53 protein-coding genes (2 of these 53 running past the window's edge) are annotated in these 57,671 nt (G+C 60.7%); 16 read left to right on the forward strand and 37 right to left on the reverse strand.

The genetic code is table 11. The features are described 5' to 3' along the window. Positions 1-1,098 carry the 3' portion of an HlyD family efflux transporter periplasmic adaptor subunit gene (locus J5J09_RS17560; RefSeq protein ID WP_208552759.1) on the forward strand. Its footprint begins 117 nt before the window's first position, so 1,098 of the gene's 1,215 nt are visible here — the last part of the coding sequence; its start codon lies beyond the left edge, outside the window; its stop codon occupies positions 1,096-1,098. A gap of 3 nt (positions 1,099-1,101) precedes the next feature. Here J5J09_RS17560 and J5J09_RS17565 read toward each other — a convergent pair whose 3' ends face one another. After that, complete coding sequence (locus J5J09_RS17565) at positions 1,102-2,298, reverse strand: LysR family transcriptional regulator (RefSeq protein ID WP_208552761.1); 1,197 nt, start codon at positions 2,296-2,298, stop codon at positions 1,102-1,104. Then, positions 2,295-3,179, reverse strand: a complete 885-nt coding sequence (locus J5J09_RS17570; protein ID WP_208552762.1) for an NAD(P)-dependent oxidoreductase — start codon at positions 3,177-3,179, stop codon at positions 2,295-2,297. The genes J5J09_RS17565 and J5J09_RS17570 overlap by 4 nt, the downstream gene beginning before the upstream one ends. 154 nt (positions 3,180-3,333) lie before the next feature. On the opposite strand from J5J09_RS17570, the gene J5J09_RS17575 reads away from it, so the two are divergent. Genes J5J09_RS17575 through J5J09_RS17590 form a run of 4 tightly spaced genes read left to right on the forward strand, consistent with a single transcriptional unit; the run spans position 3,334 to position 6,801 of the window. After that, a complete protein-coding gene (locus tag J5J09_RS17575; RefSeq protein WP_208552763.1) occupies positions 3,334-4,080 on the forward strand; it encodes a PIG-L deacetylase family protein in 747 nt (248 codons plus the stop codon). A gap of 30 nt (positions 4,081-4,110) precedes the next feature. Next, positions 4,111-5,079 (forward strand): VOC family protein, encoded by a 969-nt coding sequence (locus J5J09_RS17580; RefSeq protein ID WP_208552764.1) that lies wholly within the window; start codon positions 4,111-4,113, stop codon positions 5,077-5,079. Between the two features lie 2 nt (positions 5,080-5,081). Then, positions 5,082-5,753, forward strand: a complete 672-nt coding sequence (locus J5J09_RS17585; protein WP_208552765.1) for a 4-carboxy-4-hydroxy-2-oxoadipate aldolase/oxaloacetate decarboxylase — start codon at positions 5,082-5,084, stop codon at positions 5,751-5,753. Continuing rightward, positions 5,746-6,801: a 4-oxalomesaconate tautomerase gene (locus J5J09_RS17590; RefSeq protein WP_208552766.1), complete on the forward strand. Its 1,056-nt coding sequence runs from the start codon at positions 5,746-5,748 to the stop codon at positions 6,799-6,801. The genes J5J09_RS17585 and J5J09_RS17590 overlap by 8 nt, the downstream gene beginning before the upstream one ends. 78 nt (positions 6,802-6,879) lie before the next feature. On the opposite strand, the gene J5J09_RS17595 is transcribed toward J5J09_RS17590, so the two are convergent. The 10 genes from J5J09_RS17595 to J5J09_RS17640 form a co-directional block, all read right to left on the reverse strand. Then, a complete protein-coding gene (locus J5J09_RS17595; RefSeq protein WP_208552768.1) occupies positions 6,880-8,139 on the reverse strand; it encodes a glycerate kinase in 1,260 nt (419 codons plus the stop codon). Then, positions 8,136-9,152 carry a LacI family DNA-binding transcriptional regulator gene (locus J5J09_RS17600; RefSeq protein WP_208552769.1) on the reverse strand — a complete coding sequence of 339 codons (1,017 nt, stop codon included), beginning with the start codon at positions 9,150-9,152 and terminating at the stop codon, positions 8,136-8,138. Before J5J09_RS17600 ends, J5J09_RS17595 begins: the two co-directional genes overlap by 4 nt. A gap of 5 nt (positions 9,153-9,157) precedes the next feature. Continuing rightward, positions 9,158-10,321: a dihydrodipicolinate synthase family protein gene (locus tag J5J09_RS17605; protein ID WP_208552770.1), complete on the reverse strand. Its 1,164-nt coding sequence runs from the start codon at positions 10,319-10,321 to the stop codon at positions 9,158-9,160. Positions 10,322-10,324: 3 nt separating this feature from the next. Continuing rightward, positions 10,325-11,911, reverse strand: a complete 1,587-nt coding sequence (locus J5J09_RS17610) for a GMC family oxidoreductase N-terminal domain-containing protein (RefSeq protein ID WP_208552771.1) — start codon at positions 11,909-11,911, stop codon at positions 10,325-10,327. A gap of 9 nt (positions 11,912-11,920) precedes the next feature. Further along, positions 11,921-12,682: a 3-ketoacyl-ACP reductase gene (locus J5J09_RS17615; RefSeq protein WP_208553623.1), complete on the reverse strand. Its 762-nt coding sequence runs from the start codon at positions 12,680-12,682 to the stop codon at positions 11,921-11,923. After that, positions 12,676-14,172 (reverse strand): GMC family oxidoreductase, encoded by a 1,497-nt coding sequence (locus J5J09_RS17620; protein WP_208552772.1) that lies wholly within the window; start codon positions 14,170-14,172, stop codon positions 12,676-12,678. The genes J5J09_RS17615 and J5J09_RS17620 overlap by 7 nt, the downstream gene beginning before the upstream one ends. Next, positions 14,169-15,281, reverse strand: coding sequence for a sn-glycerol-3-phosphate ABC transporter ATP-binding protein UgpC (gene ugpC / locus J5J09_RS17625; RefSeq protein ID WP_208552773.1), 1,113 nt, complete (start codon positions 15,279-15,281; stop codon positions 14,169-14,171). Before ugpC ends, J5J09_RS17620 begins: the two co-directional genes overlap by 4 nt. Before the next feature lie 4 nt (positions 15,282-15,285). Further along, a complete protein-coding gene (locus J5J09_RS17630; RefSeq protein ID WP_208552775.1) occupies positions 15,286-16,164 on the reverse strand; it encodes a carbohydrate ABC transporter permease in 879 nt (292 codons plus the stop codon). Next, the gene (locus tag J5J09_RS17635) at positions 16,164-17,057 is read right to left on the reverse strand and encodes a sugar ABC transporter permease (RefSeq protein WP_208552777.1); all 894 of its coding nucleotides are present in this window, start codon (positions 17,055-17,057) and stop codon (positions 16,164-16,166) included. Before J5J09_RS17635 ends, J5J09_RS17630 begins: the two co-directional genes overlap by 1 nt. A 106-nt stretch (positions 17,058-17,163) precedes the next feature. Further along, entirely contained in the window at positions 17,164-18,369 is a 1,206-nt protein-coding gene (locus J5J09_RS17640; protein WP_246746004.1) for an ABC transporter substrate-binding protein, read from the reverse strand. A gap of 357 nt (positions 18,370-18,726) precedes the next feature. Between J5J09_RS17640 and J5J09_RS17645 the strand changes: the two genes are divergently transcribed. Beyond that, the gene (locus J5J09_RS17645; protein WP_208552779.1) at positions 18,727-19,749 is read left to right on the forward strand and encodes a LacI family DNA-binding transcriptional regulator; all 1,023 of its coding nucleotides are present in this window, start codon (positions 18,727-18,729) and stop codon (positions 19,747-19,749) included. A gap of 54 nt (positions 19,750-19,803) precedes the next feature. Here the strand turns inward: J5J09_RS17645 and J5J09_RS17650 are convergent, their stop codons facing one another. The 11 genes from J5J09_RS17650 to J5J09_RS17700 form a co-directional block, all read right to left on the reverse strand. After that, positions 19,804-21,327, reverse strand: coding sequence for an aldehyde dehydrogenase family protein (locus J5J09_RS17650; protein WP_208552780.1), 1,524 nt, complete (start codon positions 21,325-21,327; stop codon positions 19,804-19,806). A gap of 2 nt (positions 21,328-21,329) precedes the next feature. Next, positions 21,330-22,097, reverse strand: a complete 768-nt coding sequence (locus tag J5J09_RS17655; protein WP_208552782.1) for an enoyl-CoA hydratase/isomerase family protein — start codon at positions 22,095-22,097, stop codon at positions 21,330-21,332. After that, positions 22,094-23,665, reverse strand: a complete 1,572-nt coding sequence (locus tag J5J09_RS17660) for a CoA-transferase (RefSeq protein ID WP_208552783.1) — start codon at positions 23,663-23,665, stop codon at positions 22,094-22,096. Before J5J09_RS17660 ends, J5J09_RS17655 begins: the two co-directional genes overlap by 4 nt. Continuing rightward, positions 23,662-24,663: a Gfo/Idh/MocA family oxidoreductase gene (locus tag J5J09_RS17665; RefSeq protein ID WP_208552784.1), complete on the reverse strand. Its 1,002-nt coding sequence runs from the start codon at positions 24,661-24,663 to the stop codon at positions 23,662-23,664. Before J5J09_RS17665 ends, J5J09_RS17660 begins: the two co-directional genes overlap by 4 nt. Positions 24,664-24,854: 191 nt before the next feature. After that, entirely contained in the window at positions 24,855-25,379 is a 525-nt protein-coding gene (locus tag J5J09_RS17670; protein WP_208552785.1) for an NADPH-dependent FMN reductase, read from the reverse strand. A 9-nt stretch (positions 25,380-25,388) separates the two neighbouring features. Then, complete coding sequence (locus J5J09_RS17675) at positions 25,389-26,702, reverse strand: TRAP transporter large permease (RefSeq protein WP_208552787.1); 1,314 nt, start codon at positions 26,700-26,702, stop codon at positions 25,389-25,391. A 1-nt stretch (position 26,703) separates the two neighbouring features. Continuing rightward, positions 26,704-27,261 carry a TRAP transporter small permease gene (locus tag J5J09_RS17680; RefSeq protein WP_348646470.1) on the reverse strand — a complete coding sequence of 186 codons (558 nt, stop codon included), beginning with the start codon at positions 27,259-27,261 and terminating at the stop codon, positions 26,704-26,706. A gap of 15 nt (positions 27,262-27,276) precedes the next feature. After that, positions 27,277-28,353, reverse strand: coding sequence for a C4-dicarboxylate TRAP transporter substrate-binding protein (locus J5J09_RS17685; protein ID WP_208552788.1), 1,077 nt, complete (start codon positions 28,351-28,353; stop codon positions 27,277-27,279). A 24-nt stretch (positions 28,354-28,377) separates the two neighbouring features. Next, positions 28,378-28,782, reverse strand: coding sequence for a YciI family protein (locus J5J09_RS17690; RefSeq protein WP_208552789.1), 405 nt, complete (start codon positions 28,780-28,782; stop codon positions 28,378-28,380). Between the two features lie 22 nt (positions 28,783-28,804). Further along, positions 28,805-29,950, reverse strand: coding sequence for a CaiB/BaiF CoA-transferase family protein (locus J5J09_RS17695; protein WP_208552790.1), 1,146 nt, complete (start codon positions 29,948-29,950; stop codon positions 28,805-28,807). Positions 29,951-29,952: 2 nt separating this feature from the next. After that, positions 29,953-30,771 carry a citryl-CoA lyase gene (locus tag J5J09_RS17700; protein WP_208552792.1) on the reverse strand — a complete coding sequence of 273 codons (819 nt, stop codon included), beginning with the start codon at positions 30,769-30,771 and terminating at the stop codon, positions 29,953-29,955. A 260-nt stretch (positions 30,772-31,031) separates the two neighbouring features. Here J5J09_RS17700 and J5J09_RS17705 point away from each other — a divergent pair, with 260 nt between their 5' ends. The 7 genes from J5J09_RS17705 to repC all read left to right on the forward strand — a co-directional run bounded on the left by J5J09_RS17705 (position 31,032) and on the right by repC (position 38,521). After that, on the forward strand, positions 31,032-31,838 hold the full coding sequence (locus tag J5J09_RS17705) for an IclR family transcriptional regulator C-terminal domain-containing protein (protein WP_208552796.1): 807 nt from the start codon (positions 31,032-31,034) through the stop codon (positions 31,836-31,838). Between the two features lie 163 nt (positions 31,839-32,001). After that, positions 32,002-33,354 (forward strand): amidohydrolase family protein, encoded by a 1,353-nt coding sequence (locus J5J09_RS17710; RefSeq protein ID WP_348646487.1) that lies wholly within the window; start codon positions 32,002-32,004, stop codon positions 33,352-33,354. Between the two features lie 79 nt (positions 33,355-33,433). Next, positions 33,434-34,294 (forward strand): extradiol ring-cleavage dioxygenase, encoded by an 861-nt coding sequence (locus J5J09_RS17715; protein ID WP_208552800.1) that lies wholly within the window; start codon positions 33,434-33,436, stop codon positions 34,292-34,294. Next, the gene (locus J5J09_RS17720) at positions 34,291-34,662 is read left to right on the forward strand and encodes a hypothetical protein (RefSeq protein ID WP_208552803.1); all 372 of its coding nucleotides are present in this window, start codon (positions 34,291-34,293) and stop codon (positions 34,660-34,662) included. The genes J5J09_RS17715 and J5J09_RS17720 overlap by 4 nt, the downstream gene beginning before the upstream one ends. Positions 34,663-34,930: 268 nt before the next feature. Next, a complete protein-coding gene (gene repA / locus J5J09_RS17725; protein ID WP_208552813.1) occupies positions 34,931-36,118 on the forward strand; it encodes a plasmid partitioning protein RepA in 1,188 nt (395 codons plus the stop codon). Between the two features lie 53 nt (positions 36,119-36,171). Then, a complete protein-coding gene (repB, locus tag J5J09_RS17730; RefSeq protein ID WP_208552825.1) occupies positions 36,172-37,158 on the forward strand; it encodes a plasmid partitioning protein RepB in 987 nt (328 codons plus the stop codon). Positions 37,159-37,309: 151 nt separating this feature from the next. Next, positions 37,310-38,521, forward strand: a complete 1,212-nt coding sequence (gene repC, locus J5J09_RS17735) for a plasmid replication protein RepC (protein ID WP_208552826.1) — start codon at positions 37,310-37,312, stop codon at positions 38,519-38,521. Between the two features lie 92 nt (positions 38,522-38,613). Here the strand turns inward: repC and J5J09_RS17740 are convergent, their stop codons facing one another. From J5J09_RS17740 to J5J09_RS17760, 5 genes are all read right to left on the reverse strand, one after another. Then, on the reverse strand, positions 38,614-40,038 hold the full coding sequence (locus J5J09_RS17740; RefSeq protein WP_208552827.1) for an FAD-binding oxidoreductase: 1,425 nt from the start codon (positions 40,036-40,038) through the stop codon (positions 38,614-38,616). A 5-nt stretch (positions 40,039-40,043) separates the two neighbouring features. Further along, positions 40,044-40,943: a 4-hydroxy-tetrahydrodipicolinate synthase gene (gene dapA / locus J5J09_RS17745; RefSeq protein WP_208552829.1), complete on the reverse strand. Its 900-nt coding sequence runs from the start codon at positions 40,941-40,943 to the stop codon at positions 40,044-40,046. Between the two features lie 29 nt (positions 40,944-40,972). Then, positions 40,973-42,274 (reverse strand): TRAP transporter large permease, encoded by a 1,302-nt coding sequence (locus tag J5J09_RS17750; RefSeq protein ID WP_208552830.1) that lies wholly within the window; start codon positions 42,272-42,274, stop codon positions 40,973-40,975. Between the two features lie 3 nt (positions 42,275-42,277). Then, positions 42,278-42,793 carry a TRAP transporter small permease gene (locus tag J5J09_RS17755; protein ID WP_208552831.1) on the reverse strand — a complete coding sequence of 172 codons (516 nt, stop codon included), beginning with the start codon at positions 42,791-42,793 and terminating at the stop codon, positions 42,278-42,280. Positions 42,794-42,871: 78 nt separating this feature from the next. Further along, positions 42,872-43,900, reverse strand: coding sequence for a TRAP transporter substrate-binding protein (locus J5J09_RS17760; protein ID WP_208552832.1), 1,029 nt, complete (start codon positions 43,898-43,900; stop codon positions 42,872-42,874). 284 nt (positions 43,901-44,184) lie between these two features. On the opposite strand from J5J09_RS17760, the gene J5J09_RS17765 reads away from it, so the two are divergent. Together J5J09_RS17765 and J5J09_RS17770 are read left to right on the forward strand one after the other, a co-directional pair. Further along, on the forward strand, positions 44,185-44,817 hold the full coding sequence (locus J5J09_RS17765; RefSeq protein ID WP_208552836.1) for an XRE family transcriptional regulator: 633 nt from the start codon (positions 44,185-44,187) through the stop codon (positions 44,815-44,817). A gap of 2 nt (positions 44,818-44,819) precedes the next feature. Further along, entirely contained in the window at positions 44,820-45,926 is a 1,107-nt protein-coding gene (locus J5J09_RS17770) for an alpha-hydroxy acid oxidase (protein ID WP_208552839.1), read from the forward strand. Positions 45,927-47,408: 1,482 nt separating this feature from the next. Here the strand turns inward: J5J09_RS17770 and J5J09_RS17775 are convergent. Genes J5J09_RS17775 through J5J09_RS17785 form a run of 3 tightly spaced genes read right to left on the reverse strand, consistent with a single transcriptional unit; the run spans position 47,409 to position 49,209 of the window. Beyond that, a complete protein-coding gene (locus J5J09_RS17775) occupies positions 47,409-48,554 on the reverse strand; it encodes a site-specific integrase (RefSeq protein ID WP_208552840.1) in 1,146 nt (381 codons plus the stop codon). Next, positions 48,551-48,955, reverse strand: coding sequence for a type II toxin-antitoxin system VapC family toxin (locus tag J5J09_RS17780; protein WP_208552841.1), 405 nt, complete (start codon positions 48,953-48,955; stop codon positions 48,551-48,553). Before J5J09_RS17780 ends, J5J09_RS17775 begins: the two co-directional genes overlap by 4 nt. Next, positions 48,952-49,209: a type II toxin-antitoxin system VapB family antitoxin gene (locus J5J09_RS17785; protein WP_208552842.1), complete on the reverse strand. Its 258-nt coding sequence runs from the start codon at positions 49,207-49,209 to the stop codon at positions 48,952-48,954. The genes J5J09_RS17780 and J5J09_RS17785 overlap by 4 nt, the downstream gene beginning before the upstream one ends. A 181-nt stretch (positions 49,210-49,390) precedes the next feature. Between J5J09_RS17785 and J5J09_RS17790 the strand changes: the two genes are divergently transcribed. Continuing rightward, complete coding sequence (locus J5J09_RS17790) at positions 49,391-50,533, forward strand: RHE_PE00001 family protein (RefSeq protein ID WP_348646488.1); 1,143 nt, start codon at positions 49,391-49,393, stop codon at positions 50,531-50,533. A 178-nt stretch (positions 50,534-50,711) separates the two neighbouring features. On the opposite strand, the gene J5J09_RS17795 is transcribed toward J5J09_RS17790, so the two are convergent. From J5J09_RS17795 to kdpA, 6 genes are all read right to left on the reverse strand, one after another. Then, positions 50,712-51,002, reverse strand: a complete 291-nt coding sequence (locus J5J09_RS17795; RefSeq protein ID WP_246745867.1) for a hypothetical protein — start codon at positions 51,000-51,002, stop codon at positions 50,712-50,714. 189 nt (positions 51,003-51,191) lie between these two features. Beyond that, on the reverse strand, positions 51,192-51,881 hold the full coding sequence (locus J5J09_RS17800; protein ID WP_208552844.1) for a response regulator: 690 nt from the start codon (positions 51,879-51,881) through the stop codon (positions 51,192-51,194). Next, positions 51,878-54,568, reverse strand: coding sequence for a sensor histidine kinase KdpD (locus J5J09_RS17805; RefSeq protein ID WP_208552846.1), 2,691 nt, complete (start codon positions 54,566-54,568; stop codon positions 51,878-51,880). Before J5J09_RS17805 ends, J5J09_RS17800 begins: the two co-directional genes overlap by 4 nt. A gap of 7 nt (positions 54,569-54,575) precedes the next feature. Further along, positions 54,576-55,145 (reverse strand): potassium-transporting ATPase subunit KdpC, encoded by a 570-nt coding sequence (kdpC, locus tag J5J09_RS17810; protein ID WP_208552847.1) that lies wholly within the window; start codon positions 55,143-55,145, stop codon positions 54,576-54,578. A 2-nt stretch (positions 55,146-55,147) separates the two neighbouring features. Beyond that, a complete protein-coding gene (gene kdpB, locus J5J09_RS17815) occupies positions 55,148-57,184 on the reverse strand; it encodes a potassium-transporting ATPase subunit KdpB (RefSeq protein ID WP_208552851.1) in 2,037 nt (678 codons plus the stop codon). A gap of 10 nt (positions 57,185-57,194) precedes the next feature. Then, positions 57,195-57,671 carry the final stretch of a potassium-transporting ATPase subunit KdpA gene (gene kdpA / locus J5J09_RS17820; protein ID WP_208552856.1) on the reverse strand. 1,233 nt of this gene lie beyond the right edge of the window, so only the last 477 of its 1,710 coding nucleotides appear in the window; the start codon falls outside the window, past its right edge; the stop codon is at positions 57,195-57,197.

A 57,671-nucleotide genomic window follows, 5' to 3' on the forward strand; every position in this document is an offset into this window, starting at 1 on the left:
ACGGCGCCGCTTCGCGTGGCGATTACCGAAGAGGGCAAGACGCGTGTTAGTGAGGTCTACACTTTGCACGCCCCTTTGCGCGGTAATCTCGACAGGCTCACGGTCGAGCCGGGCGACGCGGTTTCGGCCAATGAAACCGTTCTCGCCAATATCACCCCGGCCGTACCGGAATTCCTAGATAGCCGGTCCGAGGCTGCGCAGCGCGCCGCCGTCGAGGCGGCGGTGGCGGCGCGGGCGCTGGCTCTGGCCGAACTTGACGGCGCGAAAGTCAATCTTGACTTTGCGCGCACCGAACTTGATCGCGCCCAGGCGCAAAGCCGACACGAGGCGATTTCCAAGCGCGCCCTCGACGAGGCCGAGCGGGCGTTCAAGGTGGCGGAAACGACCCTTGCCACGGCCCGCGCGGCTCTCGATGTCCGGGAATTTGAGCTCGCGAGGGCCCGTTCGCAGCTCCTGCCTCGCGATGTCATCGACGAACGTGGCGTTGCTTGTGACTGCGTACGTGTCAAATCCCCTGTGAGCGGTGTCGTCCTCCAGGTGCTCAGGCGAAGTGAAGGCGTGGTCGAGGCAGGCTCTGCCTTGCTCGAGATCGGAGATCCCCGGAAGCTGGAGGTGGCCGTCGATCTTCTGTCCGAGGAGGCCGTGACCGTGACGCCGGGCCAGCGCGCGGTCATCCGAGACTGGGGCGGTCCTCAACTGGAGGGTCGGGTCAGGCGCATCGAGCCTTATGGTGAAACAAAGGTGTCCGCGCTCGGGATCGAGGAGCAGCGCGTCACCGTCGTTCTCGAACTTCTCTCGCCGCCGGACGAGTGGAAGTCACTTGGTCACGGCTTCAGGGTCGACGTGGATCTGATCCAGTTCGAGGCGGAGGTGCTGCAACTGCCGCTTGGGGCCTTCTTCCGCGATGGAGAGGACTGGGCCGTATTCGTTATCGAGGATGGTCTTGCCAAAGCGCGAAAGGTCAGGATCGGTCATCGGAATACGTTCGCCGTTGAGATCGCCGACGGCGTCGCGGATGGAGACCAGGTCGTCCTTTACCCAGGAAGCCAGATCAAGGACGGCCTCTTAGTCGAGCAGCGGGAGACTTCTGGGCGGTAATCGCTAGGTGGCGGTGTCCAACATGCCGGCGGATCGGGTGACGTCGGCGACGAGCTTGAACATCAGCGTCTGGATCGAGGTCGGACGCCAGTTCCGGCGATAGGTGAGGCCGATCGGTCTCACCAGATGGTCGGTCGGATGATCGATTGTGACGAGCATTCCATTGTCGCATTCCGGCTGAGACTGGTGCCGCGACAGGCAGCCGAGATGATCGCTTTCGTTAAGTAGTCCACGCATCAGGAGAAGGGACCCGGATTCGATGACCCGCGATGGCGGCGCCTTGCCGGCAGCCGTGAACAGGGTTTCAAACTGATCCCGCGTTGGTGTTCCCTGGCGCGGCACCACCCAGGGATAACCGATGAGATCGTCGAGGCTGACATCCTGCTTGCTGGTCAGCGGATGCCTGGGACCTGCCAACAGAGCCAGACGATCATCGAACAGTGCCTCCTGCACGATGTCACCGATGGGAGCCGGATCGCGCAAGGCGCCGATCAGGAAGTCGATCGTCCCGCGTCTCAATCCCCCGAGAAGTTCGTCATAAGGACCATCCAGGAGTTTGACCGGATAGGTGGATTTTAACTCGCGAAACTGGGCAAGCGCTCGGGGCAGGATGGTGGAACGGGCGAGCGGCATGGCGCCGATCACGATGCGCCCGGCTTCCCCTCCGTTGATGCCTGCAAGTTCCGCGTCCGCCTGGTCGAATTCGTAGATAGCCAATCGCGCCGCCTCGATCAGAGCCTGACACAGCCGGGTCGGGAGAATACCGAATGAGGTGCGCTCGAAGAGACTCCGGACCGCCTCCTGTTCGACTTGGGTCACCGCGCGATGGACAGTGGGTTGTGCAAGTCCTAGCCGGCGGGCGGCGAGCGTGAAGTTCTCGCTCTCCGCCACCGCGATCACCGCCAGTAGTTGCGAGTAGCTGAGCGTAATCTTCAGGCGCGGAGAAATGTCGGCGAGCACCGGGTCGAGGAGCGCGAAAGCGCTTGTGACGCGGTGCTGGAGCACCTCGCCCCGATCGGTGAGAAAGAAGCCGTTTGGAGACCGCTCGAAAAGTGGCCCTCCAGCTTCGCGCTCCAGCTTGTTGATTGCCTGGGTCACCGCCGGTTGCGAGATATGCCAGTGCTCCGACGCGGCCGTCAGCGTCTTGAGTTCCGCCACCGACGCGAAGAGCCGCAGATGTCTGAGATTGCGCGGGATCATAGGCTGTCCAGCACCCTATCGGCACGCAAGGCCAAGTCATCCGGGCCGGGGTCAAGGTGCAGGGCTGCGAGGCGTCTTTGCCAGCCAACCGTGGCGCGGCTTATCGCGTCCGGCAGGCCGAATGCTGAGAGTGTTGCGCAGACTTCCTCCATCTCGGCGGCGCGGCGGGCTCCGTGGACCATCATGCGCTCCAGATTGTAGGTCGCCCGACGGCGCCAGTCGATGCCGGGATCGGATGCCTGCAGAGATGCGAGGACGGCATCTTCGACGCCCGCCCGACGGGCCGCGAGCAGACATTCCGTTGTTAAAGCCTCGAACCCCTTGATCATCACCGATCGCAGCATCTTAATGCTGGAGGCATCTCCTACCCTCGCACCGGCAATCTCCGGGCACATGCCGAGTCGGACCAGGAACTTCATTGCCGCTTCGGCATGCGGGCCGGACAGCAGCACCGGAACCTCGTGGCGTTTCGGATAGACGGGAGCCATGATCGCGACGTCGACATAGCGACCGCCCGCCGCCTCGATGACGGCTGCCGCCTCGATCTTTGTGTGCGGAGAGCATGAGTTGCCGTCGAGCCAAAGGCAGTCTGCGCTGATGAACGGCGCGCAGTCGCGTGCGGCCTGAAGCGCCTGATCGGCGGTAACGAGCGAAAACACCAGTCCGGCAGTCCCAACGGCGTCTGCGGGATCGGTGCAGAGTACGACGTTTGCCTCCTTGCCGCGATGTTGCAGTTGGTCGATGTCAATTCCCTGCCGGAGCTTCATGTCATAGGCGAAAACGTCACTCGGCGGCCGTGTCCAATGCCCGGCGATCGCATGGGCTGCTTCTCCGAAACCAACAAAACCGATCGCCGGGAAGTCGTTTTTTCTCGCCGCCATGGATGTCTCCTTAACCTTCGTCCGAATGTTGCAAAGACGGCGTCGCGTTTCCAGTCACTATAGCTTCATCTTATGGGCCGTCCCGGCGTTTCGATTTGCGTCCAGGACATCTCCAGAGCATGGCTTTGGCAACAACAAACGAGGAGGAAAAGCTATGTCCGGGGAGAAAGGGGCGGTAAAGACCGCGCTTGTCATCAGCGCGCATGCTGCGGATTTCGTTTGGCGATGCGGCGGGGCAATCGCGTTGCACGCGCAAAAGGGTTATGCCGTTACCGTGGTTTGCCTCTCGTTTGGTGAGCGCGGCGAATCTGCCAAGCTCTGGAAGCAGCCGGGCATGACGCTCGACAAGGTGAAGACGGCGCGGCGAACAGAGGCCGAAAAGGCGGCTGAAGCGCTTGGCGTTTCCCATCTGATCAGCTTCGACCTGGGGGACTATCCACTTCGGCTGACGGACGAGGACAAGTACCGGCTGGTTGATGTCATTCGTGATGTGCAGCCGGATTTCATGCTCAGCCATTCGCAGTATGACCCCTACAATACCGATCATATGTATGCGACGCAGGTTGCGCTCGAAACGAGGATGATCGCGCAGGCTTGGGGCCACAAGCCGGGCGAAAAGGTGCTTGGCGCGCCACAGTTGTATCTCTTCGAGCCGCACCAGACGGAGCAGATGGGCTGGAAGCCTGATGTCTTCCTCGACGTGACGCCGGTATGGGACAGAAAGCGTGCGGCGATCGAGTGCATGGAAGGACAGGAGCATCTGTGGGACTACTACACTCGCGTCGCCGAAAACCGCGCCAACCATTTCATGCGCAATTCCGGCGGTCAGTCGGGCGGACGAAACGCCAAATATGCCGAAGGCTTCCAGTCGGTCTTCCCGCGCACCGTGGACGAGCTTTGATCGATTGAGCGCTCCGGAGGAGGAGAAGACATGTCGCGACCGACCAACCCGTCTTTCGACATTGCGCACCTCGCGCATGTCGAGATGCTCACCGACAAATTCGAGGAGAGCCTGGACTTCTTCACGCGCATCTATGGTCTGAAGCTCTCCGGCCGGGACGAGACGTCGGCCTATCTGCGCGCCTGGGACGACTATGAGCATTGTACTCTGAAGCTCACACGCTCCCACACGACGGGCGTCGGCCACATCGCCTATCGCGCCGCAAGCCCCGAGGCTCTGAAGCGGCGGGTGGAGGCGATCGAGGCATCCGGCTACAAAGTGCACGGCTGGATCGATGGCGACCAGAGCCATGGCCGTGCGTTCCGGTTCGAGGACCCTTTCGGCCATGTCTTCGAAATCTATTGGGAGACGCGTTGGTATAAACCGGAAGAGGAGAGTGAAAGGGCCGCACTCAAGAACACCGCGTCGGCTTTTACAGGTGCAGCGCCGCGCCGGCTCGATCACCTCAATCTGTTGAGTTCCGATGTAACCGAATTCCGTCGTTTCATGGAAACCTGTCTAGGATCGCGGGTGACCGAGATGATCCGCCTCGACAATGGCCGGATCGGCGGGTGCTGGTTCACCATCAACAACAAGACCTATGACCTTGCCTGCACGGAGGAACATGGCGGCGGTGTCGGCCGCCTGCATCACGTCACCTATGCGACGGACCAGCGCGAGGACATCCTCAGGGCGGCGGACATCTTCCTGCAGAACGGCGTTCACATCGAGACCGGGCCCCACAAGCATGCGATTCAGGGAACATTCTTCCTGTATGTATGGGAGCCTGCGGGCAACCGCGTGGAACTCGCCAATGCCGGCGCTCGCCTGATCCTCGCACCTGACTGGGAGCCCATTGTCTGGACGGAAGGCGAGCGCAAGAAAGGCCAGGCCTGGGGTCTGAAGACGATCGAGACCTTCCACACCCATGGCACGCCTCCGGTCAAGAAGGAACATTGATCATGGGTGTTGTGGTCCAGAACATCGAGCGAGCATCGGCAGCGGTCATCGAGGGCCTGTCCGTCGCCGGTGTGGCGACAGTGCATGAGGCGCAGGGCCGCAAGGGCATGCTGGGTAGCTATATGCGCCCTATCTATGCTGGAGCCCAGATCGCGGGTTCCGCCGTCACCATCTCGGCGCCGCCTGGCGACAACTGGATGCTGCATGTGGCGATCGAGCAATTACGCGAAGGCGATATCCTCGTGCTCGCGCCTACAAGCCCGTGCGATAATGGCTATTTCGGAGACCTTCTGGCCACCTCCGCCATGGCCAGAGGTTGTCGCGGCTTGGTGATCGATGCGGGTGTCCGCGACATTCGCGACCTCACGGCGATGGGCTTCCCGGTCTGGTCGAAGGCAATCTCGGCGCAGGGCACCGTTAAGGAGACGCTCGGTTCGGTCAACGTTCCGATCGTCTGCGCTGGCGCCCATATCGAGGCCGGCGATGTCATCGTGGCGGACGACGACGGCGTCTGTATCGTCAGGCGCGCGGAAGCGGAAGGCGTGCTGGCAGCGGCCGAGAAACGTCTGGCAAATGAAGAGGTGAAGCGAAAGCGGCTGGCTGCCGGCGAACTCGGTCTCGACATCTATAGCATGCGCGAGGCGCTCGCCGCCAAGGGGCTCAAATATGTCTGAGGATGGAGTTCGTTGCCTGTGGATGCGCGGCGGCACATCCAAGGGTGCGTACTTCCTGAAGGAGGATCTGCCGGCGGACCCCGCTAGCCGTGATGATCTGTTGTTGCGGATCATGGGTTCGCCCGACCCGCGCCAGATCGACGGCATAGGCGGGGCAGATCCTCTCACGTCCAAGGTTGCGGTGTTGTCACGCTCGACGCGCGAGGATGCCGATGTCGACTATCTGTTCCTCCAGGTCTTCGTCGACCAGGCGCTGGTGAGTGCTGCGCAGGGATGCGGCAATATTCTTGCCGGCGTCGGTCCCGCCGCAATCGAACGCGGACTCGTCGCCGCTATGGACGGCGAGACACCAGTGCGCATTCACATGGTGAACACTGGTGAGGTGGCCGTGGCGCGCGTTATGACGCCCGGTGGTCACGTGACCTACCATGGAGGCACCGAAATTGCGGGCGTACCGGGTGCGCACGCTGCCATTCCATTGCTCTTCATGAACATCGCCGGATCCATGTGTGGCAGCCTGCTGCCGACCGGAAGCGCGGTCGATGTGATCGACGGCGTGGAGGCCACGCTCATCGATAATGGCATGCCCTGTGTCATCATGCGCGCCACAGATTTCGGACTGACAGGGCGGGAGACGCGGGAGGAAATTGAAGCCGATATGGCTCTCAAGAGCCGGATCGAAGCGGTCCGCCTCAAAGCCGGACCCATGATGAACCTCGGCGACGTAACAGCCGCCTCAGTCCCGAAAATGACGCTTGTCTCAGCGCCGGTCGACGGTGGCGCAATCTCGACGCGCAGCTTCATTCCCCATCGTGTCCACGCGTCAGTCGGTGTCTTCGCCGCGATCACGGTGGCCACTGCGACGCGGCTGGAAACGGGGCCGGCCCATAGCCTTGCCCTCCAGCCTGTCGATGGCCGCTACCTCATCGAGCATCCGACCGGCGCGATGGAGGTTTTCCTCGATATCGGTACAGAGGGCGAAATCAAGGGCGCTGGTTCGGTGAGGACGGCACGCAAATTGTTTGATGGGCTGGTGTTCGCGCGATAACAAATTCGCTCGGCTGATTTATCCTGAAATTATGGGTGTTCCGCTGATCAATCCGTAGGAAGCCAAGCAGCATTGTTCCTATGGGCTTACGAGTATAGCGCGGAAATCGTTGACGTTCGTCAGCGTCGGACCGGTGACGATCTGCCGGTCGATGGCCTCAAAGAAGCTATGGGCGTCGTTGTCCGCAAGCATTCGCGAGGCATCTGTACCTGCCTCCTTTGCTGTTTTGAGCGTGTCGGGCGAGACAAGCGCGCCGGCCACTTCCGCCGCGCCATCCACACCATCCGTGTCACAGGCAATGGCGTGTATGCCTCCGGCGCCCTCGAGCGCGATCGCCAGCGCCAGGCAGAATTCTGCATTCGGGCCGCCGACGCCTCCTCCACGGCGCGTCACGGTGAGTTCGCCGCCGGACAGGAGAAGAACCGGGGGATCGCCCGGCCGCAGGTTTGCCTTGATTTTCAGCGCCTGGTTTGCCTGTGCTTGCGCCACGTCACGCGCCTCCCCCTCCAACCTGTCGCCGAGCATTTGCACGGCGCAGCCGGCCTCTTTCGCAAGGTCTGCGGCGGCTTCTAGAGACTGACGCGGTGCGGCGAAAATGAGGTTCTCGACCCTCGACAGCCTGGGATCGTCAGGGGCGACAACGCCGGTGGTGCTTTGAAGCGCGTGCCACACGCTATCGGGAACATCGACCTTCCAGCGGCGAAGGACCTCGGCCGCTTCCTCGCGTGTCGACCGGTCCCCGACGGTAGGGCCGGAGCCGATGAAAGCCGGATCGTCGCCGGGCACGTCCGAGATCATCAGCGCCAGCATGCGCGCCGGATAGGCCGCCGCTGCAAGCTGCCCCCCTTTGACCCTGCTGAGGTGTTTTCTGACCGTGTTCATCCGGTCGATGGGCGCGCCTGAAGCCAGAAGTGCGGCGTTGACTGCCCGTTTCTCGTCTAGCGTTATGCCATCGGCCGGCTGCACCAGAAGGGCAGAGGCGCCGCCGGAAATCAGCGCCAGCACGAAATCGTCCTCCTTCGTCGAGTGCAGCAGATCGAGCATCCGTCCGGTTGCCGTCAGTCCTGCCTCATCGGGCACGGGATGAGCCGCCTCCACGATTTCGATTTCCCGGCACGGTCTTGCGTAGCCGTAGCGCGTGATGACGAGCCCGTCGCAAGGACCCCAGGCAGCCTCGACGGCCTCGGCCATGCGCGCGCTCGCTTTGCCGGCGCCGATGACGATCACCCGGCCCTTTGGCTTCGGCGGGAGGAACCGCGCCAGCGATCGCATTGGATCGGCCACCTCGACCGCCCGATCGAAGAGCCGTCGCAAAAAGATATCCGGTTTTTCGATCATGCTCGCTTGCCTCGTCCGCTCGTCTCGCGGACCACCAGTTCGACAGCGCTTAGAGCTTCCGGTGCCGGGGCGCGCTGCTCTTCCAGCCAGCCGAGAATCGTTGTGGCGATCTGTTTTCCGAATTCGGCGATGCCGCAATGGACGGTCGAAAGCGTCGGATAGACCTGGCTGCATTCCTCGATGTCGTCGAATCCGACGATGCGAAAATCCTGCCCGACCGTGCGACCCATCTTCGTAAAGCCGGAAACCATGCCGAGCGCCACGAGATCGTTGAAACAGACGGCGGCATCCACATCAGGGTGTTCGCGCGACAGGATTTCCGCGGCTTCGCGTCCGAAGGCACGGCTGCTTCTCCCTGCAAGGACCAGCGGTTCCATGCCGGCTTCCGCCAAAGCGTGCAGATAGCCCGACATGCGTTCCTGCGTTACCGCGCGTCCTTCAAGCCCGCCGACGAAGGCAATGCGGCGGGCGGAAAGGTCGAGGAGATGCTTTGTGGCAATCAGGCTTCCCAACCGGTAGTCGGGCGCTGCAAAAGGAAAGAGGTCGATACGCGGGTCGACCTTGCGCAGCACCTGCATCGTCGGAATACCGGCCCTGGCGATCAGATCGAAGGTGGCCATTTCCTCGCCGTATGCGGGTGAAATGACAAGAGCCGATATCCCGTGCTCGATAATGGCGGAGACGACCTGTGCCTGGATCGCGGCGTCCTCGTCGGTGTTCGCGAGCACGGTCGCATAGCCACGTTCGGAGAGCGCCATTTGCAGCGACGTCGCGAACTCGGTGAAGAACGGGTTGCGCAGATCGTTGAGGACAAGGCCGATCAGGCCGACATTGGACGAACGAAGATTGGCGGCCGAGCGGTTGTAGACGTAGCCGATCTTGTCCATCGTCTCGCGCACGAGCCGTCGCGTCTCCGCGCGAACCAAGGGGCTGTTCTGCAGCACGAGGCTGACGGTCGATTTGGACACGCCAGCCACGCGCGCCACGTCCACGATTGTCGGCCTGCGCTCCATGGCTGCTATTCTATCCCGTTCATCTCAAGCAAGAGACGCATCCTTCTCACGGCAAGCTCGGGATCGGCAAGAAGATTTGCCTGATCTGCAAGGCGAAAGACCTCGCTGTAGTGCACGATGTCGCGGCTCGACTGGAAGCCGGCCGGCATGATGAAGTGCCGCTGGTAGCCGTTGAGCCAGGCAAGAAAGGCAATGCCCGCCTTGTAGAACCGCGTCGGTGCGCGGAAGATTTCCCGGCTGAGCGGCACGGTTGGTGCGAGAAGCCGGTGATAGGTCTCAAGGTCGCCACCCGCCAGCGCGTCCAGTGCCTGCGAGGCGGCGGGGGCTATGGCCGCGAAAATGCCGAGTAGCGCGTGCGAATAATGCCGGCCGTCTCCGGCTATAAGGTCGGCATAGTTGAAGTCGTCGCCTGTATAAAGCCTGACCCCTTCCGGAAGACGGGCACGGAAGGCCTCTTCGTGTGCCTGATCCAGAAGCGAGATCTTGATACCGTCGACCTTGGACGGGTTCTCCTCGATCAGCGTGAGGACGAAGTCGCTGGCCGTAGCAACGTCTTCGCTGCCCCAATAGCCATTCAGGGCCGGATCGAACATGTCGCCGAGCCAGTGCAGGATGACCGGCTTCGCCGCGCCATCGATGAGGCGCCGGTAGACCGTATGATAAATCTCAGGTCCGGCATTGATGGCGGGAAAGGCGCGCGACGCCATGAGGATCAACTGTCCGCCGGCCGCTTCGATCGCCTCGGCCTGATGGTGATAGGCTGCGAGAACCGCATCAGCACTTCGAAGATTTTGTATCGCCACGTGATCCGTGCCGGCGCCGCAGGCAACGCGCGGTTTCATCGGGTGGGCTTTGGCGGCAGCCATCGTCCTTTCGATCAATTCAAGCGCCGTCTGCCAGTCGACTCCCATACCACGCTGGGCCGTATCCATCGCTTCGGCAAGGCCGAGACCCTGGTTCCAGAGGTTCTCGCGAAAGGCAAGGGTGGCGTCCCAGTCGACGGCCGGCCGGCTGTCCCAAGGATTGCGCTCGCGCAGCGGATCGGAGACCACGTGCGCGGCGGCGAAGGCGGTACGCGTCAAAGGGCGCGTCGGAGCACGCGGGACGAGCGGCTTACCCTGAAGGTCATAGTCCGCGATACGGTTATTCTGTGTCGGCAAACGTATCATGGCTCATGCTCCGTGATCGGCGCGGATCATATCGGCGGCCTTTTCGGCGATCATGATCGTGGCTGCATTGGTATTGGACGAGACGACCGTCGGCATAATCGAGGCGTCGACGACCCGTAAGCCCGCAATGCCGTTGAAGCGCAGTCGGGGATCGACGACCGCTGCCGGGTCCGAACCCATCCGACATGTCCCGGCCGGATGATGGTCGGTTTTTGAGTGCGTGCAGGCGTAGTTGAAGTAGTCCTCGTCGGTCTGGACATCTGGTCCCGGAAGCCGCTCCGCCTTCACGAAGGGCTTCAGCGCATCCTGCCGCATGATATCCCGCGCGATCTTCAGGCCGCGTATGGACATTTCGCGATCGTAAGGATCTTCCCAGTAGTTCGGATCGATTAGCGGTGCCGCCGCCGGATCGGACGAGGCGAGCCGCACCGTGCCGCGCGAGCGAGGGCGAAGATAGGCTGAATTGAGCGTCACCCCGCCGTTTTTCATCGCGGCGACGCCGGCCTCGATGCCCGAGCCGAGACCCAAGTGAAACTGAATGTCGGGCGAGCGAGCCTCCGGGTCGGCATACCAGAAGCCGCCCGTCTCGAAGAGGCTGGAGGCGACCGGCCCGGTGCGCGAGAGAATATACTGGAGGCCGGCGAGCAACGAGAGATGCGGCTTGGCATAACGGTCATAGGTGTGCGGACCGGTGCATTCTGCAATCACGAACAGATCTAGGTGATCCTGCAGATTCGCGCCGACCCCGGACTGGTCGAAGACGACAGGTACGCCGATGGCCTTCAGATGATCTGCCGGGCCAATCCCGGACAGCATCAAAAGCCGTGGGCTGCCGATTGCGCCGGAGGAAAGGATGACTTCACGGTCGACACGGACGATGCCCTCGTCGGCAAGCTCGACGCCTGTCGCCCGCCCATGCTCCGTAACGATCCGCAGAACCTGGGCACCCGTCCGAATGGTCAGGTTCTTCCGTCCTTTGGCGGGGTTGAGATAGGCAATCGAGGCCGACGAGCGACGGACGTTGCGTTGGGTGAGCTGATAGTAGCCAACACCGTCCTGTTTCTCGCCGGTCATGTCCGGATTGAAAGGGATGCCGAGTTCTCCCGCAGCCTTGAAATAGGCCTCGCAGATCGGTAGAGGCGCTGCGGGCTTGCTGACGCCGAGTGGGCCGCCTTTGCCATGATAGCGATTGTCGAACGTATCGTTGTCCTCGGCCTTGCGGAAGTAGGGCAGCACATCGTCGTAGGCCCAGCCCTCGCAGCCCATTTGCCGCCAGCCGTCATAGTCGAGCGCGTTGCCGCGCGTATAAATCTGCGCGTTGATGCTCGATCCGCCGCCAAGCACTTTCGCCTGGGTATAGCGGATTACCATGTCCTTCATGTGCCGCTGCGGCACGGTTTGCCAGCCCCAGCTGCCGATGCCCTTGGTCATTTTGGCGAAGCCCGCCGGCAGATGATAAAAGGGGTGCCAGTCGCGTCCGCCGGCCTCCAGAAGCAGGACTTGGAGGTTTGGGTCTTCTGAAAGGCGCGCCGCCAGTACCGACCCCGCGGACCCTCCCCCGACGATGATGAAATCATAGGACGTTTGCATGCTCTGCTCCTAAAGGCGCGGGATCGAAAGACCGCCGTCGACCGGAATGACAGCGCCGGTGGCGAAAGCGAGATCGCCCTTGGCCAATGGCACGACGATACGGCCAATGTCTTCGGGTTCGCCCCAACGCCGGGCCGGCACGAGGCCATCTTCAATGCGCGCCGTATATTTGTCCTTCACTCCGGCGGTCATGGCAGTTGCGATGATGCCGGGCCTGAGTTCGAAGGCACCGATGCCGTGGGCTGCAAGACGGACCGCAAAGAGCTCCGCCATCATCGCGGCGCCAGCCTTCGAGATGCAGTATTCGGCCCGCTCGACCGACGCCATCGTGGCGCTGACGGACGTGACGAAGATGAGGGAACGGTAGGTTTCCGACGGTCTGTCCACCATCCGCCGCGCGACCTCCTGGGCCAGGAAGAAGGTGCCGCGCAGATTGATGCCGAGAACATGGTCGAAGCTGTCGGGCGCCAGCTCCAGCATGTCGCCCCGTATTTTGGCCGGCACGCCCGCGTTGGAGACCAGCGTGGTGACAGGCCCCATCTGATCCTCGATACGGTCGAGCAAGGAGCATACCTTGTCGATCTCCTGCAGGTCATGCCTGATGTAGCGGGCCTTATCTCCCAGCGTCCCAAGCGCCGCCGTCACCTCAGGCGCATCAGAGTCGAGATGGGCGGCGAGCACGACGTGAAAGCCTGCTCCGACAAGCGCCTCGGCGATCCCGAAGCCGATGCCCTGCTGTCCGCCGGTGATCAGCGCAAGCGGAGTCACGATGCGAACTCCGTCTCGTTGATGTGTTTTGCGGCCCTTAGCGCCAGAGCCGCGATGGTGAGGGCCGGATTGACAGCAGCCGACGTCGGCAGGATAGAGGCGTCGACGATGAAGAGATTGTCGTGGTCGTGACTGCGACCGAAACTGTCGACGACGCTGGTCCGTGGATCGGAGCCCATGCGGGCCGTGCCGCACTGATGGGATGGTGTTCGTCGATCGAAGGTGCGGGACAGCACGATCGGGTAACCCGCCTTTCGCAACAGCCGCTTCAGCTTTTCGACGAGTGCAAGATGCGCGTCCCAGTTGGACCGCTTCCAGTCGAGCACGATCTGCCCGTTCTTCAGTGTCACGCGGCTTTCCGGATTGGGCAGATCCTCGGACATGGCGTACAGATCGAGCGAGCGATTGGCGATCCAGTGCGCAAGCGAAGGCGGCAGGGGAGAACTTGCAGCGAGGATCGGCCCGGTGATCTTGCCGAGCAACTGGATGTTGCCGAGCGGCTCGCCGCCCAGGCCGCCGGTCAGGTAGAAATCGTTCACCATCAGGGTCTTCTGGTAGACCGATGTATTCCGGCGCAGGGGATGAAGTGCAAGCACGGCGGAACAGTTGTGATTCATGAAATTTCGGCCGACTTGATCGGAGCGGTTCGCAAGGCCGGTCGGATGCGCATCATCAGCCGAGCCGAGAAGCAGCGCCGCCGATCGCACCGCGCCGCTTGCCAGAACGACGAGAGGGGCTTCGATCAAAGCACGCTGGCCGTTTTCTTCAACCTCGACGCCCGTGACGCGGCCATCGCGGCTGATCAGGCGTTTCGCCTCGCAGCCGGTGCGAAGGCTGACATTTGCCTGCTTTAGCGCGGTTGCGAGACTGACAGACTCGGCATCCATCTTGCCGCCGCAGGTATCGGGAAAGGCGTCCCAGGTGGTTCGTCCATGTGCCAACCAGCGGTCGATATCCACGCCTAGCGGGAGGGAGGCCGGGTGGAGCCCGACCTTCCTCAGTCGCTTGCGAAGGTCTGCAATGATAGGCTCGTCCGGTACCGGTGCGTAGGTGTAGCTGCCGGAATGCGCTGGCTCTGTCGGGTCTTCGCCCAGCGTGCCCCGGACCTGAAAAAGGTTTTCCGCCTGCTGATAGAAAGGCTCGATGGTCTCGTAGGCAATCGGCCAGCCGGGGGTGGAACCGCCCATGTGCCGCAAAGGTGAAAAATCCTCCCGGCGATAGCGGATCAGCACGGCGCCGTAGAACTTGGAGTTTCCACCGACATAATAGTAGTTGCCGGGATTGAACGGCTGACCGTCCCCGTCAAGCCATTCCTCCTTGGGGCGAAATCGTGCCTTGCCGAAGATCGCTTCCGGATCACGATCGGCCGCGGAGGGTGTCAGTCGCTCACCCTTCTCGATCATAAGGATGTTGCGGCCAGACGGCGCCAGTGCCGCGGCAAGGGTCGCCCCGCCCATGCCTGAGCCAATGATGATGACGTCTGGCGCGGTCATGGCCGGATACGCTCTTCCGTCTTCGGGTCGAAGGCGACAGCCTTTTCCATGTTGACGGCAAAGTCGAAGCTCTGGCCGGCGCGGATGTCGATATCGGCACGCATTCGGGCGATAACGTCTTTCCCGCCCAGGGTCATGGTGATGAACGTGTCGGACCCTGCCGGCTCGGTGATGACGACGCGGTTCTTCAGGCTGACGACGTTTTGTGATTTGCGATCGGCGCCTTCCGGGTCGGTGATCGCTTCCGGCCGGATCCCGAGCAGAATGTCCCTGCCGTCCCATTGGGCGAGGTTTTGCTGACTGAAGCGCAGAGCCTGTTCGCCGCCCTCGCCATCGCTGACCAGCGCATGAGGAACGCCCTCGCGGACGACGACGCGCGTCGGCAGCACGTTCATCGCCGGGCTTCCCATGAACGTCGCCACGAAGACATTGGCGGGCTTGTCGTAGATTTCCTTCGGCGTGCCGAGCTGCTGGATATAGCCCTTGTTCATCACCGCGATGCGGGTCGAGAGCGTCATCGCCTCGATCTGGTCGTGGGTGACATAGACGATCGTCGTCTTCAGCTTCTCATGCAGTTTCTTGATCTCGGTCCGCATGTCGACGCGCAGCTTGGCGTCGAGGTTGGACAGCGGCTCGTCGAACAGGAAGACGTCGGGATCACGCACGAGCGCACGGCCCATGGCGACGCGCTGGCGTTGACCGCCCGAAAGCTGGCCGGGTTTCCTGTCGACCAGATGATCGATCTGGAGGAGTTTGGCCACCTCGGCGAGCGCCTTGTCGCGCTCCGGCTTGGCGACACCATGCATTTCGAGGCCGAAGGTGATGTTCTGGCCCACCGTCATGTTCGGGTAGAGCGCGTAGGACTGGAAGACCATGGCGATGTTGCGCTTGGACGGATGGACGCCATTGACGACCCGTCCCTTGATAGAAATTTCTCCCGAGGAGATGTTTTCAAGCCCGGCGATCATGCCGAGAAGCGTGGACTTGCCGCAGCCAGACGGGCCGACGAGAACCAGGAATTCGCCCTCCTCGACCGAGATATCGACGCGGTGGAGCACCTCGAGCTGTCCATAGGACTTGGTGACGTTTGAGATGTCGAGAAAGCCCATCTTGTTATCCTTTGACCGAGCCCGCCATCAGCCCGCGCACGAAATAGCGGCCGGCGACGATGTAGACGAAGAGAGTGGGGAGAGCGGCGATGATCGCGCCGGCGAAGTGGACGTTGTATTCCTTCACGCCGGTCGACGACTGCACGAGGTTGTTGAGCGCCGCCGTCATCGGCTGGCTTGTGCCGCCGAAAGAGACACCGAACAGGAAGTCGTTCCAGATATTGGTGAACTGCCAGATGACCGAGACGACAGTGATCGGGCCGGAGATTGGCAGGAGAATCCGCCAGAAGATCCGGAAGAAGCCGGCGCCGTCGATCTGCGCCGCCTTGACGAGTTCCGTCGGGAAGGTGGCGTAGTAATTGCGGTAGTAGAGAGTCGTGAACCCGATGCCGTAGACGACGTGCACGAGGATAAGGCCCGGGACCGAGCCGGCGAGACCGAGCTTGCCGAGAACCAGCGCCATTGGGATCAACACGATCTGGAATGGGATGAAGCACGAGAGCAGCATCAATCCGAAGACGATCGTATCGTAGCGGAAGCGCCACTTGGTCAGGATATAGCCATTGAGCGCGCCAAGGATCGTGGAGATGGCGACGGCGGGAACGACCATCAGGATCGAGTTCAGGAAATACGGTCTCAACCCTGTCGGTGAAACCCCGATCTGAGCGGTCGACCAGGCGGATTTCCAGGCCTCAAGTGTCCAGCTCTGCGGCAGCGCCATCATGTTTCCGCCGGTGATTTCCGACAGCGGCTTCAGCGAGTTCACGCCCATCACATAGAGCGGCAGAAGGTAGAAGAGCGCGAAGAGAAGCAGCACGAGATAGACGAAGACCCGTGTGACCCTGCCGGTCCTGACGGCTGTATCCTGGGTGACGGCGGACATCAGTTCTTCTCCTTCAGCTCGGCATAGAGGTAGGGCACCATGATCGCGGCGATCGTCATCAGCATGATCACGGCGGATGCAGCGCCTATACCCATTTGGTTGCGGGTGAAGGTGTAGGAATACATGAAGGTGGCCGGCATCTCGGTTGCACGGCCAGGCCCTCCGCCCGTCAAAGCGATAACGAGGTCGTAGGACTTGATCGCGAGGTGGCTCAGAATGACGAAGGCCGAGAGAAAAGCGGGCCGCAGCATCGGGATGACGATCCGGCGATAGAGCTGGAAGCTTGAGGCGCCGTCGATCTGTGCGGCCTTCAGTATCTCGTTGTCGATGCCGCGAAGGCCGGCGAGGAACATGGCCATGACGAAGCCGCTTGTCTGCCATACGGCGGCGATCACGATCGTGTAGATCGCCATGTCGTTGTCCTTGATCCAGGTGAAAGTGAAACTTTCCCAACCCCAGAGCCGCATGATTCGTTCAAGGCCGATGCCTGGGTCGAGGAACCATTTCCATGCCGTGCCGGTCACGATGAAAGAAAGGGCCATCGGGTAAAGATAAATTGGTCTGAGGACACCCTCTCCGCGGATTTTCTGGTCGAGAAAGATTGCCAGCATCAGGCCAAGGGCAGTGCAGATGACGATGTAGAGGGTGGCAAAGATGGCGATGTTGTAAATGGCGATATGCCAGTTCTGCAGCGCCCAGAGCTTCGTGTAGTTCTCGAAGCCGACCCATTTGTAGAGCGGCAGCATCTTCGAACCCGTGAAGGACAGGAAGACTGTGAAGATGATGAAGCCGTAGACAAACAACAGCGTGGTCGCCAGAGATGGAGCAAGCACGAGCTTTGGCAGCCAATCCTGCATGCGCGTGCGGAAATCGGCTCCGGGTGAGCTGGACATTTGGTTTCTCCCATGGGCGGCGCATGGGCCGCCGATACTGCCCTGGATACGACCTGTGGCAGGTGGAAACGGGCGGCGGCTGAGGACGCCGCCCGAGACGGTTGCCTTACTGGGCGGCTGCTACGGCTTCGGCAAGCGCCGCAGCCGCTTCCGCGCCATCCTTGTAGCCACCGTTGAACGCCTTGGTTACGACGTCGTAGACGGCGTTCTTGACGGATGCCGGAGCAGCGTGGCCGTGGGCCATGGACCCGAACAGCGAGCCGCTGGTGTTGGCCTCCGCCAGATCTTTCATGCCCTTCTTGCCGCAATCATCGAAGTCGGTATCCGGCACGTCGGTGCGTGCGGGAACCGAACCCTTGACCACGTTGAACGCGGACTGGAACTTCGGGCTTTCGATGGAGGATGCCATTTCCATCTGCGCTTTGACCTTGTCGTCGCCCGAAACGTTGAACATCGCGAACTGATCCGAGTTGAACGTTACCGAGCCCTGGGTGCCCGGGAACCGGATGCAGACGAAATCCGCGCCGGGTTTCTGGCCAGCCTTCAGAAACTCACCCTTTGCCCAGTCGCCCATCATCTGCATGCCGGCCTTGCCCTCGATCACCATAGCGGAGGCGAGGTTCCAGTCGCGGCCGGAGAAGTTGTCATCGACATAGGTTCTGAGCTTCATCAGGCGGTCGAACGCATCGGCCATGTCGGCACCGCCGAGCGTATCGGGGTCGAGATCGATGAAGGCGTTCTTGTAGAAGTCGTTGCCCTTGGAGAGAACGACACCGTCGAAGACGGTCGCGTCCTGCCAGGGCTGGCCGCCATGGGCGAGCGGCGTAATGCCGTTTGCCTTCATCTTGTCGAGCATGGCAACGAGTTCGTCCCAGCTTTCCGGTGCCTTGCCGCCAGCGGCATCGAGCGCTGCCTTGTTGATCCAGACCCAGTTTGTCGAGTGCACGTTGACGGGTGCGGCGATCCAGTGTCCGTCATATTTGGAGAACTTCTGAAGCGCTTCGGGTACCACCTTGTCCCAGCCTTCGGCGGCGGCAACCTCATCGAGGTTACCCAGTGCACCCTGCTCGGCCCAGTCGAGAATGTCGAAGCCGAGCATCTGAACGGCGGTCGGCGGATCGCCAGCGGTGACGCGGGCGCGCAGTGCGGTCATCGCGGCTTCGCCGCCGCCACCTGCCACCGGCATGTCGACCCAGCCGATTCCCTTGCTTTGCAGATCTTCTTTCAGGACGTTGAGGGCGGCGGCTTCGCCACCCGAGGTCCACCAGTGCAGCACCTCGACGTCGGTTGCCTTCGCGGCACCCGCCATCATCGTGAGTGCGATTGCTGTCGTTGTCAGAAACTTGCTCATTAAATCCTCCATTCGCAAGTTGGCGAGTCTCCCACCCGCATCCCCGGCGCCGTCGAGCCTCACTTGCGACGTCGGGCATTTCCGCACCTAAGGTGCATACCAATTTAAAACGTTACAAACCTGACAGAGTCAAGAACCTCTCCCAATTACTCTTCATCGGATCATATGCTGCATTGCAGAGCCTGATTGGCTCGTGCAAGTACGGTTGGATATCGACGATCGTTTTGGAAACGTTTTAAATTTCTGTCCTGAATGCTTGCCCTCGTTTGGGTGAGACGCTACCCTTGCTTGTTGTTCACGAGCCGAAGACCCTGAAGAGTGCGTAAAACCAGGAACCAGACCGACAAGGCGAACGCACCCGTGTCGCCGGGCAAGCCCACGCTGAAGACCGTTGCGGAAGCTGCGGGCCTTGCGGTAACGACCGTTTCCAGAGCTCTTGCCGATGACCCCCTGATCAGCAGTATTACGCGCGAGCGTGTTCGCGAGATAGCGCGTACGATGGGTTATGTTCCCGATCGCGCCGCGCAACGCCTGAAGACTGGTCGAACAAACGTCATAGGCGTGCTGCTCGACCCACATGAGGAAATTCTCGGCTTCGGGACGTCGCTGCTCTATGGCGTCACGAAATCGCTCAAGGGGACCCCCTACCACCTGATCGTGATGCCGAATTTCCTCGACACCTCGAATATCGAGGCGGTCGAGCATATCGTCCGAAACAACCTCGCAGATGGCCTCATCTTCACCCGGACGGAAGTGCTCGACCCCCGTGTGCGCCTGCTGATCGAGAAGAATTTTCCCTTCGTCAGCCATGGCCGGACCGAGTTCTCGACGGCCCATCCTTTCGTTGACTACGACAACTACGCTTTCGCCTATGAAGCAGCGCGACGGCTGATCGCCAAGGGGCGCCACAAGCTGACGATTATCCTGCCGCCGAGGCATCTGACTTTCAGCCAGCACATGCTGCATGGCTTCATGACGGCTGTCAGGGAGGCCGGTATTGCCTTCGAGCTGGCTGATGGGATCAGTCACGATTCCAAGGCCGGCATGGTGCGCGACTATTTCCGCCAGCGCCTTCAACGTTCCGATCCGCCCGACGCGCTGATCTGTCCCGGCGAAGTTTCCGCGATGGCTTCCATCACGGGCCTTGCTGATGGCGGCTGGTCGCTCGGGTGCGAATACGACATCGTCGCCAAGCAGACGTCGCAGCTTCTGTCGGATATCCAGCCCGGCGTCGACACCATCTATGAGGACTTGACGGCGGCGGGGGAACATCTGGGCAGTCTGCTCCTTAAGCGCATCGGTGGCGCCGAGGTCGAGGGACTGCAAAAGATCCTCACCTAACGGCATGGTCTCAACAATCCTGCGGTGAAGGCGATTGCGCATCATCGACTTTTCTCAATCCCTGACCCAATTGCCCCGGGTGCGCCCGATCCGCATCACGACGGACTTGATCTCCAGGAACTCCTCAAGACCGTAGGGGCCGTTTTCGCGACCCTGTCCGCTCTGCTTGAAGCCGCCAAAGGTCACCTCGGGAAAGCCGTCCATCCAGGTATTTGTCCAGACGGTACCGGCCTGCGCCCTACGGGCAAAAGCGAGGCAGGTGTGGACGTTTTCGCTCCATACCCCCGCGGACAGGCCGTAAGACGCATCGTTTGTGAGCGAAATCGCTTGCTCGAGTGTCTTGAATGTCAGCACGGACAAAACAGGGCCGAAGACCTCCTCGCGGGCGATTGCCATCTCGGCGGTCACGTCTGCCACGACAGTGGGGCCGAAGAACTGCCCCGGAAGGCCTGGAACCGACACTGGAGTCCCGCCAAGCTTCAGGCTCGCTCCGGCCGCAAGCGCATCCTTGATATAGCCCGCGATCTTGCCCTGATGGGCCGTCGATATGATCGCGCCGACCTGGGTTTCCGGATTGAGCGGATCGCCGAAGGCAACCTTTCTCGACAGCGCCACGACCTTGTCGACGACGGCATCGGCAACGTCCTCATGGACGATGATACGGCTACCGGAATTGCAGCATTCGCCGGCGTTGAAGTAGACGCCGAAGGTGATCGCGTCCGCCGCGCTGTCGAGATCGGCATCCGGGAAGATCACCTGCGGGTTCTTGCCGCCGAGTTCGAGTGCCACCTTCTTCAACGTTTTGGAGGCCGCTGCGGTGATCGCCTTGCCGACGGCGGTCGATCCGGTGAAACTCACCATGTCGACGTCCGCATGTTCGGCCATCAGCGCGCCCACCGGGTCGCCGTATCCGAGGACGATATTGACCACGCCTGCCGGCAGTCCGGCTTCCATCAAGAGTTCGCCCAGCATTACCGTAGTTGACGGTGTCATCTCGGACGGCTTTATGATGCAGGTGCAGCCCGCCGCGAGCGCGAAGGGCAGCTTCTGGCTGAGGATCCAGAACGGGAAGTTCCAGGGCGTGATGATCGAGACGACTCCGATAGGCTCCTTCAGAACCATCGCGAGCATAGCTTCGCCTAGCGAGTTATGGCTGTCGCCATGTTGCGTGCGGGCAAGTGCCGCGGCGTAGCGCCAGAGATCGGCCGCGCCCAATACCTCGCCACGCGCCTGGCTGATCGGCTTGCCGCTTTCGAGTGTTTCGATCAGCGCCATGCGTTCGACATTGGCCTCGATCAGATCGGCGACCTTCAGAAGAAATGTCGATCGTTCCTTGCCGGAGATCCGGCTCCAGATGCCGCTGTCAAAGCTATTTCTCGCGGCCGCGATCGCGGCTTCCGTGTCGGCCTTGCTTCCCTTGGCGGAACGGCTGACGAGAATGCCATGCGAAGGCGACAGGCGATCGAAAGTCTGTCCGTCGGCGCTGCCGCGCCACTCGCCATCGATCAGGTGGCGACCCTCAAATGGCGCCTGCGGGAGGGCAGCCTCGACTGCTGGGCTGATGGTCATGTCATTCATCGTTATTGTCCCGAAAAAGCCGGTTTACGTTTGTCCCTGAAAGCCGAGACCCCTTCGTTTCGATCCGCGCTGGCGGCGATCGCCGCACTGCCGAGCGCTTCGACCATCGCCGCCTGATCCTCGCCTCGCCCGGCATGGATCATGAATTTGCCGATCTCGACGGCTCTGGGCGACAGCTCCGTCGTCTTCATCGCGATCGCCTCGGCGACCTCGCGTGGATCGTCCGCCACTTCTGCGACGAAGCCCAGTTGAAGGGCACGATCGGCACCTATACGCCGGCCGAACAAGGCCATTTCCTTGATCACGGCTTCGGGCAGCAGGCGGGCAAGTCGCTGTGTGCCCGACCAGCCCGGCACGATGCCAACCTGTGCTTCCGGCAGCGCGATGGTCGCTTTTGGCGCCATGACGCGAATGTCGCAGGCGGCCGCAAGTTCGAGGCCTCCACCGAAGGCATGGCCGTTCAGCACGGCAATGGTCGGCTTCGACAGGCGCGCCAGGCGGTCGAAGATCCTGTGGCCGTCACGGACCCAATGGCGGGCGAATTCCGCCGGCGACAGGTCTCCCCATCCGTTGATGTCGGCGCCGGCGCAGAAGGCACGTTCGCCTTCCGCGGCTACCAGCACACAGGTGATCGCCCCCAACCGCTCGACAGTGTCCAGATGGGTGGCAAGCTGTCCGAGCATCTCCACCGTGAAGGCGTTCAGCTTGGCGGGATTGTCGAGCCTGATTTCCGCGATGCGGTCCCTGATTTCAAGATGAACGGCACTCATGGCGTCCACCCCATCGGTTTCTCCGAAAGCATGCGGCGATCGACTGTGATGGCATCGGCTGCGAGCTTGACCCGACCGGCGGACGCTTCGACGATATCCTGCTGTGGCTCAATGCCCGGCATGATCTCCGTTGCGATGAGCCCTTCGTCCGTCAACCGCATCACGCACCGCTCGGTGATGTAGAGGACATCCTGCCCCTGGGCGCGCGCGCGTTTTCCGGAAAATGTCACATGCTCGACGGCCTCGACCATCTTCGTGAACTTGCCGGGTTTTTCGACCCTAATCCCGTCTTCGCTCAGTCGCACATCCGCGCCGGCCTCGAACCAGCCGGAAAAGACGATCTTCTTGGCGTGCGCCGTGATATCGACGAAGCCGCCGCATCCGGCCGTGAGGTAAGGCTTTTTCCCCAGCTTGGAGACGTTGACGTTGCCCTCGACGTCGACCTCAAGGAAGGAGAGGAAGGAGACGTCAAAGCCGCCGCCCTGGAAGTAGATGAATTGCTGCGGCGAAGGGACAAAACCGTCGGCGTTCGAGGCGCAGCCGAAGGCGAAGTCGGTGAGCGGCATGCCTCCGACGGCACCCTGCTCGATCGCCCACGTCACAGCGTCGGGATGTCCCTCTTCAAGCAGGATGCGCGGTACCTGTGCGCTGATGCCGAACCCGAGATTGGCTGTCATGCCGCGTTTCAGTTCGAGTGCGGCCCGCCGTGCAATGACCTTTTCAACACCGTGGTCCGCTAGCTTGAAGCTCGACCAGGGCCGCATGATCTGGCCGGAAACAGCCGGATCGTAGGGAGTCTCGCAGGTCTGCTTCTGGTGCGGGTCGATGACGATGAGATCGACGAGATGGCCCGGTACTCTAACGTCGTGTGGCCTCAGGCTGCCGGCGGCCGTCATCCGTTGGACCTGCGCGATCACCAGTCCGCCGTGATTGCGAACCGCGATCGCCTGTTCGAGCCCTCCCAGATATGCGCCTTCGTGTTCGTAGGTGAGATTGCCGCGCTCATCCGCGGTGGTGGCGCGGAGGATACAGACGTTCGGCACGATGTTGGGGAAGTGAAGCCAGGTCTCGCCGGCGAATTCGACCCGCGCGACGATCGGTTCGGCAGCGGAGCGTGCGTTCATCGCGCAGCCTTCGCGCCTTGGGTCGACGAAGGTGTCGAGACCGATCCGCGTCAACACGCCTGGTCGCCTGGCGGCTGTCTCGCGATGCATGTCGAACATGATGCCGGAAGGCACATTATAGGCCTCGATGCGATCCTCGACGATCATTTTCCAGATCTCCGGCATCGGCAGGCTCGATGGACCCGAGGGATAGGAGCCTGCGAGGATTCGGCTGATCAGGCCATCCTTGGCGAGGTGATCTATACCCTTCACACCGTACATGTCGCCGGCCGCGATCGGGTGCAGCATCGTGAGATTGCGCGGGTGCGCTTCCGCGTCGAACCGCTTGCCGATCGCTTCGAGGACAAGGTCCGGGCATCCAAGCGCCGATGACGAGGATACCGTCACGACCGCGTTGTCCTTGATACGGGCAGCCGCCTCGGCGGCCGTGGCGAGCTTGCTCACTTCACATCTCCATAATGAACATCGACGCGGGCGCCGGTGGCAGCTGCCTCGCGAACGGCCAGAGCCACAGCGAGGGACTTTACGCCGTCCCAGCCTGTCGCCGCCGGTTCGCCTCGGCCTGCAGCTGCCTCATGGAAGCACCGCACAGCCTCCCCATAGAGATCGTATGGCTCATAACCCACGCGTTCGCGACCAGCCGCCGTCACCAGTTCGATCTCTCCGATCGGGTTCTGCGTCATGACGTTCCGCGCAAAGATCGAGCCTTCGGTGCCGTGCACTTCAAGGCCACTGCCGGCAAACGGATGGGTAAAGCTCTCGTGGCTCATGACCATCGTGCCCGACGGCATCGCCCATACGGACATGGCCGAATCCTCGACCCCCTGCCCCAGGCCGGACGACGTCATCTGCGCGACGACCGATTTCGGATCTTCGTCGAGCAGAAAGCGGGCGACGTCGGCATCGTGCACGGTGATGTCAGGTATCACCCCGCCCCCTTCGGCTGGCGAATTGATCCGCCACCCTTGCAGGTTGGCCGGCAGATGAACGGCATGATGCAGCCGGAGTGAGAGGACGCGCCCGATGCGACCGTCCCGGACAAGTTGGCGGACGGCGCGATGACTGCCGGAGCAGCGAAGATGATGATTGGTCGCAAACACCACGCCCTTCTGTTCGGCGGCTCGCACCATGGAAGCAGCGTCGGCGACCGACATGGCGAGCGGCTTCTCGCAGAGGACATGCTTTCCTGCCGCGATCGCGGCAAGTGCCTGGGGGAGATGCTTCTCGTTGGTGGTCGAGATGTAGACCGCATCGACGTCAGCGTCTGAGACGGCTTCCTGGACATCGGTCCCCGGCCGGGTGATTCCATGCTTTACTGCGAAGTCGGCGCCGCGCCCCCACGAGCCGCTGACCACGGTGATGATCTCGCCGCCATGGGCTCGCAGCGCGGGGATCATGTATTGCGCGGCGATCGTACTCGCCCCGATCAACACCCAGCGCATATATTCCTCCCGATTTAGATCGTTCCAATTTTATATGGAACGTTCCAAAATTTGTCAATGGTATTCTTTGCTCATTGAAGGTCAGCCCGAAAAAGGTGAGCTGGACGGCGCGCGAGATTCCCTGCGACAGGGCGAGCCAGCCGCGAGCGTTGTCCGGTATCGCCACTTCCCCGAATGCTGTTTGATCGCGTTTAAACGTGCAGAATGAAGTCACGCAGCTTTGGCAAGACGAAACCGAGCACTGCCTCGTCTACCAGATGGCCATCCGAGACTTTCTGATTGGCGAGCGGGATGACGATTTCCGGGCAGACATAGACGTTCGCCAGCATGCCGTTCAGTATGTATTTCAGGTGAGCCTGGGCACGGACGCCGCCGAGCGCGCCGCCTGATATGCTGACGATGAAGCAGGGCTTTCCCTTGAACACCGACTCCAAAGCCGGTCTGGAGGCCCAGTCTATGGCGTTTTTCAACACTCCGGGGATGCTGTAATTGTACTCCGGCGTCACGAAAACCAGACCGTCGGCCTCGGCGATCTGATCGCAAAACTCTCTTACATACAGATTGTCTGTAAGATCGGCGTTATAGTGTGGCAGGTTTCCAGGATTGGCGATCGTGCAGGCTGCCTCCCCTTCGACCTTGGAGACGAGGGTGCGCACCGTCGCTCTCGACGCCGATGCCGTGCGCAGACTGCCGGGAATGAAGAGCAGCTTTTTCATGGGTTCACCTTAAAGACGTGCGAGCCAGGTTGCGATCGACGGGAACGCGACGATCAGGGCGATGGACACGAGCATGGCCATGACAAAGGGCCATGTCCCTCTGAAGATCTCTCCAACCCTGAGATCGGGATCGTCCATGGCCGACTTGATCACATAGACCGACAGGCCGAACGGTGGGGTCAGCAGCCCGACTTCGACGGCCACGACCGTCAATACGCCAAACCAGATCAGATCGAAGCCCGCAGCTTCTGCGATCGGCAAGGCGATTGGCAGCAGGATCAGCATGATGGAAATAGAATCGATTAGGCAGCCGAGAGCTATGATCAGCAATATGTAGAGCAGCAGGAAGCCGTAGGGGCCGATCGGACCGGCGAGGAAGAGTTCGGCCAGCCCTCTGGGAACGCCTGATAGCGCCAGCATCCGGCTGAAGAAGGTTGCAGCGAGGATGAGGAAAAGGACCGAGACGGTGATCTGACCGGTTTCGACCAGCAGCTTCCAGAAGGTCCGGCCATCCAGCGATCGCCGGAGGATCGCGATGACGAGGGCACCAAGGGCGCCGGCCGCCCCCGCCTCGGTCGGGTTCAGGAAGCCGCCATAGAGCCCTCCGAGGACGACGAGCATGAGCGATACGATCGGAACGGATTTCGTCAATACCTCGCGCGCGCCCATCGCAGGCGGCGTCGCGAAGTCGTCGGCGCTTGCGAACACGAAGTCTTTTCGAAAACGCGCCAGCAGAACGATCGTCACGCAGAATGCCAGCGCCAGCAGCAGACCGGGTCCGAGACCGGCAAGAAACATGCGGCCGACCGACTCTTCCGCCAGGACGGCATAGACGATCATCAGCAACGATGGCGGGATCAGCATGCCGAGAACCGACGATCCCGCGACGACCCCGGTCGCAAATTTCCGCGTGTAACCGTGGCGGATCATCTCCGGTACCGCCACCCGGCTGAAGACCGTTGCCGATGCTATCGATATGCCGGTGATCGCGGCAAAAACCGCATTGGCGAAAACGGTCGCGATGCCGAGGCCGGCTGCGATGCGTCCGAAGAGATTTTGGAAGACGTCGAACGTGTCCTTGCCGACCTTCGAGACCGTCACGAGAAGACCCATCAGCACGAACAGTGGCACCACGGCGAAAAGATACTCGCGCAGAGAGTCGTTGGCGACCGCTCCCATCATCCTCATCGACACGCCCTCGCCTCTGATCGCGGCGACGGCGGCGAATGACACGGCAAGCATGGTGATGCCGATCGGCATGCCGAGATAGATGAGGACAAGAAGTGCCGCGATGGCGACGGAGCCGATTTCAATCGGAGACATGTCAGCGCCCTGCCTTGAAGCTGGTCTGGAGCTCGACGATTGCTCCGACGAGAAACTGGATGGATGAGACGGCGACACCGATGAAAATCAGGGCGCGGAACGGCCACGTCGGAAGCGTCGCGATGCCGGTCACGCCGATGAACTCGCCGCTTGAGAAATCCTTTTGCAGGATCGACCAACTGGCCCAGGCAATCATTGCGAGAACACCGGCGCCGACGAGGCTGAAAACCGATGACAAGGCCGCTCCGGCTTTCGGGCGGTTCTCCCGAAAGGAAACGAAAAACACCTCCGTGCGTGCGAGTCGGTCGGCTCGAACCGTTGCCGGCAGCTGGAGGCAGACGATCATCACAAGCAGAAGCGCACCCAACTCAGAAACGAGAGGGAGAGAGGCTCCCATTGAGTTTCGAGCGACGATGTCGGTGCAGATGATGATCATCAGGATGCCGATGAGTGTCGTCCCGAGTACGGCGAGACCATCAACGAATGTCGTCCATATCCGGACGGGAGAACCGGGAGCAGGCGTCGGTCCCTTCGAAGCCTGCTCCTCGTCATTTTTCACACCAGGTGCCACCGCTCATTCGCCCCAGTTGCGCATCGGCTTTTCGCCGCGATCACGGAGCCCCTGCATGTATGCCTTCAGGAAGTCGCCCGCGGGCAGACCCTTCGCATCGAGGTCGGCGGCCCATTCGCCGGCGATGTCCGGCAATTTGTCGACCCATGCCTGCCGCTGTTCATCCGTCATCTTGATGATGGTGACAGGCGGGTTCTGACCTGCGCCGAGCTCCACCATCTTGTTTAGCGCTACCTCGTGCCGCTCGAGCAGGTCCTTGCCATGGGCTTCGGTGTAGTATTTGCCCGCCTCGATCATGGCTTGCTGCACTTCCTCCGGAAGCCCGTCCCAGCTGTCACGATTGATGGCGACCGCGCCGGAAAACGCTACGCCGGCGTCGAAACGATTGATGTAGGGAGCCACTTCGTAGAGCTTTGCCGGCAGCGCGCCGAGAGCCAGCGACAGAACACCGTCCGAAATACCGGTCTGGATATCGGTGTAGAAGCTGGTCAGCGAGCCGTCGACGGCGTTCGCGCCCGTGCCCCGTAGCCAGGTGCCAAGCACGCCGGGAGCCGAGAGTTTCATGCCGTTGATGTCGTCTATGCTCTTCAACGGGGTCTTGGTGTAGATGTCGTACATGTCGGTGCTGGTCAGGCCGAGGACCTTCAGATTGTACTGCTCCCACTCCTCCCGCAGCGCCTCATTGTTCTCCATGAGATTCTGCATGACCTCGAGTTGAAGCGGTGGGTTCACCGTCGCGAAGGGGGCGTAGCTCGATGCCTGGCTGAGCGGCAGCTTCGCCGGTTCGAGGAACGAAAACACCCAGCCGATATCGGTTATGCCCTGCTCCACCGAGGTCAGTGTGGCATTGGCCTTGTAAAGCTGGCCGCCGAAGGCCTCGTTCCATTCGATCTTGTAGTTGCCATTCTTGGCAAGGATTTCGTCTGTCCGCGCCATGAAGTGGGTCTGCATCATTCCAACCCAGGGAATGACGGTGGGATGACTCGATGCAATGGTCAGGCTGATTGTCTCCTGGGCCGTTGCGACGGAGGCAGGAAGGGCAATCAAGCCCGCCGTGAAAAGTCCGACTAGAATACGCATTGGTCTCCTCCCAAAGTACTGCGCTCAAGTTATTGAAAATGTCTGGCTCGAATAATCGAGCCGGACGGTCACCGTTCCTTCGTTGATCAGCCAGGGCCGGACGCGGAATGTGCGCGCGCCGGCCTTGTGCATTGGGTCACGCTCGGCGATTTCGATCGCCGCCTGGCGGGAGGCGGCGCGCACGATCACCAATCCCTCTCCCTCCCAGCGTTCGCCGTCATCCGTCCACATCGGCCCAGCGGCAAACAGCAAGCCTTCCGCTTCCAAGCCGACCTGGAAGTCGAGATGCTCCTGCATATTGGCGAACACAGGCCCAAGTCCGTTTACCGGCGTGGTGAAGATTGCGTAGAGCTGCTTTTGCAGCATAGCCTTGCTCGCTTCCAAAACCGCCCCTATCGGAACGGCTTGGGGATTTTCCTCCTCGGTCATCCGCGTTCTCCTTCCCGCCGGCTCAGCTTGCGCGACGCCGTTTCAATTCCTCGCGAATTTCATCGCCGTGTTGGTCCAGTGTCGGCGGCGCCGAGACCTCGAATTCGGGTGCGCCATCAAAGCTGTACGGTGCCCGAACCGTTGTCGATTGGCCCTTTTCCGGATGCGTGATCGGCACCGCCAGCCGAAGATGTCGGGCCTGAGGATCATCGAGCGCTTCATTTGCGTCGTAGGCTGGCGAGTGCGGTACTTCTTCCTTCAGGAGACGCTCGCACCAGACGTCACGGCTTTCGGACTTGAAAACGGGAGTGAGGATATCGATCAGGTCATCCTGATGTTTGATCCGTTGCAATCGCTCCGCAAAGCGTGGATCGGCCGCGAGCGTTTGTTGTCCCGTGGCGTTCAGCAGGCCTTCCCAGAACTTTGGCGGCGACGACATGTGAATTGCGATCCATTTTCCGTCGCTGCATTCGAAGGTGTAGCTCTGCGACACGACCGGGCGCGATAGCGGACCCATGATCTCGCCCACGGCGTAGTAGTGTGTGAAACTGTCGAGATTGAAATGCGCCATGGCCTCCAGCATCGAGATGTCGAGGCGTCGTCCCTTCCCTGTCCGTGATCTTTCGAGCAGAGCTGCCATGATGCCCATCGCCGCGTATTGCCCGGTGATGGCATCTGCGATCGCCGGACCGATGACGCGCGGATTTGTCGGGGGTGTCACGAGACGCAGAAAGCCGCTGGCCGCCTGTGCAACGGTGTCGAACGCCGGCCGGTCGCGCGAGGGGCCGCTTTGCCCGAAGCCGGAGATGGCGCAGTAGATCAGCGAGGGGCTGACCTTGCGCAGGTCTTCCTCTCCGCATCCGAGTTTCTCGGCCACGCCCGGCCGGAAGTTCTGGATGAAGACATCTGCCGTGGCGACCAGATCCCGAAATATCGCGAGATCGTCCGCTTTCGTCGTGTCGAGTGCGATCGAGCGCTTGTTGCGGTTGTAGGTCTGGTAGTGAGGCGAATAGAGGCCTCCTTTGAACGCCCGGAACGGATCTCCCGTTTCCGGCCTCTCGACCTTGATCACGTCGGCTCCGAGATCTGCCAGGTGCATGCTGGCGGCGGGACCGGTGATATAGGTTCCGAGCTCGACAACCCTTATATCTTTCAAGATTTTGACCATCGTTATCGTCCCTTGTTTTGGTCGGCTGCCCTTGACGCCTGCGGACCGTCATAGGTGATCGCAAGGTCGGCATGATGGGACATGATGAAGCCGATCGATCTCAGGGATTCCTCATAGAGATGCGCGGCAAGCCCGGCCGTGCGGGCCAGAAGCGGGACTGCCTTCAGCGCCTCCAGAGGCCAACCGGCATCCAGCATGACGGCGGGAATTGCGCCCGATACGTTGATGGGGAGCGGGCGCTCCATGATGACCGGCGAGTGCTTGGCCAGCGTACGCAGGGTTTCAACATGGCGGCCGCTAATGCCAAGACTGTCGGACAGCTCAAGCAGGCGATTAGCCCGGGGGTCTCCGCCGCTATGCTGCGGGTGTCCAAGTCCTGCAACCTTCTCGCGGGAAGCCTTGAGGCGTTTCAGGCTGCTTATCGCGGCGCCCTCGATCGCCGTTCCGCTCGCATCGGCCTCCGAAATAACCTTTGCAAGATAACGTCCGGCCGATTCCGAACTCCCCGCAACAACACTGCCCATTCCGAGCAGACCGGCGGCGACCGCGCCCTGCCATGCTTCGGGTCCTGCGGCGAGCGTCATGCGTGCGGCCTGGACGCTGGGGACCAGGCCATGTTCGGCGATCGCAACAAGGCAGGCGTCCAGTATCTGACGCTGCGCATCGCTCGGGCGTTTTCCGATCACGAGCAGCCAGAAGTAGTCCGTAAATCCGATCTGGCCGATCAGTTCGTTGCACAGGTCCAATCCACGAACGGTGATTGTTTCAGCGTCCGAAGTGGCGATTGCGGTGTGGGCGTTGTCTTGTTTTCCTATTCGCATTGCGCTCCTCGTTTTCGCTGTGCGAAATAATTTCCTCTTGCCGAAAACGTTAGCAGCATTTATTTTGCCGTCAAGTCACGATCTCGGTTCCGGCTCTGGAGGTCGGACCGGGAGCGCTGCAGGGGAGATGAGCCTTACATGATCGAATTTCACGATCGCGTCGTTTGCCTGAGGGGGAAACAACACCCCGCAAAGTGCCGTGCGCTTTTCGTCGAACGCTCGTATGAACGGGGCTGATCGACGTGCAGGAGGCAACGACAATGATCTCGGGGGATACGGAGCGACCGGCGGAATTCGTCGAAGCGCTGGCCAAGGGAATTGCAATTCTGGAATGTTTCGACGTCTCTCACCCGGAGATGACGCTCAGCGAAGTCGCAAAGCGGGTGGGTCTGTCTCCAGCCGCGGCGCGGAGGAGCCTTCTGACGCTACAGGCGCTTGGCTATGTGCAGCAGACCGGCAAGCGTTTTCACCTTCGGCCGAAGATCATGACGCTTGGGTCCTCGTTCTATTTCTCGGCCCGCATAGAGGAGGTTCTGCAGCCCGATCTTCGCGAACTCGTGGAGAAGTTCGGTGACGCGTCGTCGGCCGGAACACTTGACGGTGAGGATGTAATCTACGTGGCGCACGTATCGGTTCAGCGCGCTCGCCGCGCCGCAGCCGTCATGGGCGCGCGCTATCCGGCCTATGCCACGTCTCTGGGCCGAGTTCTGCTTGCAGGGCTGACGGACGACGGTCTCGACCGGTATCTGGAGAAGGTTCGTCCGAAGGCGCTGACATCGCGCACCATCACCGATACGGACACCCTGCGCCGCGAGATCCTCGTCGTTCGCGAAACGGGTTACGCCACGACAGTCGATCAGCTCGACTACGGGATTACCGCCCTCGCGGTCCCCATCCGCAACATGGAAGGTCGCACGATCGCGGCGCTGAATACCTCTGGCTACACGGGGATGGTGACGCCGGAGGCATTGGTCGCCGAGCGGCTGCCAGCCCTGCGACAGGCGGCATCCCACATCGCGCACGCCATCACTCGATACCCGGTCCTGCAATCCATCATAGGGACCTGACGACGAAAGAACGCAACACGGCCAGGGAGGAAGAGCCATGTGCAGACTTTGTAAAAATGAAAACCAGTCGCCCTGCCCTACGCGCTTTGAGGCCAGCGCAGCGGAAGGATTTTCGAAATCGGTCGCTGCCCAGGCCGCGGCGGAGGCCAGTCTGCCAAAAGGTATCGGGCAGCCTGGTCGCAGAACATTGATCAAGGGTGGTGTAGTCCTGCCGATGGACGACCAGATCGGCAATTTCGAACGCGCCGATATCCTTCTTGAGGGCTCGAAAATTGTCGCGGTGGGCCCGGCCCTTGCATCCGACGATGCCGCTGTGATCGACGCGGGCGGCAAGATCGTCATGCCTGGCTTCGTCGATACCCACCATCATCAATTCGAAACGGCACTACGCGGCCATCTCGCCAATGGCATCCTGATCAATGACGGCCGGCCGGAGTCGCGCTCGAACTATTACGAGACGATTCTGCAGAAGTTCTCGATGGTCTATCGTCCGGACGACGTCTACATCAACGAGCTCTTCGGCTCGCTGTCGCAGCTCGATGCCGGTGTGACGACGGTGATGGATGTCAGCCAGATTCATCATTCCCCCGAGCACTCCGACGCCGCGATCGAGGGACTGCGCGATGCCGGCCGTCGTGCGGTGTTCGGCTACTTCGAGGGTTGGGGTGAGAAATCCGCCTATCCGGGCGACGCAAGGCGTATCCGCGAAACGTATTTTTCGTCGGACAACCAACTTCTGACCATGGTCATGGGCGGTGAGATCTATATCCCAGGCTATGAGGAGGCCTGGCGGATCGGCCGGGAGTTGGGCATCCCGATTGCGCTTCATGTCGTCGGCACGTTCGGTATGCAGCCCACTTTCGACGAACTGGGTGCCAAGGGATTGTTCGGGCCGGACAACATCTTCATCCACATGACGGGCATGTCCGAGCAAGGCTGGAAATATGCGGCCGACGCAGGGTCTCACGTATCGCTTTCCGTGCCGATCGAGATGCAGATGCGTCACGGCACCCCGCCGCTGCAGACCTCGATCGATCTCGGGATGAGCATTTCGCTCTCCACCGACGTCGAATGCACGATGACGGCCGATTTTTTCACGCAGATGCGCAGCTTCGTCACGCTTCAGCGCATGGAAGCGAATGCGAAAGCGCTCGCTGGTGAGGAGTATCCGAGACTTGCCACCGCAAACGACGCGCTGCGCACGGCAACGATCGGTGGTGCGCGCGGCCTGAAGCTCGACCACAAGATCGGATCGCTGACGCCCGGCAAGGAAGCCGACATCATTTTGCTGAGTGCGGACGCGCTCAACGTCGCGCCGCTCAACAGTGCCGCCGGAGCCGTCGTCACCTTGATGGAGCGCTCGAACGTCGACGCCGTTCTGGTCGCCGGCAAGGTGAAGAAGTGGGACGGACAGTTGCTCGGCTTCGACATCGACCGATTGCGGCATGAGATCGAGAAGAGCCGGGACTACCTGTTCGAAACGGCCGGTATCGAACGCGATCTCTTTGCAGACTGACTGACAGCCGTCGCGCGACCCAGCGCGCGCCGGCATTCGAAAGGCGCGAGGAGCGCCATCATCTTGAGGGAGAAGAACCTTGGCAAAACTTGTTGCGACGCTCGCGTCGACCCACCATCCGTTTTACCTGAAGGCAACCACCGCGCCGCCGGAGCAGCAAATGCCGCAGGCGCCCGAATGGAAGCGCAAGATCGAGGCCTATCGGGAAACGCTGGCAAAAACGGAGCCGGACATCCTGGTGATGGTGGGGTCTGACCACTTCCACCAGATATTCCTCGACAATTGCCCGCAGTTCCTGATTGGCAAGGCCCCCCGCTACGACGCAACCTTCTACAACGAGGAGCGGGAGTTCGGCATTCCCAAATACGTGCTTGATGGCGACGAGGATATGTCCCGCTTCATGCATCAGTCCCTGATGGACCAGAATTTCGATTTCGCCTTTTCCAACGAGTTGAAGATCGATCACTCGATCATCTGCCCGATCATCACCGTACGTCCGCAAAACGATCTGCCAGTCGTGCCGATCTACACCAATATTTTCGCCCCGCCGCTGCATTCGCCGCGCCGTTTCTACGATCTGGGACGCGCGATCCGCAAGGCGATCGATGACTATCCGTCCGACAAACGCGTGGCGGCAATCGGCACCGGGCATCTCTCGCTGGAACTCGGCGGTCCCCGCCAGTTCATGGAGACGGGGCCGGATCCGGCCTTCGACCGACAGGCAATCGAATGGCTGCGCGCGGGCGACATCGATTCCATTCTCGCCAATGTCACGCACAAGAGCATGGAAGGGAGCGGCAACGCCACCCACGGCTTCCTCAACTTCATCCTCATGCTCGGCATAGCCGGTCCGGAAGGGGCCGATTACGTCGACAATCTCGACCTTTTCCACACGATGGAAGCCTATTTCACCTGGTATCCGAAGGAGCAGGCGGCATGAGCAAATACTACGTCAACAAATTCCTTTATACGGTGGATCGCGATCCGGAGTACCTGAAGCGTTACACCGAGGACCCGAAGAGCTTCGTGGCAACCTGGGAACAGTCGATCGGGCCGAAACTTCTTGGCAACGAGGTGGAAGCATCCAGCGTGCATCTCCTCACGGACAAGGAGCGAGAGGCACTCGTCAACCACGACTTTGTCGCTTTGTTCGAGATGGGTGCGCATTTCTTCCTGAACCTGACGCTCTTCATCGGGATCTATGACGAACCCTATTTCAACAAAGCCGGCCCCCTCGCCTTCCAAAGGGAATTTGCCGCCAAGCTGCAACACTGGCGCGACCGGCCATACCCGTCCGTCGAAACGTGAAATCAACATTCGTCACCCGCAAGGCGATCCAGCATCGCCTTGCGTGCGGCTTTCTCTCGCTCGCGCTTCACCTCTGAAGTCTCGATCAGCCCTGCCCGCTTTGATACTGCGCCGGCACTGTGGCGCCGGAACCCGCCCGGCGATCGCGCCGCAAAAGCGCATTTGCGGTCACGAATTTATTTTTCTTGTCACGAATCGGGAATCGGGCGAGTGTCACGATAATTCTGTATTTTGACCGAAATTATCGTGACTGGGCCTGGAGCTCCTGATGAACGTGAAAACGGCCACTTCCGAAAAAGTATCGAGCTTTGCCGATACGATACTGGACCAGGGCAGCGACATCTCCTCGAAACTGGACATGCTGCGGCAGGTCAAGTTTCCTCCCAATGCCCAGAAAACCCTGCGGCAGTTCTCGCTGGCCGAGGTTGCGGAGTTCGTGGGCGTTTCGCAAAGCTATCTTAAGAAACTGCATCTGCAAGGCAAGGGCGTGGAGCCTACGACGACTTCAACGGGGCGCCGCTATTACACCGCTTCACAAATCGATGAGTTGCGCGCGCTGCTTGATCGTGTGCCTCGGCGCCAGGCGCACGAGAAACTGCAGGTCATTGCTGTCGTGAACTTCAAAGGCGGGTCTGGGAAGACGACCACGTCGGCCCATCTTGCCCAGTATCTCGCGCTCCGGGGATTTCGCACGCTTGCCGTTGATCTTGACCCACAGGCATCGCTGACGGCGCTTTACGGCATTCAGCCGGAGCTCGACAACAAACCGTCCTTTTACGAGTCGTTGCGCTACGACGAGAACCGTAAGTCGATCGTCGACATCATCCAGCCAACGAACTTCCCCAACCTGGACGTGGTGCCGGCAAACCTGGAACTCCAGGAATACGAATACGAGACGCCGATCGCCATGCAGCGCAAGGATTCAAGCGCCGGCAAGCTGTTCTACACGCGGATCGGCCAGGCGCTGGAGGAGGTCGACGATCGCTACGACGTCGTGGTCGTGGATTGCCCTCCCCAGCTTGGCTATCTGACGCTGACCGCGCTGACGGCGGCGACATCGGTGTTGATCACCGTTCATCCGCAGATGCTCGATATCATGTCCATGTCGCAGTTTTTGCTGATGCTCGGGGATATCCTGAAAAGCGTGGAGCAAGTCGGCGTCAATGTTTCGCTCGACTGGTTCCGGTATCTGATCACTCGTTATGAGCCAACCGACATCCCGCAGCAGCAGATGGTGGGCTTCATGCAGTCCATGTTCGCGCAGCAGATGATGAAGAACCACATGGTCAAGTCGACCGCCGTGTCCGACGCCGGGCTGACCAAGCAAAGTCTCTATGAAGTCGAGAAGTCGCAGTTCACGGCCTCGACATACGACCGCGCCCGCGAGTCCATGGATGCCGTGAACGCCGAAGTCGTGGATCTGATGAATGCTGCCTGGGGAAGACGCAATGGCTAACTTCGCCAAGTTCGCCAGGATCTGGTCGGTCAGCACCGAGAATGAGGTATACCGTGGCTCGTAAGGACGTCTTTGCCAACATCACCGCACCGCAGGGGACGTCACCAGAGCGTCGCGCGACGCCAGGTTATGCGACCAGGGGCGCATCCCGGTCCATGATCAGTTCGCTGAACGAGTTGGCCGAAAAGGCCGCGCTCGCTGAGCAGAATCTGGTTGGCGAAGCGGTGGTCGAACTCGACACGGCCGTTGTGGAGAATTCCTTCGTTTCCGACCGCATGGGAGACGACGCGGCCGCCTACAGCGACCTGCTCGAGGCAATCCGTGAGCGCGGGCAGGACAGCCCCATACTCGTCAGGCCGCATCCGCAAAAAGAGGGTCACTACCAGATCGTCTTCGGTCACCGTCGCGCCAGAGCCGCCCGCGATCTCGGGCGGCCGGTGCGGGCTGTCGTCAAGTCGGTTACGGATGCCGATCATGTCATCGCACAGGGTCAGGAAAACTCGGCCCGCGAAAACCTCTCCTTCATTGAACGGGCGACATTTGCGCAGAAGCTTCTTGAACTCGGGCATGACAAGAAGACGATCCAGTCCGCTCTGTCTGTCGATGCCCCTATGCTGACGCGCATGCTTTTCGTCACGGGACGGGTGCCGGCGCCCATCGTCGCTGCGATTGGCCCGGCGAAATCCGTCGGTCGTGACCGATGGATCGAGTTTGCGCAACAGGTCGAAAGACCGCCGGTACTTTCCCTGGTCAGCGACGTCGTGGCCGGGAACGCATTCAAGGCTCTCGAGTCAGACGGCCGCTTCGACCTCTTGACGGCGGAGCTCAAGAGAGCTGCCCGTCCGGCCAGGAAACCAAAAGCGGCTGCCGAATGGCAGTCCGAGGATGCAAGCGTCCGCGCCGAATTCAAAGGTAGCGGCCGTGCTTATTCAATCACCTTGAAATCGACCGATGCGGCGCGCTTCGGTCGGTTCATTTCCGAGAATCTCGAGCGTCTCCACAAGGAGTTCGTCAACGCATCAAAAGCTGAAGGAAAATAGGACAGCAAAAGAAAAGGCCCCCAGACGATGCCGTCGTGGAAGCCTCTCTCATGTTCGCACCCTGAGACTCGCATTTCCACGAATCACAGTCAAGAGTTAATGGCACCGTTCCGGTGATCGATCTTCTTTTGCCCTTTGAGAGGGAAAAGAAATGCAAAGTGGAAATGTAACGACGCCCTTCGGGCGGCGGCGGATGACGCTTGCGCTGGTGAAAAATCAGTTCGATACATCCGACATCAGGAAGGGAAAGACGGCCGACAAGTGGCGGGTGTACCGGGATGCCTGTGACGCAAGATCATTGCTTGGCATCAGGGATCGCGCGCTTGCCGTCCTGAATGCTCTGCTGACGTTCTATCCCGACAGCGAGTTGAGCGAGGAAGCCAACCTCATCGTCTTTCCGTCGAACGCTCAATTGAGCGCGAGAGCCAATGGGATAGCCGGTACGACATTGCGCGAGAACCTCGCGATCCTCGTCCAGGCGGGGCTCATTCAGCGCCACGACAGTCCGAACGGTAAGCGCTATGTGAGGAAAGGGCGGAACGGCGCGATTGAAACCGCCTATGGCTTCAGTCTCGCTCCTCTCCTCGCGCGCTCCGAGGAACTCGCATTGCTGGCTCAGCAGGTGGCCGAAGACAATCGGCAACTGAAGTTCATCAGAGAGCGCATTACGATTACGCGCAGGGATATCCGCAAGCTTATTTCGGCTGCCATGGATGAAGGTGCCTCGGGCGATTGGGAGGGGTTGGAGCAGCGGTACGTCGCGACCGTCATGCGGCTGCGGCTCGCAAAGGGCCTGAACGACCTCACCCACATGCTTGAAGAGTTGACGGCGCTCAGAGAGGCCGTACTCAAGACATTGGAAAATCAGTTCTTTTCACAAAAATCCGACGCCAATGATGCCGTATACCGTCAGCATAAACAGAATTCAAAAACCGAATCCATCAATGAACTTGAACCTCGCTCTCGAAAAGAGCAGGGCGAGCCGGCGGAACCAGAACCTCGGCCAAAGCAGCCAGACGTGGGGGCATTTCCATTGGGGATGGTTCTAAGGGGGTGCCCGCAGATGGCGGACTATGGGCCGGGCGGCGCCATTGCGTCCTGGCGCGACCTGATGTCGGCGGCTGTTGTGGTTCGATCCATGTTGGGCATAAGTCCGTCTGCTTATCAGGACGCCTGTGAGATCATGGGACCAGAAAATGCAGCGATCGCCGTTGCCTGCATGCTCGAGCGGGCGGGTCACATCAATTCGCCCGGCGGGTATCTGCGGGATCTGACGCGGAAGGCTGAGCGTGGGGAGTTTTCATTGGGGCCGATGTTGATGGCGCTTCACCGGCAGAATGCAAATGTCAGAAGTACCGGCTGATGGAGGGGATGCTTATGAGCCCCCTCCCCTGTGTGCCGGCATGGGATCAAAGATCGACTTTGTCACTTCCAAACTCTCTTCTCGCCAGTTGGTTACAGAGAAGCCTTCGGCAACAGCGCACCGGGGTTCAACAGACCTTCAGGGTCCAGAGCCTGCTTGATGCGGGACATGACGTCCAGGCGGACCGGATCAAGCAGTCGCTGCATCTCCCCGGTCAGTTTGCGACCAATCCCGTGTTCAGCGGAAAAGCTGCCGCCATGGGCGGCACATACGTCGTGGATTGCTTCTTCGACTTCGAGTTCCTTTGCCATCTTGTCAGGGTATGAGGACCAGACATCATGCGGGAACATCACGATATAATGAACATTGCCGTCGGCCAGGTGTGCAACGATGGCGCGCTCAGCTTCCGGGAAACGCTCGGCTGTCACGCGGTCGGCATGCGCCACGAAATCCGGAATGGCGGATGGACGCACCGACGTGTCGAGAACGACACCAATTCCGTTGATCTTGTTGGCCTCGGTGACCGAGTGTCGGAAATGCCAGATTTCATGCGCCTGCTTTTCGCTCTTGGCGATCACAGCATCCACGACCAGTGCATCATCCATTGCAGACGCCATCACATTTTCAAGCTGGGTCGTCAGGTCCTCCCCGACCCCAGGTGACGCGACCTCGATCATCAGCGAATAGGGTGGAAGCTCTGAAAGGGGCATGCGAACATCGGGGATGTGTCGCACCACGTAGCTCGCCTCGGCGCGGTCCACAAGCTCAAGCGCTTCAACCTGCGCGCCAAACGCCTTGCGCACGCGACTTCCAACTTCAAGTGCCGCCTCGATCGTGTCGAGACCCAGCCAAGCATGGGCGCGACTACTCATGCGCGGCGCAAGCCTCAATACCGCGCCAGTGACGATACCAAGCGTTCCTTCGGCACCGGCCACAAGTTGGGTGATGGAATAGCCGGTATTGTTCTTGCGCAGACCTGCCATCTCGTTCAGCACCTTGCCATCGGCAAGCACCACCTCGACGCCTGCGATGAGGTCGCGCATGGAGCCGTAGCGCAGGACGCCGGTACCCCCGGCATTGGTGGAAATCAGGCCGCCGATCTGGGCCGTGCCTTCTGAGCCGAGATAAAGGGGAAACTGCATTCCGAGTTTTTCGGCCTGCAGATGCACTTCCGCAAGGGTCACTCCGGCATCGACACTCAGCAGCCCGGATCGACCGTCGGCCTCGCGCAGCGACCGCATTCGCTTCAGTCCCAGAACAACGCCGTCCGTCGGGACCGCGCCATAGCATAAGCCCGTGTTTCCGCCTTGCGGGAAGATCGGTATCTTACGCGATGTTACCGCGCGCACGGCAAGAGATGCCTCTTGCGTCGTCGCCGGCAGCAACACCGCGAGCGCCCTCCCCGTCCGCCGGTTGCGAAAATCGGTCACGAAAGGAGCCATATCTTCAGGGTCGGTCAACAGGCCCTTCGGCCCCAGTATCTCCGACAGTTCGCGCAAGAGGCCTTCGGCAATCATCGTCTTCAGGCAGCCTTGTTCTGGTGGAAACTCGAAAGCACGCTTGCAAGCATGGCTTTCGTTTCCTCTGTTGGTCCGGTGAGCGGAAGACGGACGCCACCCATTGCCTGCCCCGCGAGGTTCATGAAGAACTTGAGGGGACCCGGATTGGTCTCGCGATAGATGGCGGACAGTACCGGGTCAATCTTGCTCTGCAACGCGAGTGCACCCTTGAGGTCGCCGCTCGAGGCGAGCTTGAAAACCTTGATCCAAAACTCTGGATAGATCGAGGCTGAGGCCAGAACGCCGCCGACCGCTCCTTGCGCGATATGCGTGGCAAACAGCGGCTCTTCACCCGACAGGATGGCCAGCTTGTCACCGGCCTCACGAAGCACGGCCAGGAATTCCGGCATATCGTAGTTCGAATATTTCATCCCGATGATGGCACCGTCATCGGCCAGCTGGGCATAGGTCGCCGCCGAAAGTGCTGCATTGGTGCGCCGAGGAATTTCGTATGCCAGAATGGGCAAGTCGATTGCAGCGCGATAAGCGTTGAAATAACGTCGCATACCTTCCTGCGGGCCGACGGCGTAGTAAGGCGTGACTAACATAAGGCCTGCGGCACCGGCTTCCTTGAAATCTCGTCCGGCATCAATGGCGTCATGGTAGCCGGTCGACAGAACTCCCGGCATCACAGGCGCACCGCCGGCAGCGTCGACGCACGCAGCAACGATGTCTGCGCGTTCCTTGCGTGACAACGCCGGATATTCACCAGTGCCGCCTATTGGCACGATACCGGTGGCGCCAGCGGCTAACTGGCGCTTGACGAGAGCCTTCAGGGTATCGAAATCGACCGACATGTCCGGAGCGAAGGGCGTTACGATCGCAGTGAAGAGTCCGGAAACATCAGCTTTTGTGAGAGACATTTTTGTAGTCCTTTTGGGAGAAATCTGGATCAGAGGAAACCGAAAAGCCTCGGCAAAGTTAGCGAAATCTCTGGGATGTACGTGACCAGCAAGAGCACGACGAGGTTGGTGAACAGGAACGGCAAGGACGCAACGACGATCCGCCCGAGTGGAACGCCGGAGATCGATGCGCCGAGATAAAGCGCAAGCCCGTATGGCGGCGTCATCAGGCCGATCATGACGTTGAGCACCATGATCACCCCGAAATGGACGGGGTCTACACCCACGGCCGCAAGGATCGGGGTGAACAGCGGCGCAAACAGCAGCAACTGAACAGAGTCACCGATCCACAGACCGTTGATCAGGAAGAACAGGTTGAGGCAGAGCAACAGCAGCCAGGGCTGCAGATTGTAGTATAACACCAGTTCCTGAAGCTGGTTTGGCAGTCGTTCGTTGGCCAATACCCAGGATATGATCGTGGCAAACCCGACGATCAAGTAGACAGACGCGGATGTACGGGCGGAACGATCCAGAATGGACCAGAGCGCTTTCAGAGTCAGGTTTCTATAGGCAAGGAAACCTACCAGAAGCGCATAGACCACGGCGATCGAGGCAGCCTCAGTTGCCGTAAACACGCCTGAAATGATGCCGCCTATGATAATGAGGGGCATCAAGATCGCGAAGAATGCATTGTAGAGGATGTGAAGTGCCATCTCGAGGTTCAGGCCTGCGATCGGATTTGCCTTGAACCCACGGCGGCGAGCAAGAAAGAAGATCATCGCCATCTGGCCAAGACCAAGCATCATGCCCGGCACTGCACCCGCCAGAAACAGCGCCGCAACAGACGTATTGGTCAGTGCTGAAAACATGATCAGCGGTATAGAAGGCGGAATGATCGGTCCCTGAATAGCGGAGCTGACCGTCAGCGCCGCTGCGAAATCCTTCTCGTAGCCATCTTTTTCCATCATCTCCATCTCGACGGGACCAAGTGCGGAGATATCCGCAAGCGCCGATCCGGAGACGCCTGAAAACAGCATCGAGCCGACAACGTTTACATAGGCCAGGCCGCCCCGTAGCCGCCCGACCATCAGGCGTGACAGATTGACAAGCCTCTCGGTCATGCCGATGGCGCTCATGATCTCGCCGGCGATAACGAACAGAGGAATGGACAACCAGATGAAGACGTCCATGCCCGTGAAGAACTTATGGGCATAGACGTCGAGCATGGCCGACATACCGGGCTTAACGAAGAAATAGGCCAGACCGGCAAAGCCGATAGCGAAGATGACCGGGCTACCGAGCAGCATCAGGAAGAGCAGCAGACCAATGACAACGAGAAGCGGCTGATCCACGGCTCATATCTCCGATTTGAGGATTGATGGCCCATTGTCCACCGGGCCGCGGAGGATGTCTCTCAAGGCCAGAATCAGCATCTGGAACATCATCAAGCCAGCCCCGACGGGAACCGCGAGATAAATCCAGAAGAATGAAAGTCCGATCGTGACCGACTGTCGGCGTAAGCCGAACAGCGAGTTGTCCAATCCCTTCCAAACGAGGACGGCAAGGAGGCAGACCAGCAACAGGCGGAAAAAGGCGTTGCGATAGCCGATTAGCCAGGTCGGCCAGAAAACGTCAAAAAAGTCGACGCGCACGAGTTGCTCGTCCTTCACAAGCAAGCTTCCGGCGAGCATGACGACCCAGATCATCAGATAACGGGACACCTCTTCCGGCCAAGGCAAGGAGAAGCCGAAGCCGTAACGCAACAAGACCTGCGTGAACAAAACAGCGGCGATTATGATCAGGAGGACGCGCGCGACAGCAGAGGCGATGGAGGCCAAGGCGTTTGCGCTGCGTTCGAGAACGTTGAGCATAAGAACCCCGCAAAGCAGTGAGCGAATGGACGGGCCCTAGAGAAGAAGGCCCGCCGATCTCATTTATCCAACCGAGGTTCACTCGCCCTTCTGGGCAGCGGCTACGGCAGCCTTGAGCTGATCGATAATATCCTGACCCACGTCCTTGGCCAGAAGCTCTGCGACCGGCTTTTGCGCTGCATCGACGAATTCCTGGAACTCTGCCGGAGTGGGCTGATAGATTTCGACGCCAGCGGCACGGATTTTCGCCAGATCCTGAGATTCCTTGGCTGTGATCACACCAAGCATAGCGAACGTCGCTTCGGAGGCAGCGTAGTCGAAAGCTTTCTTGTCCTCGTCGGGTAGCGACTGCCAATACTCCTCATTGATCGTGATGAGCGGCATGTTGATCAGGTGATGATCCAGAGTGTAATATTTCTGCACTTCCTGAAGATTGGCCATCAACATCGTGTAAGGGGCGTTTTCCTGCCCATCGACAACGCCGGTCTGCAAGGCGCTATAAAGTTCGGCCCAGGCAATCGGGGTCGGCGATGCACCGAGCGCCTTTACCATCTCGACATGTATCGGCACCTGCTGTGTGCGCATCTTCATGCCCACCATATCGGCTGGCGACTTTATCAGCTTGGTCGATGACGAGAAATTGCGGAAGGCCGAAGGCAGATATGAAAGAATTCGAACGCCGGACGTTTCAGCGATCTTGTCCGACAGCGACGTTCCAAACGGCCCGTTGAGCACAGTGCGGGCAATCGCGGTTGATGGGAACGTATAGGGTAACTCAAGAACAGATGCGATCGGTGCATAGGCAGCAATATGCCCGGCGTTGAGCCCGCCGACCATTTGCAAGGATCCGCGCACGTTCTGTTCGGCAAGCGATTCCAGATCGCCCATCTGTCCGTTCGGAAAGACTTCAAGCTGGTACTTGCCGTTTGTCTGCGTGCTGAGCGTGGATGAGAAAACCTCTGTCCAAGTCCAGTAGGTGTTGTTGAGAAGGTCGCCCTCGCCATCAACATGAGCAAAACGAACAGTGTCAGCCTGAGCTGTCGCAACACCGACCAGAAGGGCGAACGAAGCCGTTGCGCCAAGGCGCATTTTTCGCATGAAGTCCATGATAGTTCCCTACTTTTTTCGTTGCAGGACGTCGTGTCCAGCTGCCTCTGGAGATTGAGCGAAACATACACATTCGTCAACAATTTTTATTATACGAAAAAAATTACATCATTCATGTATCCCCTGCCCTATCGAGTTAACCCGCTTCCGTTGCGTTAAGACGTGGGAATTTTCGTGCCATATGCACGTCAAGGATGACGGGAAATCGGAGAGCATGTAAAAGCTGTCTTTCTTATCGTGGAATTTTTGTCGTATACTGGTAATGGAATGGGTTAGGGAACAATATGAACGAGCAAACGACATTGCTGACGGGCCAGGTTTTGATGGCCCAGAAAGACGCACTGGTCAGTGTTCCGGACGCACCCAGCGAGTCCGTCGCGGAACGGATCGTGCAATTGCGCAAAGAGCGCAAGCTGACCCTGCAGGAGTGCGCGCGACTGACAGGCGTTGCCGCCTCCACGTTGTCGAAGATCGAACGCCGGGAGCTGTCGCCGACCATTTCGACACTGCAGAAGATTGCAGAGGGCCTGACCGTTGAACTGACCGAACTGATTACGCAGACCCGTCCCGTCTATGCCCCTGGCAGACGCGCCGTCAGCCGGGCGGGCGAAGGTAAGAAGCATACGTCCTTATCCTGCGCCAACCTTCTGCTCTGCGGAGATCTGAAGGACAAGCGCATGATCCCCGTACGCACCCGCGTCACCGCACGCAGCCTGGACGATTACCCGGTTTGGGCCCGCTCCGACACGGAGATATTCCTGTGGGTCGTTTCGGGCCGCATGCTTTTGCACTCCAAGGTTTACGAACCTCTCGAAATGGGCCCAGGCGACTCCGTCTATTACGATGGGAACGGCGAACACTGCTGGACCTCCATCGGTGAGGAAGACGCCGAGGTCATTTGGGTCATGAGCGCCTGAGCGTGTCGGGCTTCCTTTCGTTCGAGCAGGCACGCCGCGCGGCGCAACGTAAATTGCCGCGCGGACTGTTCGACTATATCGACCGCGGTGTGGGTGAAGAGGCCTCCCTTCGTGCTTTACGCACGCGGCTCGACGCAACCCAAATCGTACCGCGCGTACTTTCCGGTGCCGCTCCTCAAACAGATACCGTTCTCTTTGGGGAAAATTTTTCTGCTCCCCTGATTATTGCCCCGACGGCCATGGCCGGACTGGTCCATGGCGGCGGAGAGGAGGCCCTCGCCCGCGCAAGTGCCCGATGCAGACTTCCATTCTGCCTTTCGACACAGTCGCTCAGCGGCGTCGACGAGATCGCGAGGGCCGCCCCCGATGTCACGATATGGATGCAGGTCTATCTCTGGCAGGATCTCAGCTTTTCCGAGGAGATGTTGCGCCGTGCCTGGGACGCCGGCGCGCGCGTCGCTGTCATGACGGTCGACACACCCGCGGGCTCCCGCAAGGAATGGAACCTGAGGAGTGGCTTCAACATGCCTTACAAGGTGACATCGCGCGGCATCATGGATCTGGCATTGCGGCCCAACTGGCTGGTTGGCGTTGCTTTGAACAGAACGATCCGTCGAGGTATGCTGGCGATGAACAACTATCCCGAGGGCCTAAGACCGAAGCTGATCGACGCAACGATTGACCAGCGGCTGTCTCTGATGAAGGACCTCAACTGGGACCATGTTGGATGGTTGCGCGATAAATGGCCGGGCAAACTCGTCCTCAAGGGCATACTTTCGTGCGAGGATGCGGAGAAGTCTGCGTCCGTAGGCGCTGATGGTATCGTTGTATCTTCCCACGGGGCGAGAAATTTCGATGCCTCTCCGGCCCCGATCGACGTGCTTTCGGACATCGCGGCCGTTTGCGGCAATCGTCTCACCGTTATGGCCGATAGCGGAATCCGACGCGGCCTGGACGTTCTACGCTATCGAAGCCGCGGCGCCACCGCCGTTATGCTTGGACGTTATCCGCTTTGGGCGCTCGCCGCCGAAGGGGAGCCCGGCGTCGTAAAGGCGCTCTCGATCCTGAAGGAAGAATACATAGAGGGGCTCCGATACACGTCAGTATAGTATGCCAAACAGACAGGCGCCCGAGGGATTGCTGAAACTCGATCCGTGAGAGGCTGATCCGGCCACCATTGAATCCGACTGGGGTAGCCGGGGCCGGCGTGATGGAGGTGACCGCCGTCATGAACTGGGCGACGCTCAGTCGACTTTCCCATGGTCCAATACTGGAACTGGAAGCGTGGAGGCGTCACCCAAGCGGACCCCATTCGGGCTCTTCCACGAGCGCCATCCGGTTTAACATCGTTGGCGCCCCCCCCGCCTCGACGCCACTGATCGAGGCGAACAACAAGCGGAGCACCTATCGGTGGTCGACTGTCGACGCAAAGACGGGGCTGCCGCTTCGACAGTGCCTGAATTCATTAATCGGTCCCACGTTATAAATGAGCTGATGTAGAGCTCCGTGCAGTGACGTGCGGTAAATATCACGCACGTATAAACGTGGGTTCTGCGACTGTTAATTATCTTTGCGGCCGCGTTATTTCGGGCTGCAACTGCCCAGCGCATTCCGCCAGGGGTATACCGACACGTTCTTGCGTCGGGCGCGGTTGCCGCGATAAGCAGAAGCCGCACGATAGGCATCTGAATGCGCGATTGTCAGCCGTACAAACCGCCTTTTATTGTCGTAATTACAAATGGATAGCCGCTTTCTCTTGAAGGCAAACATTGTTCTGCGGCGGTGGTTGCGGTTACTGTCTGGGCGGGGACCGGCCCAGCACCACTTTAAACGCGCTAGTGCCGCTTTCGCCGGGCGGCCATTTCGATCCTTCCGGAGCATCGTTCTCTTTCAGTCGAAGGCGCGCCGATCGCTATATGCGCAAGGCATAGTCCGTACCACGCTGAGACTGCATCTGACGGCGCCTTCGATGCAGGACTTGTCGTGAGTGGCAACAGTCCGAACAGCGAGGGAGGCGTCTCGGAGCCGGGGGGAGAGAACAGGCAGGTCTTCGGTTGCATTCTGGCGCGTCTTCTTCGTCCACAGAAGAGATTCGGCAACGCCTCAGGACATCCTGTCTAAAAGTTTGCAGTTGTTGGAGCAGGGAAGGTTGGCGATCTGCTGAGTAACGTGCGAAAGCTGATCTTGATGGCGACGCTGGAAGTGGTGAAAGCGATTGGGGAGTCTGGTGGGAGTCTAGAGAACTTCATCGCGCGCATGACACCCCATCGGCATCGTAGAACTTGAACAGATTGATTTGTGTCCTCCGGCCGTGGTTCTGAGGGCTGTCAGGAAACTACCGATTACGGCTTGGGCGTTTGACTTCCCACCGGCGCGAGTTGACGAGCCGAAAAACGTCGTGATGGCGAGCCCAATCCTTCAAAAGTAGGCCAGATCAAACGTCTAGTGGCTTACTTCCCGATATAGCGGGAACGCAGGGGAAGATGACTTCGATTACGGCTCCATATGATGATGGCCCATATGCTGGCGGATGCCCGCAGCGAAAAGCAAGTGGTTTGAGTTCCGGGGGCCGAATGTCGCATACTCAGGCATCAGTCGAGGATGCGCGAGGCTTGGCTGCCGCGGCGATGGGCGTAGTTGTAGTATTCCGATGCCTGCTGAACGGATCGATGCCGAGACTGTTCCATTGCTTCCGGCAGGGGAATGCCGCGGTTTGCCGCTTCGGTCAGATAGCCGGAGCGCAGGCCATGGGCGGAAAACTCTGCCGGATCGAGTCCGGCCATGGCGGCACGCTGCTTGACGATGTCGTTGATGGCCTTTGGCTCTAGCGGCCGGCGCGAAACATTGCCCCAGCGATCAATCGCCCTGAAGACACTGCCCGTCTCGATTTTCGCAGCCGTTAGCCACGTGTTTAAGGCGTCGACCGGTCGACCGCTGAGGTAGACAACCTCATCACTGTCGGCGCCACTGGTCTTGGTGCGGCCGAGATGAATGGAAAGAGAGAGAAGGGGAGGGCCTCCGTCAATTTGGATCGGCTCTTCTGGCTGCAATTGCTCCCGCCTCAGGCCGGCGACCTCGCTGCGGCGACGACCTCCTGAAGCAAACGCGACCATCAGAATGGCCCGATCTCTCACGTCCCGCAGGCTGCCGTTGGCACAGGTCGCTAAGAGCTTTGCGAGTACGTCTCCGGTGACCGCCTTTGCGCTCTTTCGCTTCCTCGGTCGCGGCGTTGCTCTGATAGCAAGTCTTATGGCGGATCGGAGGGCAGGGGAGCCGAAAGATCCCGGAAGCCCGCGCCATTTCGTCAACGTCGACCACGTGGCCAGTCTCCGGCGAACGGTGTCTGGCGCATGTGGACCGGATGACCGAAGAAAACCTTGAACGCGAAGTTTACTTTCGACATCCGTAGGAATGCCATGGTCCTGATCCATCAGGCGCTTCTCCGCATCCCATAGGTGGTGAGCAACGAACTTCAGCAGCAGCGCCTCAGGCGCGGGCCAGGGAAGAGAGCGGCCGGTCGCTGCCAGAGACCAGGCCTGCAGATAGGCGAGATCCGAGACAAGCGCACGCAAGGTGTTGGCGCCCATTCCCTCGTTGACCAGATGACGGAGCGTCTCGATGTCCTTGTCAGTAAGCAACTCGGCCAGTTCGTCGCGCCGATCGATCGGCAAGACGGCTGCGATCGTGTCTAGGTCTTCAGCTCTGCGATCAACGATGGTTCGGCTTCCACGGGTCATGCCGTTGACGATGCTGGATGGAGCTTAAGGTCCGTCTGGCCGAAATCATGGCCTTTGAACAGAAGGGGTGCCTTGGCAACTGCAGCGACAGCGTAAGAAAAGCAGTCACCCATGTTCAGGCTAGCCGGGTGGCGTCCTTTGCCATATCGGTCTAGCGCCGCTTCAGCCTCACGATAGTGCTTCTCGTTGAAGGCGACTGGCATGATGTTCGGTGCGTCAACGAACCTGGAGACGATGTCAGCGGGATTGGAGAAACCCTTGGCTGTCAGAACCGCTCTTGTTTCAAACAGAGTAGGCCAACCGATAACAATCTCTTCTTGCCTTAGGACTGACTTGAAGGTTTCGGCTTCCGGCTCCTCAAGGACGATTGCAACAAGAACCGAGGTATCGATCGCAATCATATCGGCAGGCCATTTTCGTCATAAAGATCATCATGCGCAGACGTGGTGCCAGCCGGAACATTGCGGCGGCCTTCGGCTGCAAGCTCCCAGACGGCATCCAGCGGATGCTTTTTGTCCTGCTGCCTCAATTCGATATCATACCGTTCAAGTGCCAGTTCGACGAGGCGATTGATTGGCTGACCGGTGCGGCGCGAAAGCGCGTGCGCCAGATCTCTCGCCTTGGTGCTACGGATGGAAAGCTGTGGTTCGGACATGGCGCTCCTCCTCGAATGCTGGCCCCAACATAGTGTTTGTGGCGCGAGATGGCAAGAAGGTGCAAAGAGATGGCTGACCACCGATAAGGGTTACTTATCGGCGGCCAGGCGTGGCCTGGAGCACTCTATTGGGTGGCGAACTCAAATGCAGAGATAGATTTCGGTTAACGAATCATTTACCATAATTTCAATGTCTTACGATCTCGCCAAATTGCCCCTCCAGAGCCTGCTGCGGCCGATCTCCGAGGCCGCGGTCGCTTTTGCCCGTCTCGACGAACGCATTGCCCGTTCTCCCGTCGGCGAGGGCTTTCTCGAGCGCGGCCACTTCCTCGACGCGCATGCCTCGCTCTGGGTCGACGGTGAACTCGTTCATCTCGAGGACCTCGTCCTGCATGACGCGCTTCGAGATATCCGCGCACCCACCCACGAACTCACCATCGCCCGCGACATCCTGAAAACCCGACGCCGCATCGCTGCCCATCCCCCCGCCTGGGCGCTCTCGAGCCCCGGCCTCGCGTCGCTGCGCGGGCGGGCGTGGCCCGCAGCATCATCGGGAGAAGACGGGGAGGGGGTGCCGGATGGCAATGTTCAGGTGGGCAGCATTGGGGCTGGGGTAGGGCAGGCCGAAGATCCTGACAATGATGGTCTGGGTGATGCTTTGGCCGCGATCGATGCTGTGCTCGCCCGCTCCGAGATCGCGATAGAAGAAGCCAAGAAGCCAGGTCGTGTTAAGAATGCTCCGGACAAGGATCCCTTCGTCTACGATCTCGACTGGGATGAGGACGAACGGCTGGAGGAGTGGCGGGCCGTGCTGGCGCGCACCCATGATCTGCCGCCGGTCCTGCAGGCTATCGCTGCGCTCGACGCCTGGAACGAGATCGCCGTCCTCCAGCATGCGCCCTGGCTTGGTCGGCTTCTGGCTGCTTCGATCCTGCGCGAGGGCGGTGTGACCACTGGCACCCATCTCGCGGCGATCAATCTCGGGCTCAAGGCCATCCCTGTCGATCGGCGCCGGCATCGTGATCGCGAGACACGGTTGCTGGCGATAGCAAGGGCGCTGACAATCTCCGCCGAGACGGGGCTGAAAGAACATGACCGGTTGGTGTTGGCGCGGCAGATGATGATGCGCAAACTCGAAGGACGGCGGACGTCGTCCAGGCTGCCGGAGCTCGTCGAGTTGGTCATGGCGCGGCCGTTGATCTCGGCTGGCATGGTGGCGAAGACGCTTGAGGTCACGCCGCAAGGCGCGCGGCGGATCGTTCAGGAACTCGGGTTGAGGGAGATGACGGGGAGGGGTAGGTTTCGGGCCTGGGGGATTCTGTGAAATGAGCTTGGCGCCGGAAACCGAGTATGCCCGTCCTTAGATCCTCGCTTGGCCCGACAAGATCATGATCAAGAGAACAACCATGGCTGCGGCCGCGATGATGAAGAGCGCCCATAAGGGAATCGATACCGTTGCATTGAAGCCAGGGAAGCAGACTAGCTCTAACCTCGGTCGTGATTTAGAACTGTACGGGTCGTCCAGTCTTCTGCTGGACGACGGTCACACGAGTTCGAATATTATGTCCTGTGACGAGAGGTCCAATTTTCAGCTTTACTAGATCGCTGCCGCGGAGCTTGCTGTCGATGGCACGATCGAAAAGCGCTCGATCTCGCATCCTTCCTTCACGGTCGAGGAAGAAGCAGACTGCCCAGATCTGGCGCTGCTTGAGAGGCTTCTTAACACCAATTTGTTTACCCGCGTTCCAAGCTGGTCGCCCCAGTGCGGCAGGATCATATTGTGCTGTACCCATTTCAGTTCTCCTTCGGCCACCATTGGCCAAGGGAGAAACGTACAATGCCAGTTCTCTAAACCGCGCTCGTCTGCTATTTCAGTTTGAAGGCAGATTTCTCCTTTGAGTGAAGTAGCAGGAACTGCCCCATGCACCCCGACACCATGCTTTGCCGCGAGTGACATTCGATGCGATGCGAGAAGTTCAACGTCAATCCTGCTCCGCCATCCGATAGCCTACACCCGGTTCTGTGCGCACGATGCGCGGCTGGGTCGGGTCGCGTTCGATCTTCTGGCGGAGCTGGCCGATGAAGACGCGCAGATAATGCAGGTCGTCGCCGTGGGCGGGGCCCCAGACGGATGTCAGAAGGGTGCGGTGGGTGACGACCCGGCCGACATGGCGGGAGAGAAGCAGAAGAAGATCGTACTCCTTCGGCGTCAGATGCACGGTCTCGCCCTCCCGTGAAACGTTCCGCTTGATCGGGTCGATCGTTAGTCCGTCGATCTCCATGACGGTCGGGATCGCATCGTCGCGCCCGCGATGACGCAGCGCGGTTCGGATGCGAGCCGTCAGTTCGCCGATCCCGAAGGGCTTCTCGACATAGTCGTCGGCGCCGAGGTCGAGCGCCGCGATCTTCTCGCTTTCCCGGTCTCGGGCCGAGAGAATGACGATCGGGATATCCGACCATCCGCGCAGACTGGCAATGACCTCCTTGCCATCCATGTCAGGCAGGCCGAGATCGAGGATGACGATGTCAGGTGCCTGGGTGGCGACCGCTTTCAACGCTTCCGCGCCTGTGCTCGCCTCGATGACGTCGTAGCCTGCCGCCGTAAGCGAGGGCTTGAGGAAACGCTGGATCTGCGGCTCGTCATCGACGACCAGAATGCGGGACTGGTTCATTTGACGTCACCCCTCGTTTCATTGCCTGCGGGAAAGTGCATGACGATCCGCGTGCCTCTCTTTTTCAAGGCCGGGCTCTCCGCATGGATCCTGCCGCCCATGGACTCGACGAAGCCTCGGGCGATGGAAAGGCCGAGCCCCGTTCCCGGCGCGCGCCCGTCCGGCTTTCCCCTGCGATAGAATTTTTCAAAGATACGGTCCAGATCCTCTGGCGGAATGCCCTTGCCCTGATCGGTCACTGAGATCAGCACGTCCTTGCCGTCCCGACGGGCATAGACATTGATCGGCTCGTCGCCACCGTACTTCACGGCATTGTCCAGAAGGTTGAACAGGACCTGGCCGATCAGCACGCTGTCGCCACGGATCAGGGGGAGGTCGGCGGCGATGCCCGTTTCGACGATCCGTCCCGGAGCATGCTTGCGGGTGCGCTCGACGGCGGACTGCACGACGTCGGCGACATCCACCCAGTCCTGTTTCGGCTTTAGCGTCCCGGCCTCGATGCGTGTCATGTCGAGCAGGTTGGCGACAAAGCGGCTCATGCGGCCGCTTTCCTCCTCGATCGACTGCAACAGATCGTCGCGGTTTTCCGGCGTCATGCGCTCCCCGAGCTGGCGCAGACCTGTGACGGCACCAGTGATCGTCGCGAGCGGCGTGCGCAGATCATGGGAAATGGAGGAGAGCAGCGCTTCACGATAGCGTTCGCCCTCCAGCCGCGCGGCCTGTTCGACCGTCTCGTCGGCGAGGCGTGCGCGATCAAGGGCAATCGCCGTCTGGTCGAGAATGGCAGTCAGAGAGCGCTCGGCATTGAGGTCCAGTCGCTCGCCGGGATGCTCAATGCCGCAGACGCCCACGATGCCGTGCGGCCCGAGCAGCGGGCGAAACTCGAAACGGCTGTTGGGCAGCGTGCCGGTGCCGTGGCCGGCCGGTTCCCGCTTGTCATGGGTCCAGCGCGCCGCCGTCAGGTCGGTGACGTCGAGTTCGGTGTCGGGCGGCCAGGCGGCGGCAACCGCGAGATCGCCCTTGCGCGGCAGGAGCAGCACGACCCTGCGCTTCAGGCTTGCCTGCAACTGCGAAACCGCCAGCCAGATCGCGTCCTCGCCCTTGGCGGTGCTCGCAAGCTTTCGGGAGAAGTCATAGAGCGATTGCAATGCCGTCGCGCGGATGCGCGCAACGGCGGCCTGTTCGCGGATCCGCGAGGCAAGCCCCCCTGCGATGATGGCAACGGCCAGAAAGACGAAGAGCGCGAAGACCTCGTGCGGCGCGGCGATGGTGAAGGTGTGGCGCGGATCAATGAAGAAGAAGTTGTAAGCGAGCGCCGACAGGAGTGCTGCCAGGAAGGCTGAAGCGTAACCGCCCACCACCGAGGCGCCGAGCACGGCCAGCAGGAAGAGCAGCGAGATGTTCGGCAAATCGACGAAGAGGTCGATGCCTTTCCCGATCAGGGCAGTCAGGGTGACAAAGCCAAGCGCCGAGAGCGCCGACTGCCTCAGGGACGAGGCTTTCGGCATGGTGAAGGGCGCGCGGTGGGTCTCAGGGGCGGTGCCGTCCGGGGTCACGATGTGGATGCCAAGGCCGGACGCGCTGCGTGAGAGAGCATCCGGAAGAGAGCGGCTGACGAGCTTTTGCCAAGGTTTCCGCTTACGGGTGCCGATCACGATCTGGGTCACATGCTCGCGACGGGCGAGCTTCAGGATCTCCTCGACAAAGTCATTGCCGATGATCCGCCGCGTTTCAGCCCCAAGTTGTTCGGCAAGGCGGAAGAGGGTTTCGATGCGCTGCAGGCGCTCGGGCGTCTCGACCTCCCGGTCGGCCCGCTCGATCGAGACGACGAGCCAGGGCGCATTGAGCCCGGAGGCGAGCCGGCTTGCCACCCGCACGACCTTTTCCGAGAGGGCGTCCGATCCGACACAGACCAGGAGCCGCTCGCCGGTCGCCCAGGGGCCGTCGATCGCGTTCTGCTTCAGATAATCGACCATCTGGTCGTCGACGCGATCCGCCGTGCGGCGCAGCGCCAGTTCGCGCAACGCCGTCAGATTGCCGAGACGGAAGAAGCGGTCAACGGCGCGGCTCGCGCTTTCGGGCAGGTAGACCTTACCCTCCTTCAGCCGTTCGATCAGTTCCGAGGGCGAGAGGTCGACGAGCAGCACGTCGTCGGCCCGTTTCAACACCACGTCGGGCACGCGCTCGCGCACGGTGACGCCGGTGATCTGGGCGACCAGATCGGCCAGGCTTTCGAGATGCTGGATGTTGAGTGCCGTCCAGACGTCGATGCCGGCCGCAATCAGCTCCTCGATGTCCTGGTAGCGCTTGGGATGGCGGCTATCCTCCGGATTCGTGTGAGCGAGTTCATCGACGATGACGATGCGAGGGCGCCTCTCGAGCGCCGCATCGAGATCGAACTCCTCTAGCATGCGCCCGCGATGGGCCACCCGCCGGCGGGGCAGGATTTCCAGCCCCTCCAGCAGTGCCGCCGTCTCGCTTCGCCCATGGGTTTCGACCAGCCCCACCACGACATCGAGCCCGTCCGCCTTGAGGCGTCGGGCACGCGACAGCATCGCATAGGTCTTGCCGACCCCCGGGGCTGCGCCCAGGAAGACGGTCAGCTTGCCCCGGCGGTCTTTCTCCGCCAGGGCAAGCAGGGCATCGGGATCGGGACGTCTTTCGTCCCTGCGGTCGTCGTCCGCCATCAAGTTCTCATTTGTTCAGGGCATCAAGCGCCAGATTGAGCTCTAGCACATTGACCCTTGCTTCGCCGATAACGCCGAAGTCCGGCTTTTCGATCAACCGGCCGACCAGATCGGCGACTTCCGTGGGCTGGAGCCCCCTCGCCTGTGCGACACGATCAACTTGCGCCTCGGCAAAGGCGGGCGAGACATGCGGGTCGAGGCCGGAGCCCGAGGTTGTCACGGCATCGCCGGGGACAGGTGCCACAAGCCCGGTTGCCTTCAGTCGGTCGATGTCGGCCACCACCCGATCCTTGAGCTTGACCGAGGTCGTGCCGAGGTTCGAGCCGGACGAGGCTGAAGCGTTGTAGGGGTCCGGGCCGGTTGCCGAAGGACGCGGCCAGAAGTAGCGGTCCGAGGTGAAGGCCTGCCCGATCAGGGCCGAACCGATGACCTTGCCGTCGCGCTCGATCAGGCTGCCATTGGCCTTCAAAGGCATGATGGCCTGGGCGATGCCGGTAACACCAAGTGGAAAGGCGAGCCCTGTCAAGGCGGTTAGAGCGACAACGAGGGTGAGTGCGGATCTGATTTGGTTGAACATGATTACACCAGGTGAAGAGCGCTAACGGCGATGTCGATGACCTTGATCCCTGCGAAGGGAAGGATGAGCCCGCCGACGCCGTAGACCAGCAGGTTGCGGCGCAGGAGTGCCGCTGCACCGGACGGACGGTAAGCCACGCCTTTCAAGGCCAGCGGGATGAGTGCGACGATGATCAGCGCGTTGAAGATGACGGCCGAGAGGATGGCCGATTGCGGTGAGGCAAGGCCCATGATGTTGAGGGCTTCGAGCGCGGGATAGGTCGCAACAAACAGCGCCGGGATGATGGCGAAGTATTTGGCCACGTCATTGGCGATCGAGAAGGTCGTGAGCGAGCCGCGCGTCATCAGGAGCTGCTTGCCGATCTCGACGATCTCGATGAGCTTGGTCGGGCTTGAATCGAGGTCGACCATATTGGCGGCTTCGCGGGCGGCCTGGGTGCCGGTCTGCATGGCGACCCCGACATCGGCCTGGGCAAGCGCCGGTGCATCATTGGTGCCATCGCCGCACATGGCGATCAGGCGGCCGCCCTGCTGTTCCCGACGGATATAGGCGAGCTTGTCTTCCGGGGTTGCCTGGGCAAGGAAATCGTCGACGCCGGCTTCCGAAGCAATGGCGGCTGCGGTGACCGGGTTGTCGCCGGTCACCATGACGGTGCGGATGCCCATGGCGCGGAGCGCCGCAAAGCGTTCCTTGATACCGGGCTTGACCACGTCCTTCAAATGGATGACGCCGAGCAGGCGGTCTCCATCGGCAACGCCGAGCGGCGTGCCGCCGGTGCGGGCGACCTGATCGACGGCCCGGCGGAAATCGGCGGACGCATCCTGTTCGTTGAGACCGGCAAACTTCAAGACCGCGTCGACGGCCCCCTTGCGCAGGCGGCGCTGACCGATATCGACACCGGAGAGGCGGGTTTCCGCGGTGAACCCAATCACGGCATCGAACTCGACCTTGGGCATGGGAACACCGAACTCGCCGGTGGCGAGCGCCACGACCGAGCGTCCCTCGGGCGTTTCGTCGGACAGCGAGGCGATGAGCGCAGCTTCTGCGAGTTCGGCTGGTGTCACGCCTGGAGCGGCCAGAAAGTCGCCGGCCATGCGGTTGCCGAAGGTGATCGTGCCCGTCTTGTCGAGAAGCAGCGTGTCGACGTCGCCGGCAGCTTCGACCGCGCGGCCTGACGTAGCGATGACGTTGAAGCGGACCAGGCGGTCCATCCCCGCGATGCCGATGGCCGAGAGAAGGCCGCCGATCGTGGTCGGGATCAGGGTCACCAGCAGCGCTGCCAGCACCGTGACCGAGAGCACCGTGCCAGAATAGCCGGCAAGGCCCCAGATGGCGACGCAGACGAACAGGAAGATCAAGGTCAGGCCCGACAGCAGGATCGAGAGCGCGATCTCGTTCGGCGTCTTCTGGCGCTGGGCGCCTTCGATTAGCGCGATCATGCGATCGACGAAGGAGGAACCGGGCTGGACGGTGATCCTAATCTTGATCTCGTCGGAGAGCACCTGCGTGCCGCCCGTCACGGCCGAACGGTCGCCACCGGATTCGCGGATGACGGGGGCGGATTCACCGGTGATGGCGCTTTCGTTAACCGAGGCGACACCTTCGATCACTTCGCCGTCGCCGGGGATGAGTTCGCCGGCAGCCACGAGCACGATATCGCCGACCTTGAGGCTGGAGGCCGGAATGGTTTCGATCTCCCCGCCTGCGCCGAGCCGGCGGGCGACCAGTTCGGACTTGGTCTTCTTCAGACTGTCGGCCTGGGCGCGGCCCCGGCCCTCGGCCACGGCTTCGGCGAAGGTGGCAAAGAGCACGGTGAACCAGAGCCAGGCGGCGATCTGGCCGGAGAAGCCCGCGCCGCCGGACTGGCTGACGAGATCGCGGACGAAGAGGATCGTGACGACGACGGCGACGATCTCGGTTACGAAGATGACCGGGTTGCGCAACAGCTTGCGCGGATCGAGCTTGACGACGGCATCGCGCATCGCCGGAAACAGGATCGCGGGATCGAGAAGACCGGAGGCTTTTTGGTCTTTTGACATGATGGGTCCTTTAGAAGGTCTGGCCGGCGAGCATGGCGAAGTGTTCGACGATGGGGCCGAGCACCAGCGCGGGCAGAAACTGCAGGCCGCCGAGAATGAGGATGATGCCGATCAGCAGGCCGACGAAGAGCGGGCCGTCTGTCGGGAAGGTGCCGGCGGAGGCAGGCGATTTCACCTTGGCGGCGAGCGATCCGGCGATCGCCATCACCGGCACGATATAGGCGAAGCGGCCGAGCAGCATCGCGATCCCGAGCGTGGTGTTGTACCAGAGCGTATTGCCGGTGAGGCCGCCGAAGGCAGAGCCGTTGTTGCCGGCTGCCGACGTGTAGGCGTAGAGGATTTCGGAGAGACCGTGCGGACCCGCGGTCCCGACGCTTGCCACAGCGAAGGGGAGCATGGCGGAGACCGAGGTGAAGCCGAGGATCACCAGCGGCAGGATGAGCACGGCGAGCATGGCGAACTTCATCTCGCGACCCTCGATCTTCTT

It is taken from the genome of Ciceribacter sp. L1K22, assembly GCF_017599385.1.
In the GTDB taxonomy this organism is placed as follows: domain Bacteria; phylum Pseudomonadota; class Alphaproteobacteria; order Rhizobiales; family Rhizobiaceae; genus Allorhizobium.

Bases quoted from the DNA above. Each gene is read 5' to 3' on its own strand.
- J5J09_RS17565 (WP_208552761.1), bottom strand. From the start codon at position 2,298: ATGATCCCGCGCAATCTCAGACATCTGCGGCTCTTCGCGTCGGTGGCG.
- J5J09_RS17695 (WP_208552790.1), bottom strand. From the start codon at position 29,950: ATGGTCAAAATCTTGAAAGATATAAGGGTTGTCGAGCTCGGAACCTAT.
- J5J09_RS17600 (WP_208552769.1), bottom strand. From the start codon at position 9,152: ATGGAGCGCAGGCCGACAATCGTGGACGTGGCGCGCGTGGCTGGCGTG.
- J5J09_RS17590 (WP_208552766.1), top strand. From the start codon at position 5,746: ATGTCTGAGGATGGAGTTCGTTGCCTGTGGATGCGCGGCGGCACATCC.
- J5J09_RS17760 (WP_208552832.1), bottom strand. From the start codon at position 43,900: ATGGACTTCATGCGAAAAATGCGCCTTGGCGCAACGGCTTCGTTCGCC.
- J5J09_RS17675 (WP_208552787.1), bottom strand. From the start codon at position 26,702: ATGTCTCCGATTGAAATCGGCTCCGTCGCCATCGCGGCACTTCTTGTC.
- J5J09_RS17805 (WP_208552846.1), bottom strand. From the start codon at position 54,568: ATGGCGGACGACGACCGCAGGGACGAAAGACGTCCCGATCCCGATGCC.
- J5J09_RS17575 (WP_208552763.1), top strand. From the start codon at position 3,334: ATGTCCGGGGAGAAAGGGGCGGTAAAGACCGCGCTTGTCATCAGCGCG.
- J5J09_RS17655 (WP_208552782.1), bottom strand. From the start codon at position 22,097: ATGAGTGCCGTTCATCTTGAAATCAGGGACCGCATCGCGGAAATCAGG.
- J5J09_RS17740 (WP_208552827.1), bottom strand. From the start codon at position 40,038: ATGATTGCCGAAGGCCTCTTGCGCGAACTGTCGGAGATACTGGGGCCG.
- J5J09_RS17635 (WP_208552777.1), bottom strand. From the start codon at position 17,057: ATGTCCAGCTCACCCGGAGCCGATTTCCGCACGCGCATGCAGGATTGG.
- J5J09_RS17720 (WP_208552803.1), top strand. From the start codon at position 34,291: ATGAGCAAATACTACGTCAACAAATTCCTTTATACGGTGGATCGCGAT.
- ugpC (WP_208552773.1), bottom strand. From the start codon at position 15,281: ATGGGCTTTCTCGACATCTCAAACGTCACCAAGTCCTATGGACAGCTC.
- J5J09_RS17610 (WP_208552771.1), bottom strand. From the start codon at position 11,911: ATGCAAACGTCCTATGATTTCATCATCGTCGGGGGAGGGTCCGCGGGG.
- J5J09_RS17775 (WP_208552840.1), bottom strand. From the start codon at position 48,554: ATGACCCGTGGAAGCCGAACCATCGTTGATCGCAGAGCTGAAGACCTA.
- dapA (WP_208552829.1), bottom strand. From the start codon at position 40,943: ATGTCTCTCACAAAAGCTGATGTTTCCGGACTCTTCACTGCGATCGTA.
- J5J09_RS17595 (WP_208552768.1), bottom strand. From the start codon at position 8,139: ATGATCGAAAAACCGGATATCTTTTTGCGACGGCTCTTCGATCGGGCG.
- kdpB (WP_208552851.1), bottom strand. From the start codon at position 57,184: ATGTCAAAAGACCAAAAAGCCTCCGGTCTTCTCGATCCCGCGATCCTG.
- J5J09_RS17605 (WP_208552770.1), bottom strand. From the start codon at position 10,321: ATGATACGTTTGCCGACACAGAATAACCGTATCGCGGACTATGACCTT.
- J5J09_RS17690 (WP_208552789.1), bottom strand. From the start codon at position 28,782: ATGACCGAGGAGGAAAATCCCCAAGCCGTTCCGATAGGGGCGGTTTTG.
- J5J09_RS17700 (WP_208552792.1), bottom strand. From the start codon at position 30,771: ATGCGAATAGGAAAACAAGACAACGCCCACACCGCAATCGCCACTTCG.
- J5J09_RS17665 (WP_208552784.1), bottom strand. From the start codon at position 24,663: ATGCGCTGGGTGTTGATCGGGGCGAGTACGATCGCCGCGCAATACATG.
- J5J09_RS17765 (WP_208552836.1), top strand. From the start codon at position 44,185: ATGAACGAGCAAACGACATTGCTGACGGGCCAGGTTTTGATGGCCCAG.
- J5J09_RS17640 (WP_246746004.1), bottom strand. From the start codon at position 18,369: ATGATGGCGGGTGCCGCGAAGGCAACCGACGTCGAGGTGCTGCACTGG.
- J5J09_RS17670 (WP_208552785.1), bottom strand. From the start codon at position 25,379: ATGAAAAAGCTGCTCTTCATTCCCGGCAGTCTGCGCACGGCATCGGCG.
- kdpC (WP_208552847.1), bottom strand. From the start codon at position 55,145: ATGTTCAACCAAATCAGATCCGCACTCACCCTCGTTGTCGCTCTAACC.
- J5J09_RS17800 (WP_208552844.1), bottom strand. From the start codon at position 51,881: ATGAACCAGTCCCGCATTCTGGTCGTCGATGACGAGCCGCAGATCCAG.
- J5J09_RS17650 (WP_208552780.1), bottom strand. From the start codon at position 21,327: ATGAATGACATGACCATCAGCCCAGCAGTCGAGGCTGCCCTCCCGCAG.
- J5J09_RS17585 (WP_208552765.1), top strand. From the start codon at position 5,082: ATGGGTGTTGTGGTCCAGAACATCGAGCGAGCATCGGCAGCGGTCATC.
- J5J09_RS17755 (WP_208552831.1), bottom strand. From the start codon at position 42,793: ATGCTCAACGTTCTCGAACGCAGCGCAAACGCCTTGGCCTCCATCGCC.
- J5J09_RS17630 (WP_208552775.1), bottom strand. From the start codon at position 16,164: ATGTCCGCCGTCACCCAGGATACAGCCGTCAGGACCGGCAGGGTCACA.
- J5J09_RS17580 (WP_208552764.1), top strand. From the start codon at position 4,111: ATGTCGCGACCGACCAACCCGTCTTTCGACATTGCGCACCTCGCGCAT.
- J5J09_RS17780 (WP_208552841.1), bottom strand. From the start codon at position 48,955: ATGATTGCGATCGATACCTCGGTTCTTGTTGCAATCGTCCTTGAGGAG.
- J5J09_RS17705 (WP_208552796.1), top strand. From the start codon at position 31,032: ATGATCTCGGGGGATACGGAGCGACCGGCGGAATTCGTCGAAGCGCTG.
- J5J09_RS17685 (WP_208552788.1), bottom strand. From the start codon at position 28,353: ATGCGTATTCTAGTCGGACTTTTCACGGCGGGCTTGATTGCCCTTCCT.
- J5J09_RS17785 (WP_208552842.1), bottom strand. From the start codon at position 49,209: ATGTCCGAACCACAGCTTTCCATCCGTAGCACCAAGGCGAGAGATCTG.
- J5J09_RS17570 (WP_208552762.1), bottom strand. From the start codon at position 3,179: ATGGCGGCGAGAAAAAACGACTTCCCGGCGATCGGTTTTGTTGGTTTC.
- J5J09_RS17795 (WP_246745867.1), bottom strand. From the start codon at position 51,002: ATGGGTACAGCACAATATGATCCTGCCGCACTGGGGCGACCAGCTTGG.
- repC (WP_208552826.1), top strand. From the start codon at position 37,310: ATGCAAAGTGGAAATGTAACGACGCCCTTCGGGCGGCGGCGGATGACG.
- J5J09_RS17620 (WP_208552772.1), bottom strand. From the start codon at position 14,172: ATGACCGCGCCAGACGTCATCATCATTGGCTCAGGCATGGGCGGGGCG.
- repA (WP_208552813.1), top strand. From the start codon at position 34,931: ATGAACGTGAAAACGGCCACTTCCGAAAAAGTATCGAGCTTTGCCGAT.